Source organism: Phycisphaerae bacterium, from assembly GCA_035275405.1.
Lineage (GTDB): Bacteria > Planctomycetota > Phycisphaerae > UBA1845 > UTPLA1 > DATEMU01.
The window spans coordinates 1-57,671 of record DATEMU010000013.1 but is presented as its reverse complement, the minus strand read 5'-3'; the positions used below and the strand labels follow the sequence as shown (position 1 = coordinate 57,671).

Sequence of the window (57,671 nt, the reverse complement as noted above, 5' to 3'; positions counted from 1 at the left end):
CCAAGACCATTCCAAGGGCGGTTCGGTGCCGCGCGGGAGCGGTTCGACCTTGAGATAGACCTCGCCAAACTGCCCCGCGCCGCCGGTTTGCTTCTTGTGGCGATGGTGCCCCTCGGCCGTCATCGTAATCGTCTCGCGGTAAGGGATTTTTGGCGGCTTGGTGTTGACGGTGAGTTTGAACTGCCGCTGCATCTTGGAAAGGATCGCGCGGAGGTGCAAATCGCCGACGCCGCTGATCACCAGTTCGTGGGTCTGCGGGTCGTGCACCGCCTTGAAGCAGGGGTCGATGTCCGTGAAGCGACGGACGGCATCGCTGATCTTGGTCTCGTCGCCGCGAGCCGTCGGCTCGAGGGCGAGCGCATACATCGGGTTCGGGAATTTCGGCATTGGTACTTTGCCTTCCACCGTGTCGCCGAAGACCGTGTTCCCGATATGAAAATCCATCTTGGCGACGGCAATGATGTCGCCCGCAATGGCCTCATCCACGTCCTTATGGTCCGCCCCCTGAAACTTGAGAAAGTGGCCTGGTCGGGCGCCTTTCTTTTCGCCGGGCATGAGCAGCGTGCCGTCGGGCTTGAGGCGGCCGGCCAGGGCGCGAAGAAAGGCGTACTTGATGTGGCTCTTGTGATCGACGGCGATCTTGAAGACCTGACCGCAAAAGGGGCCGCCGGCGCTCAGCGGTTTTTCCTCGCCGCCGACGATGAGCTTGCGCTGTTTACCCTGCGTGGGGTTGGGGCATTCCTTGGCCAGAAAGGCGAGCAGTTCCTTGATGCCGACGTTGGCGCGGGCGTTGGTGAAGAGGATGGGGACGATCTTCCCGGCGGCGATCGCCTTGGGCAGATTGACTTCCACTTCCTCGGCGGAAAGCTCGCCGGCTTCGAAGTATTTGTTCAAGAGGGCGTCATCGACTTCGGCGACGCGCTCGACGATGTTGGTGTGCGCCTCGGCGACGCTGGAGACGTCGACGTCGCCCTTGTCGTTGGCGATGCAATCGACGACGGACTTGCGACCGCCCGACGGGAGGTTGATCGGCGTGACTTCCGGGCCGATGGTTTCCTTGAGGGCCTTCATCAGATCGTCAAGATGGACGTTCTCGCCGTCGATGCGGTTGACGACGACGACGCGGGCCAGACCGTTGGCGGCGGCCTGGTCCTTCAGGCGGCGGGTGTTGACCTGGACGCCGGCGGAAGCATTGACGACGATGACGGCGGTCTCGACGGCGGCCAGGGCGGCGATGGCCGGGCCGATGAAGTCGGGCGAGCCGGGCGTATCGATGACGTTGAGCACGCGCTTGTCGTGCGCGAGACTCAGGATGTGCGACTCGATCGAGATGCCGCGCTCTTTTTCTTCCTCGTCCACGTCCAGGTGGCTGGTCTTGTCGGCGACGCTGCCGAGCCGGCCGGTCGCGCCGGTCGTGTGGAGCAGGGCTTCACAAAGAGAGGTCTTTCCCGATCCGCTATGTCCCACCAGGGCGATGTTGCGGATGTCCTCGGTCGTGTAGTTGGGCATGGGGCCTCCGACTCTCCATAAACGCGGCCAACTGAACAGGTACCCGCCGCGGGCTTTCTGCCTCCCGGCGGGCCGATGCAAAGACTGAAAATGTTACCGGCGCGGGCCGTGAGCGGCAAGCAAACGGGAACGACGTCAACCTCCTGTGGCCGACGATTCCGGCACCAGAACTCGCGTGTAGAGCCAGTAAACGAAGCACAGAAAGACGCCCTCGACGAGGACGCCAAGCAGACCGTCTACGACGCCGTGCAGCCAGACGAGCAGGACGGCAAATGTCAGACTATTTACGACGATGGAAGCGATCGATTGGAGGCGCTGACCGGCGACGCCGGGCTCGTCAGATTCCTTGCGGCGCAGGCCCCACAGTACGCCGGCGGCCAGCGTGGCGGAGAAGGCGATGGTGTAGGGCAGCAGCGTGACGACGGATTCGCGATCTTCGGCGCGCCAGAAGACCACGACGATGGACGTGATCAGTGCGCCGAGGGCGATCCAGACTGAGAGCAGTGCGAACATGGATTCACACGATGACTGCCGCGAGTTCGCGGCGTCGAAAGACCCAGACGGCGACAAGCATCACCAACATCCCTTTCACGAGCACGAATTTCCAGGTCTTCTCCCAGAGTATGCGCCAGCCGACTGCCCGCCCCTCGATCAAATGGCGGACGGGGTCGACGTCGCCGATGGAGAGTACCCAACCAAAGGTTTCGACCGTCGTCTTCCGGATCTGATAGGCCAAGTCGCGATCGTAGTCGGGCGGGGCGTATTCCTCGGAGACGGCGAGCGAATCAGCGACGAACCCCATGGACGAGCTGATGATGTAGAGCGTGAGGACGATGAGCGCGCCGACGGGAAAGCTCAGGAATGTCGAGGCGCAAACCCCGAAGGCGGCCAGGCAGGCCAGAGGGATGAGCAGAGCCAGCGCTGCCTGAAAGAGACTCAGTTCAAACGAGCCGACGCGATAAAGCACTTCCACTTCTTCGCCTTCGATGTCGAAAATCGCATCGAGCCGGCGGGGATCAATATTCACGACGCTGACGCGGATGGTTCCGTCCGGCTCGATGCCCTGCTGGGGGATTTCCAATTCGTTCGTCGTGTTCACGGGAAATGTGTCGGCCTGTTCGAGGAAATTGGGCTTTCGCGGGTCGCCCAGTCCCCATAGGCACAACAGGGTGTCGGCTTCCAGCGTTCGACCCTCGAAGCGCGCCGCCAGCGGCGGCGACGACGTTCGGAACTTGAAGCGGATGCTCATGATGTGGTCAGAACCCTCCTGGGGAGGCGGGCCCTTCATTTCCCATTGGCGACCGTCGCCGGGAGCGATGGTGATGTACTGCGCGCCGAGGGCCGTGCGAATCTGGTCGCGAATGCGCTTGTCCGACCAGCCTTCGGGGAGCCGATCTTCCGACTTGAGCCGGTCATAGAGTTCATCGATGTCCTTGGTCAGGTCCGGGACAGGCGCGGGAATCCCGGTGCGGGCGACGAGGACCTGGCGGCGCAATTCGTCGAAGCGGCGGAGGTTGACACGGCTGGGTTCGGGCAGGCGGATGAGGATGTCCCCGATCTGCTGCCGGGTTTTTCCGAGGGCGTCGGCAAACGCCGCGATGAGGGGGCTGCCCATTCCCTTGGCGCCGGGCCCCCGGACCTGTTCGAGTCGATCGACCACGGCGGCGGCCTGGCTGGGCGTGAGCGCGCCGTACGTTTCGAGGTCGTGCAGGAGGGTACCCTTGTAGCGTTCCACGATAATGGTCGTGCCGACACGGGTCATGAGGACGGCCAGCGCGAGCAGCAAGACGTTGAGCGTCATGATGCCGACCCACTTGCCGGCGACGATCTGCCAGCGGGGGATCGGTTTGGAAACGACGCCGTAGATCTGCCGGCTGACAATCTCGACGGAAAGGCTGCGACACGAGAAGAGGATGGTCAGCAGGGCGAGTATGAAGCCGGTAAAGCCCATCGAATACGAGATGAACATCTGCAGGCGGCCTTTGATGGTCCCGTCGCCTTCGGCGGTGAGCCAGAAGAGGGGGATCGCCACGAGGATCATCAGGGCGAAGCCGGAGGCGACTTTGGCGCGGATCCCCTCGGCCAGCGTCGTGCGGGCGACGGCGGTGATGCGCTGGCGGGCGCCGCGCAACTCCCAGCCGCCGACTTCGCCGGCCTGGCGATTGAAGGCCTGGCGGATCACGTACACGAGCGTCAGCAGGCCCATGAGGCCGCCGAAGGTGAACATGATCATGAAGAAGGTGTTTTCCATGGGGCGGCGACCGTGAGAGGAGAGATCAGGAGGAGGAGTCCGACGGCGGCGGCTTCGAGGGCGAGGGTTGAAGCAGGCGTTCCAGCACGGCGCGGTCGGGTTCGCGGTGCGGGAGGGGTGATTCAATAGGCCCAGCGACTTCAGCGGGGGGCGCCGGCTTTTTTCCTTTTTCAAGTTGCTCGATGAGGTCGGTTCGCGGGGCCGGGGCCGGCGGGGACGAGACGTCCGTATCGACGGCGACGGGCGGCGCGGCATGGCGGCCGGCCTCCACCAACTCGTCGACGAGCGAGGCGGGCGTGCCGCCCTTGCCACCGAGAAACTCGGAGACGCCGACGGTCGATTCGGCGCCGCTCGTTTGCAGCTTTTCGCGCTGAGCCTGGCTGACGACGCGAAGGAAGAGCGATTCGAGGCGGTCGGTGGGGTGATCGACGGAAAGTGTGTCGCTTCCTGATTGGGCGATGATCTCGCGGATCTTGCGAATGGCGACGTCGTTGAGTTGGCGGGCGGTGATCTGTGTGACGTCGCGCCGTTCCAACAGATCGCCAACGGGACCGAGGGCCTGCCGACGACCGCCGTACATGATCGCGACGCGGTCGCACACGTCCTCGACATCGGCGAGCAGGTGGCTGCACAGCAAGACGGTCTTGCCGCGCTCGCCGAGGATTTCGATGACGTCCTTGATCTGGCGCGTACCGACGGGATCGAGGCCGGTCGTCGGCTCGTCGAGGATGAGGAAGTCCGGGTCGTTGATCAAGGCCTGGGCGAGGCCGATGCGGCGGGCCATCCCCTTTGAGTATGTACCGACGGGCCGGCGGCCGGCGCGCTTGAGGCCGACCATTTCGATGAGCTGTTCGGTGCGTTTGCGGCGCTCGTGGCGATCGAGCTTAAAAAGGCGACCGTAGTAGTCGAGCGTCTCATACGCGTTGAGATAGCGGTAGAGATAGGACTCTTCGGGCATGAAGCCGATGCGGGCTTTGACGGCGGTGTCCGTCGGCGGGCGGCCGAAGACGCGGGCCGCGCCCGAGGTCGGGTATAACAAGCCGAGCAGCATCTTTATCGTCGTGGATTTGCCGGAGCCGTTGGGCCCCAGCAGGCCCAGGACTTCGCCGGGGCGGACGTCGAGATCGAGATGGTCGACGGCGAGGACCTTGTCCCGCCCCCAGAAGTCCTGAAACACTTTGGTGAGGGCGACGCACTCGACGACCGGCGGCAGGGTGCGGTCGGTGCTCATGGCATCACCAGCTCCGGTTTTTTCTTGCGGGGTTGCCCGGCGCCGAGGTCGTGATCGTCCCTCTTATCCCGCGCGGCCGCGGGCATGTCGGAACTGCGGGGAATTCTCAGCCAGATCTTCCCGTCCCGATCCTTGGATACCCACATTTTTGCGATTTCCGGGTTGTCCAGAGCGCGGGCATAGGTTTCGTCGCGGAGGCGGCTGATGAAGATCTCCGGGTTGCGCTGATACTCGGGCAGCAGGGACTTGAATTGTTCCCAGTCGCCGGCGGCCTCCTTGACGACCTGGTCGCGCTGGATCATGGCCCCCTTGATGATTCCCTGGACACTGCCGCTGGCTTTTTCCAGGAGCGCCTCGACCTGCACGCGCTGCGCGTCGTATTGCTTTTGCAGGTCCTCCGTTGACCCCTTTGCCGACTCCGTGGAAATGAGCTTGGTCAGGAGGTCGTATTCCTTCGAGATCGCCTCGGCCAACGGCGCAAAGTCCGGACCGGCGGCCTGCAATTTCCTCTCGCGAGCCTCCGAGCGGGCCTTGGTGATAGTCGAGGCCATTTCCGTCTGGGCGGAGAAGACCTTGTCGAAATCCTCCTGCACCTGCCGCGGGGGCAGGATCGCCTCGACGGTGCTGCTCTTGGGCGCGAGCACGCCGGTGTTGGGGTCGACGCTGATGCCCAGCGGCGTTCCCGCCTGGGCCAATTCGTCGAGTTTTTGATTGATCCCCCGGGCGACGGCCAGCAGAAATTCGTCCTGCTTGCTTCCGCGAATGACGAGGGCTTCTTCGCGGGCGGCACACTCGATCACGGCATCCCGCGCGAGACTCGACAGGATGGTGTATTCGGGATATCGCTCGAACGCCGGGGACCTGGGACCGGCGAGAGGGGCGGGCATGGGATGGACGTAGGTCACATAGTTGACGGCGTCGGTGATGCGGTACTTGATGATCAGCGAGGCGTGCAGGATGTTGACGTCGCCCGTGATGAGATAATCGTCGCGGAGCGGGCTCAAGGCGTTGTACTTGGGCCCGGCGATGCCCGTCGCCTTTTCCTGATCAGAGAGCTGGAACATGAACTCGACCGGAAGCTCGCGCTCGCTGGTGGGGACGGTGATCCAGCGCTCAAAGGGATAGGGCCAGGACCAGTGCCAGCCGGGCCGGAGCACGGCGGCCTCGGTAGGCTGACCGGGCGCGGCGCCGACGATCCGGCCGTAACGGAGGACGAGGCCCTGCTCATGTGGTTTGACACTGAACCAGCCGCTGAGGAAATAGAGGACGACGAGGACGAGCATGAGGAGCTTGAGGATGCCGAAGCTCTTGCGCAGGGCCTCGGCCAGCGATTGATTCGCCGGGTCGAGCGCTTCCTCCTGCCCGGGAGCGACGGGCAGAGAGCGATCGGGTTGGGAAGGCGTCGAAGTCATGGGCGGCGTCATTCTCCATCTCTCGGGGGCCGGACGTCATTCGATTCGGCCTGGGCGGTTTTTTGAGCGCCGCCCTGGGCGACATCTTTCTGCGATTGGGGGGGCTGGGGCGTCGGCGCGGCGTTCCGGAGAAGCTTGAGAAACTCGAATTGATTCGCATCGAGGACGAGAGTGGATTGGCCGCTCTCCAGAATCTTCAGGAGCGTCTCCTTCGTTTTCAGGAGGTTGCTGAGTTTCTGATCTTTCATGAATTCCTTGTTGTAGCTGGCGGCGATGGCGTCGCCCTGGGCCTCGATCTGTTTGGCATACGCCTCGGCGCGAGCCAGGATCTTGTTGGCGACCTCCGCCGCCGTGGAGCGTATCTCCTGACCCTTGGCCTGCCCCTCCGAGGTCAGTTCCTTGATCGTCGCCTGCCGGTCTTCCTTCATGCGGGCGAAGACCTCCTTGGTGACGGACTCGGGGATGCCGAGCCGCTTGATGCCGACGGTGACGATTTCGATCCCGTAGTTTTTGAGGGCCTGTTCGCGGATGCCGCCGAGGAATTCCTTCTCGATCTCCGCGAATTTCATTTCCTTGGGATCGACATTGACGAGATGGCTCAGGGGATGGGTTCGCAGGACGATGGAGACGCGGTTTTCCAACAGGTCGCGAATCTTCGCGCCGGCGGCATCCTCCTTGCTGACGGCCTTGAGGAACTGCCTGCCGTCGGCGATGCGCCATGTCGCGTAGGCGGTCAGGACGATCGTCTTCTGGTCCTCGGTGCCGAGCTGGCGGAAGTCGGTCTCGAACGAGCGGAGGCGGGTGTCGTAGCGATGGATGCGATCGATGGGCCAGGGCATCTTGAAGTGCAGGCCGGCGTTTTTCGGTTCGACGGTTTCGACGATCTCGTCAAAGCGCGTCACGACGGCGGTCTCGGTGAAGCGCACCTGAAACGCGCACATCATGAAGACGATGATCACGACGACGAGGGCCGCGACCAATAAGGCTGGGATGTTTCTGGTCATAGGAACCAATCTCGCTGCGGGTTAAAGAGGTTTCTAGCGTCCTTGTTCCGCCATTCGCTCCAGGGTGGTCATTTCCTTTTCGCCTTGGAGAATATCAATCGGCTGCGGCGGACGCAGGTCCATCTCATAGGTGACGGCGGAGGAATCTTCGAGCACGATGATGTACTTGCGCACATGGTGCAGCCCCTCCTGCATCATCTTGAGGTATTGGCGATAGAGATAGACGCGCGGCGCCATTTGATAGGCGGCGAGCTGGGTCGCATAACTCTCCGCTTCGGATTGCTGGTCGAAGACGCGCGTCAGGGCGTTGCGCAGGGCGTCCACGGCCCGTTTGCGGGCCTCGCCCCCCACCTCGGTCAGCAGAAGGCGCTCCACCTCGGCGGTCCGTTCCGCGAGATTCGCGGCGCCCTCGGCGCGGGCCTTGTCCTCGGCCACGATGGCGTCGTACAGGGCCTGCCACTGCGTGCCCGCGCTTTCCACGCGCCGTTGGGCTGCATCGCCCAGGGCTTCCTTGATCGACGCGTCGCGCGTCTCGAAGGCGCTGACCACATCTTCGTACGCCTTGGCGACATCTTCGTCCGGCGGAGGGTGTACGCCGCCGATCCCGACGTGGACGATCTTCACGCCCAGCCCCCGGCCGTCGTAGCCCGCGCCGTCGCAGGCCTCCTGAATGCGCTCATGGAGCAGGCGCGACGCCTCAATGCCGCCGTGACCCAGCAGGTCGAGCACGTCCGCCTGCGCGGCGTAGCTGGTCAGTTCGCGGAAGGCGAGGGATTCGATGATGGCGGGGACATCCTCGGCCTGGGCGTGGTAGCGGATGACTTCCGCGTCGTCGTCCTTGACGCGCCATTGGACCGGCATGTTCATGCTGAGCAGGTTGATCGGCACCTTCGCCGTGGCCGAGGCGGTCTTATCGGCGACGAGGAGTTGGTATTCCTTCTTGTAGTGCTTCTTGGTCCAGAGGATCGGGGCGCCGATCTCAACTTCGTCTTTGACTTCGGACTCTTCATAACCGATGGCCATTCGCTGGACGCGCTCGACGGGGATGATCGTCGCGCGGTCGATGGGCCAGAACCAGGTGAAGTGGATGCCGGGCTTGGCGGTGTGTTCGGGCCGGCGGCCGAGATGTTCGATGACGGCCTGGTGACCCGGGGGAACGACGACGATGCAGGTGAGGGCGGCAATGACGGCGACCTGGACCAGCAGCAGCGGTATCACGGCGCGGCCGAGGAGCTTGTAGAACCACGTTTCGCTGACCCGAAAGCCGAACTGATAGTCGATGGCATTGGCCATGCTGCGGAGGATGCCCTCCGGCTCGCTGAACATGCCGAAGAGGCGGCTGTCATAGAAGGAGCGCTGCTCCTCATGGGGAACGCGCGGGCGGTAGAAATCCAGGACGAAGTTGATGATCGTTTCGGCGGCGAGGATGATGAGAATGGCGCCGATTCCCCAGCCGAGCCAGTGGTCCACTCCCTCAATGCCGCTGATCTTGCAAAGGAGGGCGACGCAGACGGCGAGGCACAGGGCGCTGGTGCCGAACATGAAGTTTCCGCCGGCGCGAAGCAGAGACCACTGCCGGATGCGGCTCATCCCCAGGGCGTAGCGCGAGAGCATGAAGCAGGCAAAGGCGATGCCGCCCATGAAGAAGAGCAGGACTGTCGCGGAATCGCCTATCGCGCCCGTTGGGCTCGTATCGGAGGCAAAGCGCCAGGACCACTTGAAGACGGCTTTAAGCGGCAGAACCAACGTGGCCGCGCCAAGGTGGTACAGCGCGATCAGCAGGGCGAGGGACGGGACGAGATAGCGCTCGATGGTCCGCAGGCGGCGGCCCATGGCGAGGGCCTCCATCTGATCGAGGTCTTCCTCTTTGAAGATCGTTTGCGCCCCGGCGAGATGTCCCTGGCGCTGGCGCTCCAGTTCCGCGACTTCCAGCCGTTCCTCGGCGACCAGCCGCTGCTGGTGAAGCTGGATCAACGAAAGCAGCCAGATGCCCACGGCGCCGAGGGCCTGAAAGGCCGTGGCCCAGACCGCGGTGCTTTCGCTCCATACGGCGAGGATGACCAGGAGGACCCCGGCCAGGAGGCTGGTCAGTCCGCCCAACAGGGCGACGCCTTCGCCACGTTTGTCTGTATTTCCCATCTACGCCCTTAACTGACTCTCGCCGTGACTCGCCGTCGGCGGCTCCCGGTGCAGGTATGCAAGGGAGGGGGTCGCCATGGGCGACCGGGATTGCGTATTCTACGGAAGCCTGACCGGGTGCCAAGCACTAGACTCTGCCCTCGATCGTATTATCGCTTAAGATCACGACGCATCGCATGAATCAACTCGCGGCCATCGCCAAGAATACGCTGCTGCAGACGTTTCGGCAGCCGCTTTACGGGATCATCGTGATCGTGACGCTGGGCGGGATCGCCCTCGCGCCGTCACTGACCGGCTGGACGCTGGACGACGACAATAAGTTGTTGCGCGACATAGGATTGTCTACGCTCCTGATCCAGGGGTTGTTCTTGGCGGCCTTCGCCGCGTCCAGCGTTATTGACTCGGAAATCGAGGATAAGACGGTCCTCACGGTCGCAGCCAAGCCGGTTTCGCGCGGGGTTTTCGTTCTGGGCAAGTATCTGGGCGTCCTGGGAGCCATCCTTGCGGCGCACTATCTGGCGGGCATCGCCTTCTACATGGCCATGCGGCACGGCGTCCTGCAAAGCGCGTCGGAAGAGCCCGACATGACGGTCATCGTGCTGGGGCCGCTCCTGATGGTGGTTCTGGCGCTGGCGGCGACCGTACTGAACTACCTCTATGAATGGCGGTTTCTGCCGACGCTGGTGACGTTGGCCCTGCCGTTCGCGACGATGGCGACGGGGGTGCTGCTGGTGATGGACCGGGATTGGAAGCTGGCGGCGTATGAGACGACGCAGGAACTCGAGAAGCTTCCTTCGGAGGCGGCGGAGGAGTCGGCGCTGAAGGGGATCATCTGGTTCCGGCCGAGCGAGGGGGAAGCGCGCCTGGCGGGGCACAAGGGCCAGCTCGTGCGCAATGACTGGAAGGGCCCGATTTCGAATGAGGAGCAGGATTATCTGCTGGGTCTGCACGATTCGATTAAGTGGCGGCAGGACGTCAATTTCCTGGTGGAAGAAACGCGGAAGAAACAGGGGACGGAAATCTTCAAGGCGGGATGCCTGACGCTGGTGGCCGTCGCGCTTTTGGCGGCGTTTGCCGTGGCGGCGTCGACGCGCCTCGGGACGCTGGGCACGTTCCTCGTTTGTTTCGTCGCGCTGTGCGCCGGTCTGTGCAGCGATCAACTGATCCGGCCGCTGGCGGAAGACGGCATCGCGTGGGCGCGGTGGGTCTACCCGGCGTTGCCGAATTTTCAATTCTTCTGGATGGTGGATGCGCTGAGCGAGCAGTTCATCATCCCGTGGCGGTACGTCCTGTCGGCGGCGGGCTATGGGGCGGTCTATACGCTGGCGATCATCGCGCTGGCCACGGCGATGTTCGAGACGCGGGAAGTGGGCTGATCTCTCTTATGCTTTTGCGGCGGGCACTGGCTTCCGCGCTGCCATCTGCGCCGGCGGGCGGCCTTTGGCGAGGGGGGCGGATTTGCTGATGGAGTCCGGGGTTTTGGCGCGGCCGTTGTCGGAGGCGGAAGCCACCGATTTAGAGTCTGCGGCCTTGGAATCCGCTGACTTCGCATCCCCTGGCTTGGCGTCTGCCGGTTTCGGCGGCGTCAGGAGCCCGCTGATCTCCAGAATCTTCTTCGTGATCTCCTTGCACAGGTCGGGGTTGTCGCGGAGGAAGGTCTTGGCGTTCTCCCGGCCCTGGCCGAGTTGGACGTTGCCGTAGCGGAGCCACGCGCCCTGCTTCTCCACGATCGTGTGTTTGGTGGCCAGATCGAGCAGGTCGCCTTCGCGGCTGATGCCGCTGTCGAACATGATATCGAAGTGCGTCTCGCGGAACGGCGGGGCGACCTTGTTCTTCACGACGCGGGCCTTGACCTGGTTGCCGATGACCTGCTCGCCTTCCTTGATCGAGGCGACGCGGCGGACGTCGATCCGGATGGAGCTGTAGAACTTGAGCGCGCGACCGCCGGGGGTCGTCTCGGGGTTGCCGAACATGACGCCGATTTTCTCGCGGATCTGGTTGATGAAGATGACGATCGAGCGGCTCTTGGCGATGCCGGCAGTCAGCTTGCGCATGCCCTGGCTCATCAAGCGGGCCTGTACGCCGACGGAGGCCTGGCCCATCTCGCCTTCCAACTCGCTCTTGGGCGTCAGGGCGGCGACGGAGTCCACGACGATGACATCGACGGCGTTGGAGCGGACGAGCATGTCCGTGATCTCCAGGCCCTGCTCGCCGCAATCGGGCTGGCTGACGAGGAGCGTCTCGGGGTTCACGCCGCAGCGCTTCATCCACGAGGGGTCGAGGGCATGTTCGGCATCGACGAAGGCGGCGACGCCGTCGCCCCGCTGCGCCGCGGCGATGATGTGCAAGGCCAGCGTCGTCTTACCGCTGGACTCGGGGCCGAAGATCTCCACGATCCGACCGCGGGGCACGCCGAAGCCGCCCAGGGCCAGGTCGAGGGAGAGGGCGCCGGTGCTGATGCCGTCGCTGGCGGCACGGGCGTTCGGGTCCATTTGCATGATGGCGCCCTTGCCATAGGCCTTTTCGATCTGTTGAAGTGCCCGGTCCAGGGCCTGTTGTCGCTTGCCATCGCCAGTGGTTGCGGTCATCGTATGTTTCTCCTTGGGGCCGTCGGCTGCGGGACCGGTCATCGGCGGACCCGATGCTCGACGGTCGATACCCTATCATGCCAGAATGTCGGCCGTCTGGCAAGAAAAATTTTAGGCAAAAGTTAGGTACGCTTCAAGGGCCCCTGGAGGGGCAAAAAACGGGTTTTTTGGGGGGCTGACGCGGGGAGGGGAGGCCAGAGCACTGGGTACCAGACGACAGGAGTCAAATAGGAACTCATGTCACGAATAAATCTCGGTGGGTTAGCAACCCCCTCCCCTGCATCTCCTGCTCAACTGTTCAGAACCGTATCATAGGCGGATCGCCTCCAATGCGATTGGTTGAATTGGATCATCGACAAGGTGGCGCGAAACATCGCAACGATGTGGCCGCCTCATTTGCCCAAAATCGCGATGCCGAGCTTTTTCGCGGCCGATCGGAGATCGTCGTCCAGCGTGGCCAGAGGAAGTCGTCGCCGCTGGGCGAGTTCCAGATAGGCCGCGTCATAGGACGTGAGCCCGTGGGTGCGGCAGAGCGGGAGCAGGTGGGTAAACGCCCGCTGGGGGGATTCTCCGTCGAATTCGATATCCAGGGCTTGCAGGCGCGTCAGGAAGTCGGCGGACTTCTCCGCCGTGTGGCGCTTGCGTTTCTCAGCCATGGCAAGAACGTTTGCCACCTCCAGGAACCAGTGGGGAGGAACCAGGGCGGATTCATTTTCGAGGCGGTCCAGGACGCTTGCGGACGCCGTGGTTGCTTCGTCCGGGAAGCACCACGACATCGTGATCGAGCAATCGAGCACGAAGGCGGTGTTCACGGACGGCCCTCGGCGATCAGATCCTTAATCCGCAAGCCGCCGAGACTGTTTCCCTGGGCGAGTTTACGAATCGCTTCGATGGCTTTTCGGCGCTCTTCCCGCGTCTTTTTTTGATGGACGGGAACCATCCGCGCCACGGGCAAACCGTGGCGTGTGATCGTGATTTCTTCCCCGCCCTCGACGCGTTCGAGCAGCTTGGAAAAATTCGTCTTGGCGTCGTAGGCCCCGACCGTGCTTTCGTGCTCAATCACGATGATCAATCCCCATGCGATTCGACTAGTCTAAGACTAGTTTAACCGGCAGAAAGTCTATTGTCAATTATTTTGTCAATAACTACAGCTATACCAGATAGTTATGAATCCAAGCGAGCTACGACTGATTTGGCATATTCGGGGTCACCGGCGAAATCTGGTGGCAGGCCGGGCCGGGCCGTGACAGTGCATGGGCGGTGCGGCGCGGCTTTTCGAATGGCCGCTTCCAACGAATCCAGACGAAGTTGCCGATCGTTGGTGGCCAGAAAGAGGATGCCGCCGGGATCGAGGCGCTCGATCGTCTCGGAGACCAGGCGCGGCAGTTCCGCGCGGAGTTCAAAAACGGCAGTGGGGCGGCGCCGGCGAGAAAAGGTCGGCGGGTCGAGGATCGCCAGGTCGAAGCGCAGGTTTTGGCGGCGGGCCCGCTTCAAAAACTCGTAGTAATCTGAACAGTAGAACCGGTGCGGGTCGGTCGACAGGGCATTCGCCGCGAAGTTGCGCTTGCCCCATTCAAGATAGCGCCTGGAGAGATCGACGCTGGCGACCGACGCCGCGCCGCCGCGGGCCGCCGCGACCGAAAAGCCGCAGGTGTAGGCGAAGGCGTTGAGCACCCGCCGGCCGCGCGCCAGCTCGGCGATTCGCCGGCGATTGTCGCGATGTTCGAGGAAGAGACCGACCGAAAAGCCGTCGTAGGGGCGGATGAGATAGGTGAGGTCCCTTTCGCGGATCGGGATTTCCTCGGCGACGGCCTCGCCGATCCAGGGTGTGGGGTCGCTATGCGCCGCCCGGATTTGGGCTTCCGTCCCTCCCCGGTCGCGGACGAAGTGCTTGAGATAGACGGAGGTTGCGGCGAGGCGATCGCGCCATTGGTTCATGACCGGCCGCAGTTCGTCCGGCGTCGGCCCCGGGAGGCCTTCGTGAAGCTGGACGATCAAGACCGGCCCCCATTTTTCGACGACGAGATTGTCGATGCCGTCGGCCCGGCCGTGAAAAAGGCGCACGGCTTCGATCTTTGGGTCGGCGAGGGGGTCTTTGCGGCGCGCGAGGGCGGCGTTGAGTCGGGCATCGAGTGAGCGCGCGGCGGTCACAGAGGAGACTATAACAGCGCCCAAACGTTACTCTAAGAGGGCGTCGGTCAGGCCGGGGATGTCGGCGGCGTCGATCCGGCCGTCGGCGGTGAAGTCGGCGACGAAGGATTCGCGGAACGTGAGGGGGATCGGGTTCAGCAATCGCTCGATGTAGAGCGGGATGTCGAGACCGTCGGCGTGACCGTCGGCGTTGAGGTCGCCGGCATCGCTGGGCATCGGGGCGGAAGCCGATTCATTTCCCACGACAACGCGATAGCACTGCAGCCAGCGCTGGTAGTCGACGAGGGTTACGCAGCCGTCTTGATCCAAATCGGCAGCGGGGTTGAAGTTCGGCTCGCCGGCGCAAAATCCGTAGGCGAGAAGAAAGGCAGAGAAATCGGTTCCGGTCACGCTTCCATCGTCGTTCAAATCGCAGAGCGGACAGAGGCCGAACTCCCAGGTGTCGCTAAGGTAAAAGTCTCTGTCTTCATTGAAATCGTAGTAAAGACCGGCGTGCAGGACGATGGCTCCGCGAACGCTGTCGTACGCCATGGCGGTTTCCCAGCGCCCCGACGCATCCACCGCCGGACTGCGCTCGGTCCAATCGGTGCCGTCCCACTCCCAGGTATCGTTGTTTGTATGGACGTTCGTAATGCCGCCGAAGAGCACCGTGACTTTTTTCCAGGAGTCGTAGGTCATGGCGTGACCGTAGCGTTGCGACGGACGGGTTGTTGGATTGCGCTGTGTCCAGATTGTGCCATCCCATTCCCAAGTATCTTGATAACCAAACCATCCGCCAAACAGCACGCTCACGCCGCGAGCGCTATCATACGCCATTGCAGGCAAGGGACGGGACACAGGGTGCGTCGAGGGGGAGCGCTGTGTCCATGTGCCACCGTCCCACTCCCACGTGTCTCCGTTGAATAATACGCTAACGCCTCGAGCGCTGTCATAGACCATTGGCCCTGACTGGGTTGGGCTGGGTACTGGAAATCGCTGCGTCCAATTAACCCCGTCCCACTCCCAGGTCTCTGGCCCGGCGCTGCCGCCGAAAAGCACGGTGACACCTCGCAAACTGTCATACGCCATGGCTTGAACTCGACGGGGCGATGGACTGTTCGACGGACCGCGCGGCATCCAGCCTGCCCCGTTCCACTCCCAGGTATCCCCGAGCAATTGGGTCCCGTTATCTCCCCCAAACATCACAGTCACACCACGGGCGCTGTCGAAGGCCATCGCGTGAAATCGACGTAATCCGATCATGGGATGCTGAGTCCAGCTTGTACCATTAAGGGTCCAGGTGTCGCCAAGGGCGCTGCCGCCGATACTTCCCCCGAAGAGAACGATTTCGGTGCGAGCGGCGTCATAGACCATCGTATGCAATGAACGCGCTGTTGCGCTGTTGGTCGGGTTGAGCTGCGTCCAACCCGTCCCATCCCACTCCCACGTGTCGTTTAGCGTAGTACTTGACGTTTGCCCGCCATACATCACGGTCACATTTCGAGTGGTGTCATAGGCCAATCTATGGTTCCTGCGGCTTGCAGGGATGGCACCGCCTATCGAAGGCTGTGTCCAGCTATTTCCATCCCACTCCCATGTGTCACCGAAGTAGGTGCTGCCGTTAAACCCTCCGAACAACACGGTCACCATGCGTGCGCTATCGAACGCGATGTCGTGAGAGGCCCTTCCCGGGGGCGTCAACTCAAATCCTCGCTGTGTCCACGTCATCCCATCCCACTCCCACGTATCGTTCAGATAGTGGTTGCTGCCATCGTAAAAATAGCCTCCGAACAGAACTGCCACATTTCGAATCGTGTCATAGGCCATCGCGGCACCGTAACGCTCAATCGGAGTGGTCGCCGGATTGCGCTGCGTCCAATCTGTCCCATCCCACTCCCAAATGTCGTTAAGGAGAATGCCTCCGCTGACTCCTCCGAACATCACCGTAACGCCGCGAGCGCTGTCATAGGCTATCGAATGGCTATAACGCGCCGGCGGGCTCGTGGCGGGCCTGCGCTGCAACCACGCCGTCCCATCCCATTCCCAAGTTTCGCCGCCGTTGGTAAATCCCCCGAACAGCACGGACACGCTCCGAGCGCTGTCGTACGCCATCGCATGACCAGATCTCGGCGAAATGGAATACACGCTCGCCCAATTGTCGCAGGCGGGATCAACCGCCCGCGCGGCGGGATGCAGATTAGGGAACGGCGCCAGCGAAAGTAACGCGAGGACGACTCCCGTTCGGGTCGAACGGCGCCTTATGCACAATCTGCGCTCACTCGCGATCATCGCAGGCCCTGGCGGTCGGTACGCGCCCGCGCCGAAACGTTGCCCGGTTAGCGAGTACGCATGCTTCGAGGAGGTTGATTATATCAGATCGGGGGCGCGGAATGGGCTAAATCGGAAGGAGAATGGAGGATAGCCGCTTAAGAAGGCTGATCGATCGGCTTTCCGCCCGGGCCGCGGCGGAAGGTGGCCGGCTTGGGGTCGCTGCCGGGCCAGGGTTCCTTGCGGGCGTCGTGGGTCTGGTTCCACAAGGTCCGCTCGACCTGCTTTTGCAGGGCCTCGCGGGTCTTGTTGTAATAGACCACGCCGTCGATATCGACAAACCAGCGGGCGTTGGAGGGCTCGGAGTAATTGGGATGTTGGGCATCAAGTTTTTGGATGTTCATAGTTGGCGTCCGTAGTTCCTATTATAGCGAGCGTTCATCGATCCGCCATCCATTTTCTGGAACCGGACCGTTTTAGAGATTCTCAAAGACTTGAGAGCAGATGGACCGCGAAATAACCGCGGGAATCGGTCCAGGTGCGGCGAACCTCTAAAAAGGCGGAGGCGGCCAATTCGGCAAAGGAATTTGGCGAGTATTTGTAGGATACCTCCGTGCAGATCGGTTCGCCCACGTCGAATTTGACCGGCTTCCCGGCCACCCTGGCCGCCAGCCGACGACGACTCACCAGGTACATCTCGATTCGCTCCAGGTCGGCGTTGTACACGGCGCGATAGCCGAAATCGGCGAGGTTGAAGTCGGCGTTCAGGTCGCGATTGAGGCGGACCAGATAGTTCAGGGCGAATGCAGCGGAGAGTCCCTTCGAATCGTTATACGCGCGTTCGAGGATCGCTGGATCCTTCGGCAGATCCACGCCCACGAGCAGCAGGCCCTCCGCGCCGCATCGCAGGCGAAGGTGACGCAGGAGCTGCGCAGCTTCCCCGGGCGAAAGGTTTCCGATCGTCGAACCCGGGAAGAAGGCCACGCGGCGATCCACAGGTCGGGCGATGGGCGGGTCGGGAAAATCGCCCATGAAATCCGCGCAGACGGGACGGACATCGAGGGAGGGAAAATCGAGGGTCAGCGCCTCCGCGCCGGCGAACAACTGCTCTCGGGAGAGATCGATCGGTACATAGGCCGCGGGCGATTCGAGTGCGTTAAGCAGCAGGCGGGTCTTGAGACCGGCCCCGCTGCCGGGCTCCAGAATCAGGGCGCGGGGACCGATTGCAGCGGCGATCTCCGGCAGCGCAGCGCCAAGGATTTCCAACTCGGCCGACGTCAGGTAATACTCTTTCAGTTCACAAATCTGTTCGAAGAGTCGGGAGCCGCGGGCGTCGTAGAGGTACCGGCTGGGGAGCCGCTTGGGCCGCGCGGCCAGACCGCGCAAGACGTCGCGTGCCATGATGCGCGTGGCCGGCGCTCGGTCAACGCGGGAGAGTCGAGGATCAGTCGTAGCGGATTGCAGGAGTTGGGGCATGGGTCATCGGGCCAGTCGGATTCCGGTGAATTGCCAGCGCGCGGCCGGCGGAAAAAAATTGCGATACGTTCGGCGGATATGGCTCGCCGGCGTGACGCAGGAGCCGCCACGAAGGACGAACTGGTTGCACATGAACTTGCCGTTGTATTCGCCGAGCACGCCTTCGGCCGGCCGATAGCCGGGATAGGGGGCGTAGGAACTGGCCGTCCATTCCCAGGCATCGCCGAACATCTGTTGAAGCATGGGCAGCGCCCAGGGACGCGTCTCGGTGTCTCCGGCCGGACCGGGGTGAAAGCGGCCGTTCTCGACGAAATTGCCGGCGACGTCGACGCTTTCCGACGCCACCTCCCACTCGGCTTCGGTGGGCAGGCGCGCCTCGGCCCAGCGTGCGTAGGCGTCGGCTTCGTAGAAACTCACGTGGCAGACCGGCTCGTCGGGAGCGACTTCGCGGAGACCGGAAAGGGTGAAGTGGCGCCAACCGTCATCATGGCGGCGCCAGTAGAGCGGGGCGTTCCAGCCTTCCTGCTGGGCGAGGGTCCACCCGTCGGAGAGCCAGAGTTCCGGCCGGCGATAACCGTCGTCGTCAAGGAATTCCGCGAACTCCGCGTTGGTCACGAGCCGAGTGGCGAGTTGAAACGACGGAACCCAGGTGGAGTGGCGAGGTCGTTCGTGGTCAAAGCAGAATTCGTCGCCGGCGTGTCCGATGTCGTACAGGCCTTCGCCAAAGCGCATCCAGCCCATCGGCGCGGTGGGACGAGCCTCGGAGGTGCTGGTGTCCTTATGGTAGATGGGGCACAGGGGGTTGCAGGAGAAAGCGTGCTTGAGATCCGTCAGGATGAGTTCCTGATGTTGCTGTTCGTGGTGAAGCCCCAGTTCGAGGATGGTCGAGAGCGAGGGATCGTGGTCTTCGGCGCTCGCCTCCTGCAGGAAGACATTCATCTGCCAATCGACATAGTCGCGATAGGCGAATACCTCGGAGACGCTGGGGCGCGACAGCAGACCGCGCTGTGCCCGGGAAAACTGCGGCCCCGCGCCGTGGTAGTACGAGTTGAAGAGATAGTTGTAGTGCGGGTGGTACGGACGGTAGGCGGGCATCGCCTTCGGGAGAAAAAAAGTCTCAAAGAACCACGCCGTATGGGCAAGATGCCAGCGCGTCGGGCTCGCCTCCGGCATCGACTGAAGGACGAAGTCCTCGGGGATCAACGGGGCGCAGAGTTCCGCCGTGAAGCGGCGGACGTCCTGAAAGCGCTTGTAAAGCGAGGAGGGCGGAGCGAACAAGTCATGGCTGAGACTCAGGCAGGCGGTCAAAGGCACACCCCCTTTGGCGGGTCCCGGCGCGCCGGGATCGGCGACGTTGTCATCCATCAAGAGCGTATCCAGCGAATCTGAATGCAGCGTGAAAGTGACGTGACGCGGCGCTCATTCCCCTTGCGTTTGGGGGAAAATGCGGGGTCTATCCGAAATCATCTTTAAGCGGTGTGGAGCGCGGCTAACGCTGATCGATCGATGGCACCTTGTCGTCGAGCGTGCCGTTGTAGACCGCGCGCGGGCGGAATATGCGATTTTCCGGGAGATACTCCAATACGCGCGCGACCCAACCGGCGGTTCGCGAGACGGCGAAGATGACCGGAAAGATCGGGGCTTCGAAGCCGAGGCAGTGGTAGACGAGACCGGAGTAGAAATCGACGTTGGGATAGATGGGCTTGCCCTTGGCCTGCATGGCGGCGAGGACTTCGTCTTCAACGGCGGCGGCGGTGCGATAAAGATTCTCTTCGCCGAGTTTCTTGCACAAGGCCTCGGCATGTTTCTTGAGGACCGTCGCCCGCGGGTCATACGCCTTGTACACGCGATGGCCGAAGCCGACGATCTTCTCGCCCCGTGCGAAGCGGTCCTGCACCCACGCCTTGGCTTTGTCGGGGCCGCCGATGGCCTCGAGGTCGTCGAGCGCGGCTTCGTTGGCCCCGCCGTGCAGGGGGCCGCGCAGCGAGCCGATGGCGGCGGCGATCGTCGAGTACATATCCGAGAGCGAGCTGTGCACGACCATGGCCGTGAACGTCGACGCGTTCATGCCGTGGTCGGCCTGGAGGATCATGCAGACGTCCATCGTCCGCTCGGTCACTTCGTCGGGCTTTTGGCCGCTCATCATGTAGAGGTAGTTGGCGGTGAAGGAGAGATTGGGATCGGGGTCGATGAGCGGCAGACCGCGCCGCTTGCGGGCGACGGCGGCGCCGAGGGCGCTCATCAGGGAGAGGATGCGGACGGCGACCTCCGTCTCCTTGGGCAACGCATCGGCCGTGTTGGAGAGGTGGTGCGTCACTTCGGCGGCATCCTTGTCGTAGCAGCCGAGCGTCGCTACGGCGGATTGCAGAATGTTCATGGGGTGGGCGTCGGCTGGCAGCGAATCGAGCAGTTTTTTGACCGATGCAGGAAGTGGGCCGACCTTGCGGAGCCGGGCCTCGAAGGTCTGAAGCTCGGCACGGCTGGGGAGCTTGCCGAAGATCAGCAGGTAGGCGACCTCTTCGAAGGTGCAATGGTCACTCAGATCTTCGATCGAGTAGCCGCGATAGATCAGCTTGCCTTCCTCGCCGTTGACGTAGCCGATCTTGGTGATGTTGGTGATCGCGCCCTCCAGACCGCGGCCCAGCTCGATCGTGCAGGGAAACTCGATTCGCCCCAGAAACTTTGCCATCGTCAATTCCTCAAGTCATCCAAGGTGCGTAACTTCGGTTGGCGCAGCATTGCAGTATAGAGGAGATCGGTTGAACTGAGAACGGGCTTGCGGATTACGGAGCGAGCGGCGGGGATGTTTGGTTTGTAAGGGTTCCGCCGTTAGCATATCGGCGACGATTGACAACTTGGGCGTCGATACGCTCCTGGGAGATGGCACCATGAAAGTTCACGAATACCAGGCCCGGCAGCTTTTGCAGAAGGCGGGGGCGCCGGTCCCGAAGTTTGAGGTCATCGATTCGCCCGAGCAGGCCCGGACGGCAATTAAAGCCCTCGGCGGTGGCAGGCTCGTCCTCAAGGCGCAGGTCCACGCCGGTGGACGCGGCAAGGCGGGCTACGTCATCCTGTCCGATGATCCTGCTGAGATCGAGAAAAACGCCAAGCGGATGCTCGCCGAGCCGATGATCTCCAAGCAGACCGGCCCGCAGGGGGTGAAGGTGCGGAAGCTCCTGCTCGCCCCGGCCGTCGAGATCGACAAGGAGTTCTACGTCGGCATGGTCATCGATCGGGCGAAGGGCTGCCCGGTCATGATGGTCTCGCGCGAGGGCGGCGTGGAGATCGAAGAAGTCGCCGCGCGAAACCCCGACGCGATCGTGAAGGAATGGCTGCACCCGCACATGGGCTTGCTGCCGTATCAACTGCGGCGTCTGACGGCGGCGCTGGGCTTGGAAGGCGAACTGGCCAAGCAGGCGTCGGCGACAATGGCGTCGCTGGCGAAGATCTTCGTCGAGAGGGATTGCAGCCTCGCCGAGGTCAACCCCCTCGTCCTCACGAAGGAGGCGGGCGGTCAGCCGGGGCGGATTTTGGCGATCGACGCGAAGTTCACCTTCGACGACAACGCCCTGTTCCGCCACGCGGACGTCGCCGAGATGTTCGACCCCACGGAGGAGAACCCCAACGAGATTCGCGCGTCGAAACACAACCTGACGTACATCGCCCTCGACGGCAACATCGGCTGCCTGGTCAACGGGGCCGGCCTGGCGATGAGCACGATGGACATCATCAAGCTGCACGGCGGCGAGCCGGCGAATTTTCTCGACGTCGGCGGCAGCGTCACCAAGGACGGGGCGGTCGAGGCCTTTCGCATCATCCTCAGCGACCCCAAGGTCAAGGGGATCCTCGTCAACATCTTCGGCGGCATCGCCAAGTGCGACGTGATCGCCGACGCCCTGATCCACGCGGCCCAGGAAGTCGGCTTCAAGGTACCGGTCGTCGTGCGATTGGAGGGCACCAATGTCGACATCGCCCGCAAGATGCTCGCCGAGGCGAAGATCCCGCAGCTGCTCCCCGCGGCGGATTTGACGGATGCGGCGAAAAAAGTCTGCGCGGCGGTTTAGTCGCAATGGGCCATGATCTTCTTTCTACAGTTCGAAGCGACACCGACCCGTCAACATCCGGAAACGAATGATGTTGCTGGCACTATTGCCGATTGTTGGATCGATGCGGATTCGCTCGATATGGCGAAAGAAAAAGCACAGGAACTGATTCGTGCCGACGGTTGGATCGTTGGCGATCCGGAGTATGCCTTAGCCGACGATCGTGATTCCTACGAAGCGGATTCTCCCCATCTGCAATACTACGAACAGGCGCTTATCGACAAAGACGTCATTGTGTACCACACCTACCCAGTAACTGAAGAACCCGAAGATGCGAGTGATGGCGCATGAAGTCACGCAGTCCAGGTCTGATCCCGCTCTCAACTCACATCGGGGCGGGCACCTGCGGGCGGCGCAGACGCTCGAGATTGCAATTGCGTAATCAACGCTTAATCGTATCGAGCATTTTGATAAAACCCTCCCGATGCGAGTCCATCGTCGCATTCGGACCGACGCCCTTGAAAAACCACGGGCCGTCGGGGGTCTCGATGATGGCTGCGAGCATCCGATAGTTCTCCTTGGGCGCCCCAGTACTCATGCCCATCATGGCGTCGGCGAAATTGCCCGCGACGTCGAGTGTCGTCACCTTCAGGCCGTTGACTTCGCGGGTCTCGCGCTTCACGCCGTCATTCCCGACCGGCTGACCGTCCTTGGTCGTGAACATGCCGACCCAGCGCTGGATGTTCATCTCGACCGCCCCGCCCTGACCCTTGCCGAATTGGAAAACGATCATCTGACCGTCCTCCTTGTCGTCGGCGGCGCGGGGGAGGAGGAATTGCGCCTTGCGCATGGCACTCGAGGGCGTCTGACTCTTCCATTCCGCCGGGGCGTCGTATTTGAGTGGCACGACGCCTTCGTCGCCTGGCGGCATCATCGGCTGACCGGCGCCGAGCGGCGGGTGCCCTGGCGGAAGGCCACCGTCGGCCGGTTGCGTCGTGGTCGCGCCGCCGAGCGGTGGGTGGCCGGGCGGAAGCGCGCCGCTGGGACTCTTCTGGGCCGAATTCATCGCCGTTGAGCCGCCGGTAGAGCCGTCCTTGTTCAGAAACTCGGCCAGGCCCTTCATGTCGTTGCCCGGCGCGGGCGCGGCGGTCGGCGCGGTAGGCGGCGGAGTTTTGGCGGGCTGTGCCGGCTTGCGCTCACAGGCCATGCCGACAACGAAAAAGCAAAGGCCGCAGCCGACGGCGAAGATCTTGATCCAACTGTTCATTGCGTTTGTCCCTGTTCCCTTGACCTGTTTCCGTAGGGCGGGTTTGACCCGCCGATCGTAAAATCCACGCTGTCGCGGCGGGCTGAGCCCGCCCTACCTGATCACCGTTTGCAGCGTCTGTATCGTCAGCGCCGTCACGTATTTCGAATCGCCCTCCAGCCAGCGATCGCGCTCGTTGATCCAACTTCCGTCGGGGCGCTGAAGCGAAATGACCTTCTTGGCCAGATCGATTCGCCAGTTGTGCGGTGTGCCACGTGCGTCGATTACCACGGGATCGCCCCATGCGTACAAGGCGCGGGCGAACACATGGTAATAATAATACAGGCCCTCGGCGGCCTGCTTGCCGGGCATCCCCGGGTTCTTGTCCAACTCGTAGTTCTGCCGGATCCACTCGTAGGCGGCCTTGATCCGCTCGTCGTCGCGCGAGACGTCGCAATAAAGCAGGCTCTTGAAGCCCGCGTAGGTCATTGAGCCGTAGGAACGGAGCGGGCCGGTCGCCTCGGGGGCCTGGGGGCTGGCCTTGGATTCTCCCGGATCGTTGGGACTGTAGATGAAACCGCCATCGCTGGCGCCCTTGGCGAACGCCCGGTCATTCGTTTTCCCGTTCATCTGGCTGCGCGAGACGAAGACGAGCGCGCGTTGATAGACCGGATCATCGGGCGACAAACCGCTCTGGTGCAGGGCCTCGAGCATCATCTGCGTGTTGGACAAGTCGGGGCGCTTGGTCTCGTTGTAGCCCGCCCCGCCGAACCAGGAGTGGTCGCGGTCGATGGACTCGGCGTCATCATATTGCAGCTTGCCGAGAAACGCCTGGCTCCTGGCGATTCGCGCCCGTTGATCCGGATCGTCGAGTGAGGCGAGGAACATGAGTACAACGGAGGTCTGATAGTTGGCAAGGTTTTTCTGCCGCTCGTAGATGCCCCCGTCGGTCTGCTCGAATTTCTGGATGTACGCGAGGGCGCGGCGGACGACGGGGCTGGTCGGGCCGTGGGCCCGATCCTGAACGAACGCCTGCGCGGCGATCGCGGCGACGGCGGGGCCGAAGTCGCTGCCCCAACCGCCGTCGGAATCCTGCGCGCTGCGCAGAAAAGCCAAACCGCGGTCGATGGAGCGCTGAACGGCGGCGGCGGTCTCGGGGGGCAGCGCTGCCTCGGCATCCGCGCGCGGTTCGGCCACGGCGGCAGTGCCAAAGATAAGACACTCCAACAAAGCAAGGAGGGCAAATCCGGCGATACGAGCGTGCATGATGGCCTCTGGGTTGTGAATAGTTTTTCTTTTTCGGCGTTACCAGCACTCGCTACGCGAGTTAGCGCCGCCACGTCGCCGACCTCGCAGTCGCCCGCGTTGACGCCGACAACAAGGGGATTCTACCATGCCCGACGCGCGGCGGCAGTCTCACCGCCGTTTTTGTTTCAACGAACGAAAGAGAGGGCGAGCGATGCCATTTCTGGGCGGTGCGGTCAGTTTTTCTCGTTATCACGTGGCCGGCGGTTCCCCCAAGCGGCTGGAGGACAAGCTGCTCGACAAACTGCGGGAGCATGTCATCGGCAGCCAGCGGACGGCGCGATCGACGGGCGAGGATGTCGGGTGGGTCGGCGGGCGGCACGTGCTCGACCGCGAGTTCGACATCGAGAAAAACGTGATTCTCGACTGCCTGCACTTCGGCCTGCGGATCGACGGCAGCCGCGTCCCGCCGGAGTTGCTCCACGCCTACGTCCAGCAGGAACTCGACGCCCTGCGCGAGAAGCATATCGGCAACGGCAAGGGCTTCGGCAAGCTCAAGCAGCAGGCCATGGATGCCGCCAAGCGCCGGGCCGCACAGGAAGTTTCGCAGGGGCGGTATCACCGGATGCGGCAAATCCCGATCCTCTGGGACACGCGTAGCGACACGCTCTACGTCGGTTCGACGCAGCCGGCTGTTTTCGAGCACCTCGCCCCGCTCTTCAAGGAGACCTTTGACCGGCGGATCGAGCGCGTTTCGGCGGGTCGGCTGGGATATCGCTGGGCGGAGGAGGCGGGCGTCGGACGGCGGCTGGAAACGATGACGCCGGCCAAACTTGTGGCCCACCCCAGCGGCAACGGTCACATCGCGGTCTATTGGACCGCCCAGGACGACGCCAATCGCGACTTCCTCGGCAATGAGTTCATGTTGTGGCTGTGGTATTCGCTCGCGGAGCGCTCGGACACGATCACGCTGTCCGATCAGACGGACGCTTCAGTCGTCATCGTCAAGCAGCTCATGCTGGAATGCCCATGGGCGGAGTTCGGCAAGGACATGATCACCTCCGACGGACCCGCGCAGCTCGCCGAGAGCCGTCGGGCGATCGCGGCCGGGAAGCTGCCGCGCAAATGCGGACTCATCGTCTCGCGGCAGGGCGACCAGTACGAATTCGTGCTTCAGGCCGAGACGCTCGCGGTGTCCTCCGCCAAGTTGCCTCCCGTCGAGGGCAACGGAAACCCGCGCGCGGCGATCGAGGAGCGCGTCGAACAGGTGCGGCACCTGGCGGACACGGTCGATCTGCTCTTTAAAGCGTTCTTGAAGGAGCGGGCGGCGACGGAGTGGACCGACCTGCGCGAGCGGATGGCGGCGTGGCTGAAGGCGGGATGAGAAGGAATTCAAGTTTTGTTATGATCTGAATAACAAATGGCCACCGTCTATATCGAAACATCTGTCCCCAGCGCCTATGTAAGCGCACGGACCGATCCCAAGAGCCTGAATCGGAAAACTGAGACGATCAAGTGGTGGACGGTTCAACTTCCGCAGTTTGACGCGTTTATTTCGGAAAATGTGACCATCGAACTTCGTCGAGGGCGTTGGGAGGGACAGAACGAAGCCATCGACTTGGTCACTCCGTTGGCTGTCTTACCGACGACGGACGAGGTGCTTGCTGTTGCGGCTCGATACATTCGAGAAAAACTGGTCCCGGCCGAGCTGTTAGGAGATGCCGCGCACCTGGCATTTGCTTCCATTTACGAAATGGACTACTTGGCAACATGGAATATTCGACACCTGGCGAATCTGAATAAACAGCGCCACCTGCTTACAATAAACCGTAGGCTAGGACTCATGAGTCCTCAGATTCTGACGCCGGAAATGCTATGGCTGGAAGACAACCCATGACGCCCGAACAACCCCAAAGTGACGATCCATTGATCGATGAAGTGCGCCGTCGACGCCGCGAAGTTGCGGAAGAGTACGGGTACGATCTAAAGCAACTGTTTGATGAACTCAAGCGCAGAGACGCCGAACATCCTGAGCGTTTGGTTGATCCCCGAAAGCATCCCGAAAAAGTTTAGCTAGGCTATCGCCGATTCGAGCGAGTCGATGCGATATTCCATCGGAGTGTCCTCGATCGCGACGGAGACGGTGTCCCCTTTCTTTTTGCCAAGAAGCTGCCGGGCCAGCGGGCTTTGGTAGGAATAGGTCATTTCCGAAAAATTAGATTCATCGGCCCCGAGGATGGCGATCTTGTGCGGCTGGCCACCGTTGACGGGCTGCAAGATGATGCGTTGGCCGATGCTGACGTGGTCCGCCGGGATGTCGTGCGGCTCGAGCATCTTGGCCATCGACAGCTCGCGGTTGAGTTTGGCCACGCGCGCTCTCAGTAAGTCGCGCTCCTCCAGCGCGAACTTGTATTCGGAGTTCTCGCTGAGATCGCCGTGTGCCGCAGCCTCGCCGATGGCGATGGCGTTGGCCCGCATCTTGACGTTCACCAGTTCGGCGAGTTCATTTTCCTTGGTCCTTATCCCCGCGGCGGTGAAGTAGAGCACCGACTCGTCATCCCACATCGCGACCTTCGGCTTGACGTACAGGTGGCCGAATCGTCCGCGCAGGATATTGGACATGTCTTCCTGCACGCTGGGGCCCAGCCCTTCGGCGCGTTCGATCTGGCGGCGAACTGCCTGAGCCATTGAATCGTCCAACGTACCCAGGCACTCACAGAAGCGGGCGTACTCCCGTGAGGACAGACCGGCGCGGATCTTGGCCCGCATCTCATTCACCGTCTGGCCGGCGGTCTTGCCTTCCGACATCCGCGCGGGGCCGACAAGGGCAAGGATGAGACCGAGCATTTCGGTGGCCGGCGGCAGGGGCAATGGCGTCTCGATCGACGGGCCCTTCCAGAGCCACATGAGCAGGTCGGTGTAACGGCCGGGATCGGCGAGGGCTTCCTGGACCGGCAATTGCAGCAGGTCTCCTCGACCGGCTTTTTCGATCTTCTTGGCGAGGTAGTCGCATTGAGCGGCCGGGGCGGCCAAGAGCAGTTGCGCGAAGATCTCCGGCCATTTGTCGGGAAAGTCCTGCTCGACGCAATCGACCGCCAGCGACCAGAGCCGCGCGTCGGGGACGGCGGCGACCATCCTGGCCGGATTGGCGGACGTCTTGAGCATCTCCAGCGCCTTGCCGTGCGCATCCGTCGAGACCGGCAGGCCATCCGCAGCGACGCGTTCGATGACCAGCGCGGTCGCAAAGGCCTGGGCGGGTTCCTTGTGGCGGATGAAGCGTTCGATATGGCCGACGAGGGCGGCCTGGATGCGATCGATCGTGCCCGCGTGCGGCTTGGAGCGCTTGGTTTCGCGGAGATAGCCTTCGAGGAGTTCGAGCCATTCGCGCGGCGTGGTCGCCTTGGAAAAAGCGGCCCACAACTCATCCTCGGGCGTCCGGCCGACAGGGTCATAGATGACGAAAGTCGGCGAGCGGCCCTCGATGCGGAGGTTGGGCGACTTTTTTACGGCGTTCTTGAGCCGGTTCCACCAATCCGACCATGTCTGCACGGGGATGTAGCGCGGCGCGAGGATCAGTTTAAGTTCGTCGCGGTTGATCTTGTTCTTGTGCGATTTCAGGATGCCGATGACCAGCGCGGCGGGATCGTCCTCGACGAGGCGGCCGATTTTCTCCGGGTGGAGTTGCTCCAGGATGCGGAAATCGTTTTCGTCGGCATTGTCGTATTCGTCGATCAGCTTGGCGAGATCGAGAGACTGCTCGCGGCGACCGGTGCGAATCGTGGCGGAGTCGGCGTCAATTTCAAGCTTCGTGATCTGGGCCGCGGCGTCGTCGGTACGATGGATGAGATACCGGCCCTCGGCGAGTTGCAGCCCGCAGTCCAGAAAGCGCAGCGCGCGGCGGACGGACTTTCCGGACTTGAGCCCCGATCGCTCGATCCACTTCTCCAGGTCGGCCGAGCCCTCGTGCGTCTGGCGATAGAGCGTGAGAATCTCCTCGCGAAGTTCATTACCGTCGGAGAGATGCACCAGGATCTGGCGGCCGAGTTGCAGGACCTCCTGCGGGCTGTGCGATTCCTTGACCGTCGAGAGCCACGCCCAGCCGAGCGTGTCCGCCAGTTTGCCTTGACCGGCCTTGACGACCAGGTCGACGATGGTCAGCAGGGAGGCGGGATCGACGCCGGGTTTTTCCAGGACGGCGAGCCATTCGCGCTCCAGATCCGACCAACGCTGGGTTTTTGCGAGGTTCTCGAGCGCCTGGTAAGCCATGTGATCCTTCCCGTGGGGGCGAAAGCCCTGCATTATGCCGCGCTTTGCGTCGCGTGTCGAGCACGGCGGGAAAGAAAAGGTTATTTCGGACGTTTGGCCGACGCACGCTGCGTGGCCGTAAGCAGGCCGTCCAGGCGGGTTTTCAGTTCGTCAAAGAGCCGCTGCGATGGCTGCTGAAGTTCGGCCAGCCGCTGGGTGCGGGCCGCCGAATCGGGCATCTTCTCGGCGGCCGCGATCTTGTCCCTCAGCGTCAGCTCCATCTGTGCGGCGCGGGTGCGGATATCCTTGAGAACCGCCTGCGCGGCGGCTTGTTGCGCGGCCGTGAGTTCGTGATCGGCGCTGAAGTCGCGAACATAGACCTCCCACGGATGCGGAGCCGAGGGCGGAACGAGTTCCAGTGTCGGGGCGTCGGTCGCAGGAGAGACCGGTGCGTCTGGCGCCGTCGGAGTCGATGCCGACTCGACGGGCCGCGGCTCGGCGCCGCGCCGGCGCCAGCGCTCCTCTCGCTCCTGGCGTCGGGCGGAGCGTTCTTCAAATTTTTCGCGACCCTTTTGGGCCTGCTCGGCGGGCAGAAGGGCCTCCACGCGTCGCATCGCCTCCTCCCACTCGGCGGGGTATTTCCGCTCCAACTCCTGGAGCCGCCGGCGCACCTGCAAAAAGCGGGGGTCCTCCATCATCCGACGGCGGCGCTCCCGGCGCGTCTCGCGATCGCCGCGCTCCGCATTTTCGCTGCCCGGCATCGGCCGCCAGAACTGGAACATCTGCTCGCGCAGCCGGTCGTATTCCTCGGCTTCGGGGCCCATCGCCTCGCGCCGCTCCCGCTGCATATTCTCAATCTCGATCCGCACGATCGATTTCTGGTCGTCGTCGAGTTCGTACATCCGGTCGGCGCGATCGACCCAGCGATCGACCTGGAACTGCCTCCGCTGCGCCGGTGTCGCGTCGCGCAGACGATCCATTCGCTCGCGGCGCGGGCGGCGTTCGTCAGTGGGCGGACGTTGTGGGAGAGGAGTTTCAGGCGCAACTTCCTGGGTATCAAGCGGAGTCGGCTGCGTCGTGGCAAGCGCAACGACCATGTGGATCACAAGTGGGGAAAGCGACCAGGACATGACTTGCCTCGCCGTGGCGCCACAAAGTATCACAACGAATTCAGTATAGGGATCTCTGAGATTCCACTCAACCGAATAGCGCGTTACGCTTTGTTTTTGGCAGGAAGGTACACTCTGTCGGAGCCAAACCCATGGCCATCGTCCTCAAACCCCACGAACTCCGCGTCCTCGGCGTCCTCATCGAAAAATCGATGACCACGCCCGAGTATTACCCGCTGACGCTCAACGCCATCACGCTGGCCTGCAACCAGAAGAACAACCGCGATCCCGTCACCAGCCTGACCGAGGGCGAGGTCGGCGCGGCCCTGCACGGTCTGACGCAGTGGCAGCTTGCGAGCCAGGCCGATCCCGATCGCGGCTCGCGGGTCAACCGCTTCCGCCACGAGGTCGAGAAGCGTTTCGGCTGGGACTCGCCGCAGCGCGCGATCATGGCGGAGTTGATGCTTCGCGGTCCGCAGACACTCGGCGAGTTAAAGTCCCGCGCGTCGCGGATGACGCCGCTGACGGCGATGGATCATCTTCAGGGCGTGATCGATGAGCTGCGCCGCTGCGATCCGCCGATGGTCACCGAACTGCCGCGCCAGCCAGGCCAATCCACGACGCGCTTCGCGCAGCTTTTGGGCGGCGAGGTGACGGCTTTCGCGCCGACGATGGCTGAGCCGCCTTCCGCATCGCCCGGCCCCACCGCGCCGCGCGCGGCCTCGCCGTCGCTGGAAGCCCGCGTCGCGCGGCTGGAAGAACGAATCGCGGAGATGGATGCCCGCCTGCGGTCATTGGAACCCGGCAGCGGGTGATTACTTATCAGCCCTTCCAATACGATTGGCCAAGTCGCGAGCGCGACCAACCGATATACGACTCGCGCCGAGCTACAACGGCACAAGGCGCGATAATCTAGGGGGATGCCACATGGCCCATGACGCAGGTTCGCTCACGCAGGCGGTCGAGGACCTCAAGGTCCTCACGAATTCGGCGCTTTCCGGGGGGACGGCGGAGAAGTACGAGACGCTCGAACAACACGTCAACCGGCTGGACTCCGCCCTGCGCGAGATCGAGCAGGCGCAGCTCAAGGGCGACGTGGAGCAGGCGATCCGGGCGCTCTCCTCGGGGCATTCCTTGTCCCCGGAGCAGCAGGATGCCGTCCGGGCGATCATCGTCGGCGACGCCGAGTCCTACCTGAAGATGGAGAACAACTGCAAAGAGTGGCAGGCTGAGTTGAAACGCCTGCAAGGCGAGATGGAGCGGCTGGCCCGCTCGCCCAACGCGAACGCCGTGCAGGAGCTTCGCGGCGTGGTCAAGGATGCCGTGCGCCTGCTGCCCAGCATCCGCTCCTACGCCGAGGAAAAAGACCGCCTAAACCGCTTTAACGCCGCGTTTGCCAACCTCGACGACGGCAACCGTGAGTTGCTGGTTACGCTCCTCCGGGAAAAACTCAGCAGCACGACGAGGTAGGCATACTGCGCCATATAACACCTCTGGCTTGTGGAAGCCGTATTTCTATAATTGCCAAGTTGGCATTATGGATCTGCGGTCATGACGAATAACCCCATCCCCATCCGCGTCGGTCACTCCCCCGATCCTGACGACGCCTTCATGTTCTACGGCCTGGCCGCCGGGAAGATCGACACCGGGCCGTATCGCTTCACGCACGAGATGGCGGATATCGAGTCGCTCAACCGCCGGGCCGAGCGCGGCGAACTCGAGGTCTCCGCGATCTCGATCCACAGCTACCCGTTCGTCCGAGAGCGCTACGCACTGCTCGCCTGCGGGTGCAGCATGGGCGACGGCTACGGTCCGATGGTCATCGCCAAGCGGCCGATGAAGCTCGGCGATCTCGCTGATAAGACCATCGCCATCCCCGGCGAGCGGACGACCGCGTTCCTCGCGCTGAATCTCTGCCTCGGCAAAGGAATGTTCCGCCACAAGCTCGTCATGTTCGACGAGATCCCCGCCGCCGTCGCGCGCGGCGATGTGGACGCCGGTCTCATCATTCACGAGGCCCAGCTCACCTACGCCCGCGAAGGCCTGCATAAGGTCGTCGATCTCGCCGAGTGGTGGGGCGAGAAGACCGATTTGCCGCTGCCGCTGGGCGGCAACGTCATCCGCCGCGATCTCGGCGACGCGCGAATGCGTGAGGTCGCCCGCCTCCTCAAGGCCTCCATCGAATACGGCCTCGCCCATCGAAAGGAAGCGATCGAATACGCCTTGCAATTCGGCCGCGGTCTGGATACCGCCCTGACCGACCAATTCGTCGAGATGTATGTCAACAAATGGACGCTCGATTTTGGCGAGCGCGGTCGCCGCGCCGTTCGCGAACTGCTCGCCCAGGCTAAGGCCGCCGGGCTTGTGCCTGACCCGGGCGAGATTGAGTTCATCGGGTGATCAATGGGCAAAGAGCCAGTGTGGCACCGGCTAATAGCCGGTGCAAACAAGCCTGTTTGGCACAAGCTACTTGCCAGTGACGGACCGGCTATTAGCGGGTCCCACACCCGCCGCGGCTTCTCCCTCATCGAACTCCTCGTCGTCGTCTCCGTCATCGCCCTGCTTCTCGCCATCCTTCTACCCGCCCTCTCCGGCGCGCGGCAGAAGGGCCAATCGACCGTGTGCATGAACAACCTCCGCCAGCTCGGCCAGGGCTGGAATCACTACGCCGACGACAACGACGACATCTGCCCTCCCGGTCGCTATGGCAATGCCGGCGGGGGCGCATCGAACCCTGCGAATTGGTACGACGTCGGCAACGGCATGAAGATCCGCCCGCGCTGGATCGCGACCGTCGGCAAGTATGTCGGTATCTACGCCTTCGATGCCCCACGGACTGACTTCGAGCGCCAGGACTATGACAGCAAGGTCTATCAATGTCCGACCGTTGGGGACTGGAAGGACGAGCGCAACCACGGTTACGGTTACAATCACCAATTCCTCGGCAACGCCCGCAAGACCGACGGGAAGTTCCACAACTTCCCCATCAACCGCTCGCGGATCGCCAGCTTCGGCAGCACCGTGATGGCGACGGATTGCATGGGCACGGCGGCGGGCGTCCCGGCGGCGAGCCGCCAGAGCTATATGAACAACGGGACCGGCTTCAACAACATGGGCAATCACGGCTGGACGCTCGACCCGCCGCGGCTGACGGCGCTGTCCGAGCGCGGGTCCGGCGATCCGGGCAGCCCGCGGACGGGCGTCGATCCGCGGCATCTCGGAAAGTCAAACGCCGTCTTCTGCGACGGTCACGGCGAAACCGTCCTTCCGCACGCGATCGGCTATCGCATTCGCTCCGACGGCGCGTTCGCTGACGAGGACCCCGGCGTGCTGCGACCGAACAATCACTGGTTCAGCCTCTCCGGCCGCGACGATGATCCGCCTCTTCCGCCGTCCTAACGGATACTCGTCGACCAACCTGAATCTTGAAGATGCGGTCCGGCCCAAGAAGCGGACTATTTGAGATTCTCGGGATTGAGCGGCAGGAGTTCGTCCGACACGAATCGGCCATCCTTGCGTACGAGCACGCCGTCAAAGTACATGGCCCCGCCGCCGACATCCGGCGTTTGCCGCAGCACCAGGTCCCAGTGGATGCTGCTCTTGTTGCCGTTGTTGGCCTCGTCGTAGGCGTTGCCGGGCGTCAGGTGGATCGAGCCGGCGATCTTCTCGTCGAAGAGAATGTCCTTCATCGGCTTGGTGCAATAGGGATTGAAGCCGATGGCGAACTCGCCGACGTAACGCGCCCCCTCGTCCGCATCCAGCACCTCATTGATTTTGGCCGTGTTGGTGCTCGTCGCCTCGATCACCTTCCCATTCTTGAAAACCAGCCGCACGTCGTTGTGCGTCTCCCCGCGATAGAGCGTTGGTGAATTGAAGTGTATGACCCCGTTAATCGACTCCCGCACCGGCGCCGTGAACACCTCGCCGTCGGGGATGTTCCGCTGACCGTCGCACGGGACTGCCGGAATTCCCTTGATGCTGAAGGTCAGGTCCGTGTCGCGCGGCCCGACGAGCCGCACGACGTCGGTCTTCATCATCCGCTCGGCCAGCGGCTTCATGGCCGCGGACATCTTGCGATAGTCCATGGTGCAGACATTGAAATAGAAATCCTCGAACGCCTCGGTGGACGTCTCCGCCATCTGGGCCATCGACGGGCTGGGCCAGCGGATCACCACCCAGCGCGTCTTCTTCACGCGCATCTGGATGTGGACGCGCTGCCAGACCGACTTTTCATACAGCCCCTGGGCGTCGGACGGGACGTCGGACAGTTCACTGACGTTGGGATTGCCGCGCGCGCCGATGTAGCAGGCCATCCGCTTCATCAAGGCCTCTTCGTGGTCGGCGATGATGTCCCAGCCCTCGCGGCTGCCGGACAGCATCATCGCCCGCCGAATCTGGTTCGATTCGAGCTTGACAACTGGCACGGCCCCCGCCGCCCGCGCGGTGCGGACCAATTCGCAGGTGAACTCATGCGGGACATCTATCGCTTCGATGAGAATGGTCTCCCCGGCCTTCACGGCGCAGGAATAGTTGACGAGCACATCGGCCAGCTTGGTCATTCGGGGATCGAACATGGCATCCTCTCTCAAGATTCTCGCGCACCGGCTAGCCACGGCATCCTAACAGATTGCCTGATGTTCCGTTTCCGAGCGCGCATTTCCTTGACTATCTGACCTCTTAGACGCGCAATCTTTGCGCCAAGGGCGTGTTTTTTCATTTTTTCACACACCCACTGTGCGAAAACCCTTGATTACGAATCGCAATTGTGTAAGTATATACCCTAGCGCTCGATTGAGTTTCGCCGGATCAAATCGGAGCGGGGTGTCGATGCGATCCTTCTGCAGGCTCGGCCGCAATCTGTCCCGAGAATCCCGATCGATGCCTCGCGCATCGATAGGGGCGGTTCGCATTTCCTACTCAATGTTCCATTACGTATCCGGGGCATTCTGTCCCTTACCCGTGGTCCAATTACCGTGGAGAATGTCTATGAGAACCCTGCATGTAACGCTTTCACTGGCGATGGTATTGTGCGTCATGATCGGCGCAGGAAGCGCGCACGCCGCGCCGATCACTGACCCCAGCTATTTCAATTCCATCCCGCACACGCACCTCACCTTCGAGCAAAACGGCGCCGGCGTCCCGTTCGCGCCGATTCTCTCCAGCCAGACACTGCCCAGCGCCGAATACGCCGCGCAAGGCGTCTCGTTTCTGCCCAGCACCCGGCTCACGCGGGACAGCGACTCCTGCTTTCGCTTCGTGCAGGATTTCGCCGGCGGCTCCACGCCCTACGGCCTGGTCGCCTCGCAAACCCAGACCATGGTCTTCAACCCGCCCGTCAGCGCCTTTGGATGCGTCTTCGTCGCCATTGCCTTTCAGAACGCGACCTTCACGGCCAAAGACATCAACGGCGCGGTCATCGAGACCGCCATGTTCACCGGCCCTTTCATTGATGGAACAGGCTGCGGCTTTCTCGAATATGGGTTCATCGGCATCACGTCCACGACGCCGATCGCGAGCGTGGATGTCGCCGCCTTCTCCGGCGTGATGGACAACCTCCGATTCGCGCTGCTCGACGCCGACACGGACGGCGTGCCCGATGCGACCGACAATTGCGTGACCACGCCCAACGCCGATCAGGCCAATGCTGACGGGGATGCGCTGGGCGATGCGTGTGACGGCTGCCCCAACGATATGGACAAGACCGCGCCCGGCGCTTGCGGCTGCGGTGTTCCGGATACCGATTCCGACGGCGACAACACCCCCGATTGCAACGACGGCTGCCCGGCCGACCCCGACAAGACGGCCCCCGGCGTTTGCGGCTGCGGCACGCCCGACACCGACGGCGACTTTGACGGCGTACCGGATTGCAACGATGCCTGCCCCGCCGATCCCAACAAGACCGGCCCCGGCGTTTGCGGATGTGGCGTTCCCGACTCCGACGGCGACACCGACGGCGTCGCCGACTGCATCGACAACTGCCCCGCCGCTGCCAACGCGGGCCAGGAGAATACCGATGGCGATGCCAACGGCGACGCTTGCGATGCCTGCCCGCTCGATCCGGACGACGACGCCGACGGCGACGGCCACTGTGCGGACGTCGATAATTGCCCGGCCGATGCGAACTCCGATCAGGCCAACGGCGACGGCGACGGTCTCGGCGATGCGTGCGATGCCTGTCCGAACGACGCGGCCAACGACGCCGACGGAGATGGCGTCTGCGGCGATGTCGACAACTGCCCGACGAATGCCAACACCGATCAGGCGGACTTCGATGGCGACGATCTCGGCGATGCCTGCGATCCCGACGATGACAACGACGGTCTCGCCGACGACGACGAGACGACCGAAGGGACGAATCGGACTGATCCCGACTCGGACGACGACGGCCTGATGGACGGCACCGAGGTCGATATGGCCATGGGCGGCGGTTGCCCGGACCCGCTCGATTCGGATTCTGACAACGACGGCCTCTCCGACGGGTTTGAGTCGATTACGCTCGGCACGTCGCCCTGCAACTCCGATACGGATGGCGACGGCGTCGGCGATTCGGTCGATCCGCTGCCGAATCAGCCCGGTGTGACCAGCGGCTTTCTGGAGGAGGCCACGCGGGATCTCTCCACCGAGGTCTTGGATCTCAACCTGAGCCAGTTCAATGGCCCGAACGGCAACGCGAACTCGGGCCGGCGCAACGCGCTCGCCAATCGGGCAAGCGAGGCCGCGAACCTCATTGCCATTGGCGACTATGCCGGGGCAACCGCGGCCCTCAACAGCCTGCTGGAGCGCATCGACGATGAGATGCCCCCGCCGGACTGGATGAGTTCGTCGCCGGAAAAGACGGCCCTGGCTGACGAGGTGCGGCTGATGATCGACCTGCTGGCGTACTTCTGATCGCCGGCGCGGCAATCGCGCCTTAGCGAAGCGCAGACACAACATCTCCGGTCGGTCTGGTGAACAGGCCCCCGGAGATGTTGTTTTTTCTGCGCAAGCGCAATTGACTTTCCAGGAATCGAGTCCCTATATCAGTTAGAAGCGGGCGAGTTACCAGGGTCTGGTCCGAACCATCGTCCTGACGCCTTTATTCATTCCCCCATTGCCGGACCAAATCGCTCCATCGCCTCTGCTTCGGACTGGATTGTACGCAATAGAGGAATGCGCTCGGACGATCCGCGCGCGGAGGGGACCAAGCTGCAAAGGAGATTGGTCCATGAGCCGAGAAGAACCTCTTACTATTCGGCAGTTTTGTGAATGGGTGATCCTCCGTAACCCCAGTTACCTCATCAGTGCATGTCTTATGGCGGTCGGCAGCCGGCTGCTGCTCGTCGGGCCCGCTCAGCCCACGGGCGACGTCAAACTCATTCTCGTCACGCTCGCCGTATTGCAACTCTACGAATGGACGGTCTCGGGCATTCTTTTCGTGTTGCATCGGGCGGGGCGCTCTCCGGAAGACCGGCCATCGCTGTTGCTGGTGGCGGCGGCGTTCTGGACGGGGCCGATGGTGGCGACGATCGAAATGACGGCACTGCGCCCCTCGCTGGGAGTTTACGTGGCGGCAGGAGCATGTTTGATCGCCATCGGCGAATTGCGGCTCTGTCTTCGCGCCTTGCACATTCGGATGAGCTCGGCCGCACAAATCGTCGCCGGTTCTTGTGTAATTCTCCTGGCGGCGGCTGCTCCGCTCCTCAAGATCCCGGAATCGAATTCGGGATGGAATGAAATCGCCCTCTTTGCGGCTTGGTGGATCTTTGCAGCCATCGTCCTGGGCTGCCTCGGAGTACTCCGGTCCTCGAACGAAGCGGTTTTCCTGGCCATTACGATCGCAGCAACCACGGCGAACCTCGTCGGGATGAACTACGGCTTCTTCTGCCACGCTTCGCTGTTCTACGGGTCACCCCTGCTCGTCGCGCTTTCCGTCGTGATCTTTCGATGGCTTTCGCCGACATCCAGCGCCTACGAAGTCCTGTTCGCATTGGCCACGGTGATACCGGGAATCGCCATCTTCATCGCGCAACAGCCTTTTGATCCGGATGTGCCCGTTGCGCGACTGCCGCCGTGGCTTCGCGATCCCTTGATTGCGATGTCCACCATCGCCGCGGCGTCCTGGTGGTTCGGCTATCACCTGCACCGCTATCGGGTGCTGCTTCATGCGGGATGCGCCGCGCTGGCCCTGGCCGCCTTTCGCGCGATTCATGGACCGATCGATGTGCCGGTGGTCATTGCGTCAATGAGAGTTCCCGTTCTGATGTACGCTAGTGCGGTCTATTTCGTCGCCATCGCCTGGATGCTCCGGTCCCGACTGGAGGCGCTCGCCGCAACGGCAATACAGTTTGTCGCGACCTACATGCTTGTGCAGCAATCGTACGCCGACGCTCTTATCATCACTTTCGCCGCCGGCTGGAGCGCCTGGATCGCGGCCCACTTGCTGTTTCGCCGACCGTCCTGGTGGATCCGCTTTGCCCCCGTCGCATTCCTTGCGACCGTCCCATGGACACTGGATACGGCGCCGGAACTTGATCGATGGATCGCTGCTCAACTGGGAATCCTTGTGATTGTCCTTCTCGTCCTAGGGCAATTGTGGCGCTGGACGCGCTATCGCACCCTCGCCGGATTCGTTGCCGGCGGGCACGGTCTTGCCGCCATCGTGGACTGGAGCTTCAGCGGCGCTCGCCCCAACGCCGCAGGTCTGATCCTCGCGGGTTTCAGCATGCTCGCTCTCGGTGCGATGGTCAGTTGGCACAAACTGCGACTGCTCGCCGCAATATCGAAACCGGAAGAGGTCGGAGCCGCGCTGAAGGCTCAGGAGTTTCCAGGCTAGAGTCGCGGATCGACGGGTTCGCCTTCCAGCGCCAAGACCCCAAAGACGCATTCATGAACTCGGCGCGGCGCGGCGGATCATGGCGGCGATTGATTCGGCTTCGGGGGCGGCGCGGCGGGGTCCTTGTCCATGTCGCGCTTGGTTCGGGCGATGAGGCGGGCGAGGCGGAGGATGTCCTTGTTGCCAGCGGCTTTGTCGAGTTCGCGACTCGCGTCGAGTTGCTGCTTTTGCAAGTCGAGGCGTTTTTTGGCCATTTCGATGGAGCAGGCCACGCGGTAGGTCTCCATGAGCCGCCGGAGCACCGCCGGATCGACCTGGTCGTCGAGGGAATTGTCCAGGACGCGCGAGGCGAGGATGCGGGGCAACATGCCGGCGCAGTCCTCTTTTTCATCGAGCGTGCGGCTCATTTCGAAGAGGGCGGCGAAGCGTTTGATTTTTCGGGCCCAATAGTAGAAGGCGGTGTAGCTGACACCGTGACCGTCGAGCTTGAAGAAGTCGAAGACGTCGTGGAAGGTCGGGGGCTGGCGATTGATGAGGGCCTGGACGATCTGGCGGCGGAGCTGCGGTTCGATTTTGGTGAGGATGGAGGAGCGGCTTTCCATCCGGTCGATGGCGTCGCAGAGTTCGGTGATGGTGTCGGGCATTGTCGGCCTCCTTTTTTCGGGGTCAGAAAAAAAACTTAAGTGGTTGAACTAGCCTGATAAAGTTGAATGGGATGGAGCGAATGCGGAACGCGGAATTCGGAATGCGGAATGGGCAGATTGGGAACCACAGAGACACAGAGGCGCAGAGACTTTTTTTGGGAGGCGATATTGGCTGGGATTTGCTGGGACGGGAGGCAGGGCGCAATGTCGAATTACGAACTACGAATGACGAAAGCATGAATGGCGCAATCATGGCACGGAATCTCCGAGGCAAGGCCATTCGCCGTTCGCTATGAGACGACGGCTTCGCCGCTCTTTTCTTGTTCCCTGCCCTCCACTCTTGCTCAGCGCTCCCTCAATTGACGAGTTTTTTGGAGGAATTCCTTAATTGGCGAGTGGGGGAGGGGTTAGGATAGGTGCATCGGTTAGGGCGTGGGCAGCATCCCATCACCAAAAACTTCGCAGGAGCAGGTTTCCGACGACGATGTACGCGTTACTGAATGGTTCCGGCCGGAAGAATGCCGGTGGGCTACTGGGATCGCCGATGAAGGGCCTTAGCATCCAGGCCATCTGAATTCCCACAAATGCGTAAAGTACGAACCAGAGTAATGCCATCAGTGTATGAAGGCCGCGACGCCTCACCAGGACGCGGTAGTAGCGCACGGTGATAACGTGCCCGGCGCAGGTTGCCAAGACAAACATTGCGGCATTCAGTAGCAATGCCGTTTGATAGCCCAAGCCTGAGACATAACAGAAAGCTGTAATTGGTGCGAGTGAAGCGAGCGCGATTGCCAGACCCGCTTGTCCGGAGAATATTGCTTGAAGGGCCTCGGGGAAGTCATCGCGAAGTCCCGCCACGGCGTTCACGACGTAGAAGACAGGAAGGCAGAGTGCGGTCGTGGCCAGCAAGAGCAACGGTAACTTGACCGCCGAGAAAAATACTAGCCATAGCCGCCCAGCGCCGAGATCGAGACTGAAACCGCCCATGGACGCGCCATAAATCGGGGAGATGGCAACGATCATCGCGGGCAGCCACCACCAGGGCCGATTCAGGGCCGCTGGGGCGAATGGTCCAGCGCCCCGAAGCAGATCATCCGTTCGTTGAAGTGCCAGAAGCATCGTCGCACCATCGTCCACTATTGTGAAAAGAGCGCGCGAAGATGAAGGAACGCAGATTCGAAAAAGTTGCCCTCGCGAGCACGAAACCACGCGAAGGGCAGATTGGGGCTACCGATAAAAGGTCGGAGTAGCCAGCCCATTTGGGCGCCGACCAGTGCGTAGATGATGATCCATACGCGAAAAATCGAGCGGGCCTGGCCCAGTGTGTGTTCAGGCGGGGAGAATTGTTGCTCTGGCGATAAGATGGTCGTCGATTCGGCCTTTGTGCTATCGGTATCGTCCGCCGCCGGTGCTTGAATCTGCTGGCTCGCGTGAAGGATGGAAAGACGCCGAAGTGTCCGCAGCAGAAAGCCGAGTCCGACAATGCCGCCGATGCTGAGTAGGAGGATGTTTAAAAGAATCATGAACGAATAACTCGTTGTGCTGAGCGTAAAGAATCCCAGAATTGGGCCCAGCGATGCAGCGACGGCGAGATTAACCACAATCGCCCCGACGAGGAGTCGAAGCGTCGAGAGAAACGAGAGTCGGCTGCCAAGAAGTGCGTTGAAGACATACAGAGAGGGGAATGTCACGATGAGCGTGAGCAGGAACATCGCGGGAAGCTTGAGGGTAGAGGCGAGTAGTTGCTTGTAGCCGCCTGGCGTGGCGTTGAATACGGCGAAGAAGCCCATGAAGACGCCGTAGATTGCTCCCATGAGGATCGCGATCGGGAAGAACATGCGAAGCGGGAGTTCAATCCGACCCTCGGCAAGTTCGCGTACGGCGGTCTTTTGTCCTCGGAGGAGGAGGTCGAGTTCGCGAAGCCATGAACGCATGAAGTATCTCCTGTGTGCCGCCTAGGGCATATAGGGCAGACGTCGATTCAGCGAAAGGGTGTGTCACACGACTATGACAACACGATCGGTCTGAAGAAAAGACGATGCAAGAGGCGAATACGTTCGGTCGGAATGACTTGGCTCGGCGCTCGTGAAGTTTCTAACTATGGCGGCGCTCGATGGTTAGAGTTTTTCTATTACTTCCTGGACTTCTTCGATCATGGCGTGGCAGCAACATTACGAAGGCAGATTCGCGACACACCCCGTTTCAACGGGATTTCCGCCGCAGGCGGGCTGCTAGCCCAGACCTTTAGGGCTGGGTGATCGGTGCCGCAACCATGACACCCCCCACCCCCCTCTGCCCGCCCGCGCGGCGGGCGGGCAGAGGGGGGTGGAGGGGTTCGTGAATGGGTCGTCTCGTTGACCAGGGCTAAAGCCCTGGCCTAATGGCCCTGCGGGGAAGGCCGTTGAAACGGCCTGAGAAGCACCAGTTCCGGTCTTTTCGCCCCTATTTCCTCACCTCAAACTCGGCGTCGATCACGTCGTCGACCTTCTAACCGGAGGGCGATGGGGTGGGGGCCGCCGGGTGAACTACCTGGGGTACCTGCGGGCGGGACGCCCGCTTTCCCCCCGCACTCGGCGGCGGCCTTGCTGCGCCGAACAGCTTCACTGCCTCCCAGAGGATCATCAGCGCCAGGGCGACCAGGACCACCGCCACCCACGGGACCGGGTCGGACGTCAGGCCGCTCGGGCCGAAGTGGCGGGCGATGATGCGGACCAGGGCCCATATGCTCATCACGTACATGAAGACCGTCGGGAGGCCGGTCACGTACCAGACCCATTTGGCGCGGCGGGTGCGCCAGAGCCAGACCGTCACGCCGAGGAGCGTCAGGGCGGCGAGGAGTTGGTTGCTCGCGCCGAAGAGGTCCCAGAAGACCCGCCAGACGGGGACGATCTTGCCGGAGGCGTCGGTCGATTGCCGGAGCAGGAAGAACAGCGGCACGCCGGCCGTCAGGGCGGTCGTGACGACACGGCCGGCTCGGCTGTGCCAGTTGAGCAATTCCTCCAGGACATAGCGGCCCAGGCGCGTGCAGACATCCAGCGTGTCATAGACGAACGTCGTGAAGGCCATCAGGGCGAACGAGACGCCGAAGGCCGCGGGGATGCCGAGCACTTCGAGAAAACTGCCGACGCCGGTCGCATAGAGGAAATTGGGCCGCGGGCTGCCACCTCCCAGCAGCGGCGAATCGGGCGCCAGTCGCATCACGCACGCCAGCGAGATGACTGCGACCATGCCTTCCATGAGCATCGCCCCGTAGCCGATCGCCTTCGCGTCGGTCTCGCGGCGGAGTTGCTTGGAAGTCGTGCCGGATGCGACGATGGAGTGAAAACCGGAGCAGGCCCCGCAGGCGATTACGATGAAGAGCATGGGGAAGAGCGTGTCGCCGCGCGGCGTCTCCCAGCCCGTAAAGGCGGGGTACTGCACGCGACCGCCGCCGAGGGCCAGACCGAGCGAACCGCCGATGAGCGCGGCGTAGAGGAAGTAGCCGCCGAGATGGCCGCGCGGCTGGAGCAGGAGCCACATGGGGAGGATGGAGGCGATGAAGCAGTAGACAAGCAGCGCGACGCCCCAGGCTTTCTGGGCCGTCGCAGCGTCGGTGGAGAGGATCGACGCGACATCGAAGGGGATGTACTGACCCACCCAGATTGCCACGCCGACGAGCGGGAGAAAGATGATCGTCGCGAGGTTGAGCGAGAGCTTTGTGTAGCGCAGCAGCAAGCCCATGATGACCGGCAGGGCGAGGTAGAGGAGCGAGGACGTGGCGATGCCCCCGCCGCTGACTACTTGTCCGCTTTCGAGCGCGATCGCGCCGATGAAGCTCGACGCGGTAATGTCGGTGAAGGCGACGACGATGTAGACGAGCGCGAACCAGACGAAGGCGAGGAACAGGACGTGCGAGCGGCGGGTCATGTGCTCGCGGACCACTTCGGCGATGGACCGGGCGCGATGTCGGATGGAGGCGACGAGCGACGTGATGTCGTGGACGCCGCCGATGAAAATGGAGCCGATCAGGATCCAGATCAGCGCGGGGAGCCATCCGAACATGACACCGGCGAGGATGGGTCCGACGATCGGCCCGGCCGCGGCGATGGCCGAGAAGTGCTGGCTCAGCAGGAACTTCGTTTCAATGGGGGCGTAGTCGACGTCGTCGCGCAAGGCGACGGCGGGCGTGGCGACGTTGGGGTCCAGCCGCAGCAGCCGGGCCAGAATCCGCCCGTACACGCGATAGGCGACGAGCAGGCAGACGGCCGAAAGAACCACCACGGCGAGTAGGGAGTTCATGCGGGAATTATACCGAAGTTCGACTTTGCCTGGTCGGCCCTTGACGGGCATGCTAAGATGCTGTTTGGTTGATTCGGGAGCGGCGCGGTCATGGTTTCGGGTTCGCTTTCACCTTTAGTTACGGCCTCCGTCTGGACGGTTGTCTCGCACAACTGGGCCCTGTTCTCCATTTTCCTCACTCTGGTCCTGCTGGTCATCATCCCGGTCCTGATCCTGGTGAAATACCTGCGCATCTGCCTGAATATCATCCGCGACACGGAGCCGCCGCTGTCCGCGCCGCAGTTCGGCTTCGACCGCATCCCGGGCGACGAGAAGGATTTTTATGCGGCGGACGGCGTGCGCCTACGGGGCGTCTTCATGCACCCGCCGCCCAACGTCGAGCGTCGCGGGATCATCATCTTCGCCCCGGAGTTCAAGAGCGACCGCTACAGTTGTGCACGCTATTGCCGGCCTCTGATCGCCGCCGGATACGATGTGTTCTCCTTTGACTTCCGCGGACACGGCCAATCCTCGCCCGAAGAGGGCTACACCCCCCGCCAATGGACCAGCGACCGCGAAGTGGCGGACATGACCGGGGCGATCTCGTACATCGAGCAATGGCTCGAAGACCACGGCCGGCCGATCGAGATCGGCCTGTTCGGGATTTCGCGGGGGGCGTGCGCGGCCATTCTGGCCAGCGCCCAGAACGCGTCGGTCAAGGCGATCATCACGGACGGCGCGTTTTCCAGCGACTGCACACTGGAGCACCTGATGCGGCGCTGGGCGAAGATCTTCGCCAAGGTCAAGATCGTGTATGAGAACCACCCGCCGGAGTTCTGGCGTTTCCTGCGCTGGTGCCTGTTCCTCACCTGTCGAATCAAGCTGGGATGCACCTACCCCTCCGTTCGCAAGTCGCTGATGCGGATGGTGCCGCGCCCGATGCTGCTCATTCACGGCGAGCGCGACAGCTATATTCCCGTCGAGCAGTCGCGACTCTTGTATGCGCTGACCGCGCAGCCCAAGTTCCTCTGGGTCGTCCGCGGCGCGAAGCATAATCAGTCAGTGGACGTGCTACCGGCGGAGTACGCCCGACGGACGGTGCAGTTTTTCGGCCGCTATCTGTCGCGTCATGAAGACGTGGCCAACATCTACAACGAACGCCTCTTCGTCGAGACCGCGCTGAGCGAGATGTTCCGCCACGATGATGCGTCCTCCGACCGCGCCAAGAGTGCGAGAATCGTCGGTCTGCCGCAGGACCGGCTTCCGCCGCGGCTGGTTCCCGCCGAGCCTGCTTCGGGACCCGCGACATCCGATCGTTTGTAAGCCGCACGACTCCCCCGGATGTCCACTCATCGCAACGGCGGGTAGAATCTCCGCTGTGCCCTCACGATCCATCCTGGATTCGGTCCTCGCCAAGATCGGCGCGCTGCATGCGGCGTCGATCACGCGCCGGTTTTCGCGCGCGGTCGCGAACGCCACGCGCGTGCAATCCGACCTGCTGGCGGAGCTGCTGGCGGCGGGGGAGGGCAGCGACTTCGGCCGGGACCACGGGCTGGCATCCATCCGCGACTATCGCGAATTTGCGAGGCAGGTCCCGATCCGTTCGTACGCCGACTTGGAGCCGTACATCGAAAAGGTCCGAAATGGCCACGTCGGCGCGCTCTTCTCGCCGCAAACGCGAATCCTCATGTTTGCCCTGACCAGCGGGACCACGGCGCGGCCCAAGTACATCCCGATCACGCCGCGCGTGCTGGCCGACTGCCGCGCCGGCTGGAATATCTGGGGGCTCAAGGCGCTGCTCGACCATCCCGGGACGATGCTTCGCCATATTCTGCAGGTGACGAGCCCGATGAACGATCACTCGTCGCCCTCGGGCCTGCCGTGCGGCGCCATCACGGGACTCCTGGCCGCGACGCAAAAGCGCCTCGTTCGGCGCTATTACACCTCGCCCCCGTGCGTTGCGAACATTACCGATTCCGTCGCGAAGTACTACACCATTATGCGGCTGGCGATCCCGCGCGACGTGGCCTGGGCTGTCACGGCGAACCCGGCCACGCTCCTGTTGCTGGCTAAGACCGGCGATGAGCACCGCGAACAGTTGATCCGCGATATTCATGACGGGACACTCAGCGCATCGATGGCGGTCGACGGGGGCATCCGCGCGGCGCTCCATTCCCGACTCGAACCTGATCCGGACTGCGCCCGGCGGCTGGAGACCATTGTCGCGAAGCACGGCGCGCTGTATCCCAAGCATTACTGGCGATTGGGGTATGTTGCCCACTGGACCGGCGGGACGATGGGCCTGTACCGCGATCAGTTTCCGCGTTACTTCGGCGACGTCCCGGCCCGCGATATCGGGTTGATCGCCAGCGAGGGGCGGATGTCGATCCCGGTGGATGACCACACCCCAGCGGGGATCCTCGCCGTGACGAGCCAGTTCTTCGAGTTTATCCCGGCGTCGGAATATGGGGGATCGAATCCGACGGTCGTTCGTAGTCACGAATTGACGATCGACGAGGAGTATTTCATCGTCCTCACCAACGCGAGCGGGTTGTATCGGTACGATTTGGGAGATCGCATTCGCGTGGTCCGGCGGGTCGGCGAGGCCCCGCTGATCGAGTTCCTCAGCCGCGATGCCCATAGCTCTTCGATGGCCGGAGAGAAACTTACGGAAGATCAGGTCGTGGCGGCCATGGAGGCGGCGAGCCCGGCCACCGGGAAAATCGTAGATTTCGTATTGGCGCCGCGCTGGGCAGACCCGCCCTACTATCGCCTGTATGTGGAGTCCGCGAGCGTTCGAGCGGAGGCCGCGCTGGCCCGCCGTGTGGACGAGGCCCTGTCGAAGATCAACCTTGAGTACGGCTCCAAGCGAGCGACGCTGCGTCTCGGAGAGGTGGAGACGGTCGGCCTGCCTGCCGGCGCCCTGGCGCAGCGCGACATGGAACTTCGCCGCGCCCGATCGGGCACCAGCGAGCAGTTCAAACATCAATACCTTCTGTCGCGGCCGGAGCTGGACGGTGATCTTGCGCAGTTGGCGGTCGATCGGGCGGCGGTGGGGGCCGTCCACCAGTCGCCCGGGCGACTAAACTCCGGATCTGCGACATGATGCACTCACAAGATATGCCGCCGCAAGACTTCGCGCCGGCTGCGCGACCTGTCGCGCGACCGATGGCAGCGGTGCCGGCGCAGGAACCGCCTCCGATGGCGCGGGGAGGAGATTGGGCCCCGGCGATGACGCGAGTTCAGGCCGGCCTCGACATCCTGGCGATCATTGTCCTCAACTTTCTACTCCAGGTCGGCCTTTTTACGACCGGGATCCCCGACATGCTCTCGCGGCAATTTCCGACATTGGGCCCATTATGGGTCAGCGTATGCATCGGAGTGATGGCGCTGATCGCCGTGGCCCTGGTCGTGCGTGTGCGCCGTCAATCGGCGGCTGCCGTCGGGCTGGTGCGTGCGTCACCCTGGCGCGTGCTGGGCTATGCATCCCTTGCGATCCCGGTATGTTGGGCGGCCCTATTGATTACCGTACCGCTTTTCATCTGGATCGCCGGCCGAAGCATGGAAGGCCTCATTGAAGAACGAGCGGAGTTTTTTGCAGAGGTGCCGCACCTGGCGATCTGGCAGGCGGCCTTCTTTTCCGCCTTTGTGGGACTCCACGAAGAGGTGCTCTTCCGCGGCTTCATTTTGGGCAGGCTCAAGGCCCTTTTTCGCTCCAACGTCGCCGCGGTGCTGATCAGCAGCCTGGTGTTTGGCCTCCTTCACTTCTACCAGGGGCCTATCGGCGTCGTCCAGACGACCAGCGTTGGCATAGTTTTTGCTATGGTGGTTATCCGCTCCGGAAGCCTGTGGCCGGCGATCCTTGCCCATGCGGCGTTTGATACGATCGGTTTGGCCCTAATTCCGTGGCTGGAAAGGACTTTGCCAGAGTTGTTGGAGCAGGCGACCAGCGCACCAACGAGCATGCCATAGTCGGAATGTCTCGTTTTCGGGCGCGGGCGTGCCGCGGGAACCTCGGCTAGAATGTGATTCTTTATGGAAATGCGAAATTTCGACGTCGGGCGTCGGGCTAACCCCTTCACGTCCATCATCAATCTTTTCGACAGCATCTGGCTGGGTATTTTCTGGATTGCCGCCATCGTCGTGTACGCCGCGGTCGGTTCGGCCGTGCCCATTTTTCGGCAGGAATTCGAACTGACCGAGTTTCAGTACTTCAACCACTGGCTCTTCGTGACGATCATCGGCCTGTTCTGTGTCACGCTCGTCGTCACTACGCTTCGGCGGATCAAATTCAATCTTCGCAATCTCGGTGTATTGACCGTGCACACCGGACTGCTTCTGCTTTGCGCCGGCAGCGTCGTTTATTTCGGCCGCAAGGTGGAGGGCGATGTTTGGCTCGACGCCCCGGCGATCCGCGTGATCTCCGTCGATCGCTTCCGCAGCGATCCGGAGCGGGCCGTCGTCGGTCAATTCGTCGCGCGGGAAGGCAAGACCTGGGAAACGACGATGCCGGCCCTCGGCGGCCGCCATCGCGTGCAGGTGACGTCCGTCAGCCATCAGGGGCTGACCACGGCGCAGCGCGTTACGCTCAAGGCGACCGTCGGCGACGGCCCCGAACAGACGATCGAGCTGGATCAATCCAAGGAAGGCGGCGCATTCGCCAAGCTGGGCGACAAGCTCGCGCTGGCCCTGGCCCCCGCCAATATCGCCGACTCCTTCTACGACGAGACCACGCCGATCCTCGCCATCGAGAGCCGGGGGCACACCGAGACGTTCGAAATACCAGGGCTGCCCTATTACAAGGAGCGGTTCATCCCCACGGACGAGCCCGTCGTCGACATCGGCGGAAAGGTGGTCGAATCCGATCGCCAGTTGGCGCTTCGACCGTTCGAGTATTGGCGGATGCCGATCGCGCTCAGCGATCCGCAGCGGGCGATGAGCACGGACTGGCCGGTGGAGATCACGATCGACGGCTACCTGCCCTATGCCAAGCTCGAACCGCGGCCGGTCCCCGGCGGAGAACGCGTCATGCCGCTTGCCCGCATGGGTTTGGGGCTGGCTTCGGCCAATCCGGCGATTTCCGACTGGGTGGTCCCGCAGATGCCCGATCGCTCCATGATCGAGTTGCCGGCCGGCCCGATGGCGGAGTTTCGCTGGATTGATGCGGACAAGGACATCGACGCCGAATGGACCAAGTCCGTCGCCGGTCGCCACGTGCTGGAGGTCTTTGTCAAAGACAAGAATGTCAGGCAGACCTTCTACGTCAGCGAGGGCCAATCGATCAAGGTCGAAGGCACTGAGTATTCGCTCTCCATCGAGCAATTGCAGCCGAGCTGGCCGCTGATGAGTGTCGGGTTTCAGAATGCGCGCACGCCCATCGCCCTCGTGTGGGTAGAGGGGCCGAATCAGAAATTCCAGCGATCCGTGCTGGACCGCTACCCGGCGCTCAATCAGGATCGCGACCGACAGGGGCAGCGGATCGATCCCGCCAAGGCCCTCGTTGATGAGAATATTGAACTGCGCTACTTCGATGCCTCGCGCGATCGCTACGTGGTGGTCGCCGGCGAGTTCCTCGCGCCGACATTGATTCACACCGCGCCCGGCGGCAAGCGGACGGTCAAGCCCCTCGCCGCCAAGGCGACGGAGCAATCGGAGAGCGGGTCGACATTCGTCTGGAGCGATTACATCACGAACCCGCGTTTCGAGACTCAGGCAGTAGTCATTCCCGAGCGCAACCGCCGGCCGTTCGGCACGGTCCGCCGCGGAGAATCGGCCATCCGCGTCCACCTTCGTTCCACCAAGGGCGACTGGGAACGGCGCATATGGGTGCCTTTCAGTCTGTATAACACCATGCACGATGGGACGGCGCCGACGGCCGTGGCGAATGTGCCCGAGTTGGGCGAACTGCGTTTCATCTACGGTCGAGCGATTCGCCCGCTGCCCGCGCGGCTCGCGCTGGAATGGTTGCAGACCGACTTCTATCCGGGGCGTCAACAGCCCAGCGGCTGGGCGAGCCATATTCGCAAACAGGACTTCGACTCGAACGCCGTCGTGCGCGACAAGGCGTGGTTGAACAACACGGCGCGCGCGGGAGAGTGGACGCTCTTCCAGTCGCAGGCGTCGGGCGACCATGAATCGTGGACCGTTCTGGGGGTTGGGAATCGTCAGGGCGTACTGACCATGCTGGCCGGTTGCACGCTGATTACTCTGGGCATGCTGTATGCGTTCTGCGTTAAGCCGATTTTGATCCGGCGCCGCAAGCAGGAGTTCGCGAAAATGAAAAACGAGGATGACGAGGGCGGCGCGGGCGACGTGCGGACTTCGCCGGCGTTGCGCCGACCGGTCGCTGTCCAGACGGCCCTAATCTGGCTTCTTGCGGTCTGCACTTGGATTACAACGGGCTGCTCGCCAGACGAAGTTGAAGAACTTCCGATTACAGCTCAACCACTGGCTGCAGTCGCGCCGGAGATCGATGTTCAAACATTGGGTTCGCTGGCCATCCAGCATAGCTGGCGCTACTCCACCATCGACTCGTGGGCCCGCGACGCCGTCAAGAGCGTCCACGGGGCCAAGCCGCTCTACGGGCTCGATCCCGTCGTTGCCGCGGTCGAACTGATGTTCAACGTCAACGCCTACCACGACCAGCCCATCATCTATATCAAAGACCGGGCGCTGCTCAAGGAATTGACCGCGCATCCTGTCCAGGTGACGGATGAGGAGCAATCGCGAATCGTGAAAACAGGCATGGTGAGCTTCGATTTTCTTGCCTCGCCCCAGGTCTCCGCGCGGATTGAGCAGATGTCGATGGACATGCTCAAGAAAACCGCGATGGACCGGTTGTCCAACGCCCTGGGTCATTATCAGAGCCTGTCCCGCACCTGCACGATCGTCCCCAATCCGGGCGGCGAGCACGATACTCCCTGGATTTCCGTCGGCGAACTCGATCAACATGCGATGAGTCTACCGGCCGGCGGAGGCTCGGATCTCTTTGCCCTCTACGCCAATTGGAAGAAGGCCTGGCTGGCCCGCGATGTCGCCGGGATCAACGCTTCGATCAAAAGCCTCGATCAATTGCTCCCGACGCTGGCCCCCGCCGGGCTCTATCCGACGCCGGCGCAACGCAGTGCCGAGGTGACCTACCGCCGCATCGGACTCATCCGTTACGGCTGGGTCTGCTACATCGTCGCGTTCTTTGTCTCGATCTTCGCTGTCGCGACGCGCTACGGATGGGTCCGGGTCGTCGGGCTCATCTTCCTCCTCGGAGCGGTTGGCCTGCACGGCGTCGATATCGCCATGCGTTGGAACGTCATTGGCCGCATCCCCGTCGCCAACATGTACGAGGCGGTCGTCTCCTCCACCTGGGTCGGCGCGGTCTTTGGCCTGGTCCTCGAACTGTTCCTGAAAAAGCGGGTGTATCTCCTGAGTTCCGCGCTGCTGGGCTTCTTTGCCCTGGCGCTGCCGGAACTGCTGCCCAACGTCGTCGATAACAAGCTCGGCGGCATGATGCCCATCCTCGATGACATCATGCTTCGCATCCACACCGTCCTGATCATCTCCAGCTACGCCGTCATTACGCTGGCCTTCGGCGTCGCCAATTGCTACCTCTTTGTCTCCGCGTTCCGCGATCGATCCGCATTGGCGCAGGGGACCATCGGCGCACAGGCCGGCGCCATCGCCACGCTGGTCATGGCCAAGATGGGCTACATGGACGCGCTCAGCGTGCCCTACTTCATTACCGCCTTTATAGGTCTGATCGGCGGCGGCATCTTCCTGGCCCGCGGACTGTGCGGGATGCTGCTGCGCCCGCGCGAGCGAGCCCCGGTGGTCGCTGCGGAAGGCTTCCCGGTTAAAGCCAACCTGCTCGAAGAATTCGACCTTTCCCATCGCGTGCTGCTCTACACCGCCACGATCGCGCTATTCGTGGGTCTGGTTCTCGGGGCGGTCTGGGCGGATTATTCCTGGGGCCGGCCCTGGGGCTGGGACCCGAAGGAGGTCTTTGCCCTTAATACGTGGCTGATCTACGCCATCCTGATCCATGCCCGGTTCGTCACGCGCAAGCGGGCCTTGTGGACGAGCGTCCTGTCGGTCTTCGGCTTTGCGGCGATGCAGTTCAACTGGTGGGTGGTGAATTTTTACATCGTGGGCCTGCACAGCTACGCATAATGACGGTATAATCTCCCTTTTCGACGGGCGGGCCTCACCGCGCAAGACCGCCGACGCCGGGATCCAAGGAGGTCTTCCAATGCACCGACGTTCCGCAACGGCTATTTCTTTCATCCTACTGGGTGCGTTTTTTCTGACGCTGGCGCTCGCGGGGCCGGCTGCGGCGCAGGATGGCGAGCCGTCCAAGTCTCGCAAATCTTCAAAGTCCGGATCGTCGAAATCGACGAAGGACGCATCGCCGGGCCGCGACAAAGTGGAAATGTCGGACATCCCCGCCGACACCGCGGCCGAGAAGAAGGCGCTCAAGGAGCTGGGAAACGAAGCGTTCAAGCTCAAGCGAACGATGCACTACTCTGTCGTGTACAACACGAGTGACGAGGACGTGAGGACCTTCGGACTGGCCATCGAGCAGACCTATCGATCCTGCATCAAGTACACCCAGAAACTGGGATTCGACGCCCACGCCCCCAAGAAGAAGCTCATCATCTATTACTTCGAGGAGCACGGCGACTACAACGGCCACTCCAAGAAAGTCGGCGTGGGAGAGATGCCGCAGTCGACGCCCGGTGTTTATGTGCCCGAACTGAACATCAGCATGTTCTACAATTTCCGGAACCAGGACAGTTTCAAGAAAGCCCGCCAGGACGCCGAGGCGAAGATCGACCAGTTAAAGGGGCGGCTCAAGCAGGGCAATCTTACGCCGCAGGAGCGGCGGCAGATCAACCAGGAGATCAAGAACGCGCGAAGCCACGCCAACTGGAGCACGACGATCGGCGGGGACGTGAGCGAATCCATCGTTCAGCACGAGGTCGCCCATCAGGTGTTGTGGAACATCGGCTTTCACAACCCGAAGGTCTTCATCGCCAACCCGCGCTGGTTTGCCGAGGGCACGGCGATGATGTTCGAGCCGATCAGCACGGGCACCAGCGCCAATTTCGGCGCACTCAATTCCGACCGGCTCAAGGAGTATCAGGCCCTGGAGCAGGCCAAGGGCCTTGTCCCCGTGAAGGAATTCATTTCGCACGCCGGCTGGTTCGGCCCGGCGACGATCGGTCAGGCGTACGCCCAGAGTTGGGCCCTGGTTCACTACCTCAACCGGGCCAAGCGCAACCAGGTCAAGGCGTACGTCGAGATCATTAACAAACGCCCCAAGACCTACAAGTCGACGCCCGAACAAGAGATCAAGGACTTCGAGACCGCCTTCGGCAAATTGGACCGCAAGTGGGAGGATGCGTGGAAGAGCTGGATGAAGAGGGTCCGCTGACGGGTGATTGCATCTTCCGGGGGGCTTATGACGTGGAACTGCGGCGGTTCTTGTTCCAGATGCCGATGACGATCAGACCGAAGGCGAGGAGGCGCATGATGTACAGAGAGGTCTGCGGTTCGTCGCGATCGGCGAAGGCGAGGGCGAGCCAGTTGAGTCCCAGGGCCAGGAAGGCGGCGGAAAAGTAAATGAAGAGGGTGTCGCGCGATCGCCGCCAATATCTCAGGAAAAACAGGCTGATGATCGCGCTGGCCATGACCAGCGCCCCGTAGGTGAATTCCTGCATAAGAAGGGCCTCCCGCTTACTCCGCATCCCAGATCATGCCATATAGCAACAAGAGCAGGCTGCCGAGCGCCATGTAGCCGCGCAGGTCCGAGAGGTTGACGTCGGGCAGGACCACCTTGTCGATAAACAGAAGCAAATTATTGCCCGTCAGGCCGATGAAGCACAGGCTGCTCCAAAGGAGCAGCCGGGCGCGGGTCCGGCGGTAGCCGCGCCAGAGCAACACCGCGCACGCGAGACTCATGAGACCGCAAAGCGCGTATACCACCTCAGCCATCTTGGTTCTCCTTCCTGAGCCGAAACGCGTCGGCGAAGGATTGGATGGAGTCGGTCGGCACCGAGAAGAGAATCTGGATGATCGAATGCCGGCGCTCCGGATAGATTGCCGCTAATTGGGAGACGAGGTTCGATAGGGCCTCGGTCCGCGGCGCGTAGCGGAATCGGGCGGGTTGGCTGTCCGAATTCGCGACCAGGCCCTGCGCGAGCAGCAGCCTGAGTTCGCGTTCCGCCCATTCCGAAGCGGCGCGCAGCTCATGGGCCAATTCTTGAGCGGTCCATTCGCGTTGCGGGTCAACGTGCAGCAGAAGCAGCAGGCGGATCCCACTGATCGAGCGCATGTGCTCGGAGATAAAGCTTCGGACCTCCAGAGGGATCGGATCGGGTGTCAACGCGCCGTGCTCCTCCGTTGTCCCGCTTCGCCTGACCGCGGACTCCCCCCACCCAGCTCGATGTTACGGACATCGAGCCGAGTGGAGAAGTCCGAAAGGTGACATTAAATATTTTTTATGTGCGATGGTGGCTACACGAAGAGGTTAACGTCGGCCCGTGCGGCCGCATCGAGATAGGCGCCGACGCCGCCGACTTCGATCCCGTCGATCAGCTCGTCGCGGCGAATGCCCATGACGTCCATGGACATCGCGCAGGCGACGAAGCGGACGCCGCCGGCCATCGCCGATCTCAGGAGATCCGCCGGCGCGGCGACGCGCTTGTCACGCATCGTCTTTTTCATCATGGCCGTCCCCATCCCGCCCATGTTCAGCCTGGAGAGCGAGAGCTTCTCAATGCCGGCGGGCATCATTCGGCCGAACAGGCGGTCGAGCAGCGGCTTGCCGTGAGTCGATGTGCGGGGCTTGCGAAGCACGTTGAGCCCCCAGAAGGTGAAGAATAGCGTCACCTTCTGGCCCATCGAGGCGGCGCCGTTGGCGATGATCAGGGCGGCCATCACCCGGTCCAGGTCGCTGGAGAAGACCACGATGGTCTTGTCGTTGCAAGGCCCCATCGAAGAGGGTCCACCGGCGGGCTGCGGTTGGGCGGCGACGGCGTGTTTGCGGATCGTGGCGACGTAATGGCCGTTTTCGGGGCGGACTTCGATCAATTCGTTGCCGGTCTGGCGGCACCAGGCGGGCGCATCCGTCGCAAAACCGGGATCGGAGGCCCGGACGCGAAGTACGTCGCCGTCATGGAGCGATTTGAGCGTGTCGCAGAGCGCGACGATCGGGCCGGGGCATTGCTGGCCGCGGACGTCCAGTTCCCTTGTCGCCGGAGTCGTAGTTTTCGGTGCCGGCGTGCCACATGCCGTTGGCGCCGGTTGAGCCATGGCCGGCGGCATCGGATGAAAGGCCTTGTAGGTCTTGTAGCCGCCCGAGAGATTGGCGACATCGAAGCCGAGTTGCGAAAGGACGCGGGCGGCGGTGTAACCGCGCTGACCGACGGCGCAGTAGGAGATGATGGCTCTATTTGCGGGCAGTTCCGAGCGCCGCCGGCGAATTTCGTCAATGGGAATGTGCAGCGAACCGGGAATCGCGCCGGCGTCGTGCTCCGCCTTCGTGCGGACGTCGAGCAAGACGCCGTCCGGGATTCGATCGGCGTGGACAATATTCACGTCACCGCGCAGGACGTTGGCCGCGATGAAGCCCGCCATGTTGAGCGGGTCCTTGGCCGCGCCGAACTGCGGCGCATAGGCCAGTTCCAGCTCCTCCAGATCGTAAACGGTCATCCGCGCCTGGATGGCCGTCGCGAGCACGTCGATCCGTTTGTCCACGCCCTCGCCGCCGGTAATCTGCGCACCGAGAATCCGCCCGTCCGGCCTCGCGAAGAGAAGCTTGATGGACATTTGCTCTGCGCCGGGAAAGTAACCGACGTGATGTGCGGGATGGAGGTAGATTTTTTCGTAGTCGAGCCCGGCTTTGCGCAGGACTTTTTCGCTTGCACCGGTCATCCCGACGACCAGGTCAAAGACGCGGACGATGCTCGTGCCCTGCGAGCCGCGATAGACGCTGCTTCGGCCGAAGATGTGGTCGGCGGCGATGCGTCCCTGGCGATTGGCGGGACCGGCGAGCGGGATGATCGTGTCGGCGTTTGTGATGTAGTCCCTGGTGATGACGGCGTCGCCGACGGCGTAGATGTCGGAGTCGCTGGTCCGCAGGTGCTCGTCCACGACGATGCCGCCGCGATCTCCGATCTTCAGGCCGGCCTCCTTCGCAAGGCCCGATTCCGGCCGAACGCCAATGGACAGAACCACGAGATCGGCCGTGAGCGAAGTCCCGCTCTTGAGCTTTGCGGTCACCGCGCTGGCGGCATCCTCAAAGGACTCGACCGCGTTGGAGAGGTGAAGGTCCACGCCGTGCAGCGCGAGTTGCTCGACCGCGGCGGCCGCCATCTCCTTGTCCAGCGGCGGCATGACCTGGTCGAGCATCTCGACGAGGTGGACGGTCAGGCCTTTTCGCCGGAGGTTCTCGGCCATCTCCAGTCCGATGAACCCGCCGCCGATGACGAGGGCGGACTTGGCGACATCGGCCGCCGCCTTGATCCGATCCATGTCGGGGATGTTGCGCAACGTAAAGATCTTCGGATGGTCGATGCCGGGCAGCGGCGGGCGGATCGGCGCGGCGCCCGTCGCGAGGATGAGCTTGTCGTAGGGTTCGTCGTACTCGCGACCGTCGTCGAGGCTGCGGACCCGAACTTTTTTAAGGGCGCCATCGATCGCCACGACCTCCGTCCGTACGCGGACGTCGAGGTTGTGCCGGGCCTTGAGGCTCTCGGGCGTCTGGAGCAGGAGCTTGGCGCGATCGGCGATTTCGCCGCCGACGTGATAGGGCAGACCGCAGTTGGCGAAGGAGACGTAGGGACCGCGTTCGAAAACGACGATTTCCGTTGTTTCAGAGAGCCGCCGGGCCCGGGCCGCCGCAGTCGCGCCGCCGGCCACACCGCCGATGATGACGAGTTTCTTGATGGAGGACATGATGCAGATTCCTTTACTTGTCCGGTCAATCTCACATTTCCTGTTTTCGGATGCAATCAATGATGTGCAGTGCACTGGGGTTGGCGACCTTGTAATAGACAATCTTGCCGTTGCGCTCGGCGGCCAGCAGACCGTGCGCCCGCATGAGGTTGAGGTGCTGGCTGCACGCCGCCTGGGGCAGATCGATCCGCCGGGCGAGTTCGCCGACGGAGAGTCGACGGTGGGCGAGGAGTTCGACGATCTTGAGCCGGTGGGGATGGGCCAGGACGCGAAAGGCGGCGGCGCAGCGGGCCAGGACGGCGTGGGGGATTTCCGGGGCGGGTCGCTTATTCATCATATAATCATTATATCATGAGTTTATGATATGTCAAGCGTCCGCCGCAACATCGGACGGCGGCGGGGCTTATCGCACCCGCGCCGGGCGGCGAACCATGCGGCCGGCACGAACTCTCAGTTGGAGATAGGGATGGCACAGTCTGTCCGTGAAACGGGCAGGCCGTGTTGGATTTCGGCGCGTTGGGACACCACGGCCTCGCTGCTGCGAGACCGTGCCACCCGAGCGGGCGAACGAGGCGGACGATTAGAACAGCGGATAAATGAACGGCGCGGCGCCGGTCGAGCCGAGGGCGATGATGACGCCGATGCCGACCATGGCCAGAAGGATCGGCAGGAGCCACCACTTCTTGTTGTGCTTGAGAAAATCCCAGAACTCCGCGGCCAGGCCCATCCGCTCCGCTTCCGCGGCCTTTTGAAAGTCGTTCGACTGATCCGGCGACTCTGTTGGATTGTCTGTCATGATGGAATTCCGAATGCGCCTTCGGTCTCAGTCACCGGACGCATGTTCTCTGGGGCAACGGTCGAAGTCGCGCTCTGCGTGCGCCGCGTTGCATCCCCCAGAGGTTCGGGGCTGTATTCCGGAACGATCGCACAGAGCCGCTCCCGCAGCGCCTCGGCTGGAAGCATGTCGGCCGCCGCCACCAGCTCGTCGATCACACGGCAAATCCGGGTCCAGTCTTCCTTGCGATTGCGCCAGATGTATATCTGATCGTGACGGGTGGGGCTCATGTCCTCCCCGCGCACGCTCAGCTCTTCAAACAGCTTCTCGCCCGGC

The 57,671-nt window shown here is 62.6% G+C and carries 49 protein-coding genes (1 of these 49 running past the window's edge); 17 read left to right on the top strand and 32 right to left on the bottom strand.

Annotation, left to right across the window (positions count from 1 at the left end):
• The 7 genes from fusA to VJZ71_15730 all read right to left on the bottom strand — a co-directional run.
• A protein-coding gene (gene fusA, locus VJZ71_15760; protein ID HKQ49528.1) for an elongation factor G crosses the window boundary here: on the bottom strand, window positions 1-1,509 show its 5' portion. Its footprint begins 522 nt before the window's first position; only the first 1,509 of its 2,031 coding nucleotides appear in the window; its start codon is at window positions 1,507-1,509; the stop codon falls past the left edge of the window.
• Window positions 1,510-1,644: 135 nt separating this feature from the next.
• The gene (locus VJZ71_15755; GenBank protein HKQ49527.1) at window positions 1,645-2,022 is read right to left on the bottom strand and encodes a hypothetical protein; all 378 of its coding nucleotides are present in this window, start codon (window positions 2,020-2,022) and stop codon (window positions 1,645-1,647) included.
• A gap of 4 nt (window positions 2,023-2,026) precedes the next feature.
• Window positions 2,027-3,760, bottom strand: a complete 1,734-nt coding sequence (locus tag VJZ71_15750; GenBank protein ID HKQ49526.1) for an ABC transporter permease — start codon at window positions 3,758-3,760, stop codon at window positions 2,027-2,029.
• Window positions 3,761-3,785: 25 nt separating this feature from the next.
• Complete coding sequence (locus VJZ71_15745) at window positions 3,786-4,991, bottom strand: ABC transporter ATP-binding protein (GenBank protein HKQ49525.1); 1,206 nt, start codon at window positions 4,989-4,991, stop codon at window positions 3,786-3,788.
• Window positions 4,988-6,403, bottom strand: a complete 1,416-nt coding sequence (locus tag VJZ71_15740; GenBank protein ID HKQ49524.1) for an SPFH domain-containing protein — start codon at window positions 6,401-6,403, stop codon at window positions 4,988-4,990. Before VJZ71_15740 ends, VJZ71_15745 begins: the two co-directional genes overlap by 4 nt.
• An 8-nt stretch (window positions 6,404-6,411) precedes the next feature.
• Entirely contained in the window at window positions 6,412-7,407 is a 996-nt protein-coding gene (locus VJZ71_15735; GenBank protein ID HKQ49523.1) for a protease modulator HflC, read from the bottom strand.
• 33 nt (window positions 7,408-7,440) lie between these two features.
• Window positions 7,441-9,546 (bottom strand): SPFH domain-containing protein, encoded by a 2,106-nt coding sequence (locus tag VJZ71_15730; protein ID HKQ49522.1) that lies wholly within the window; start codon window positions 9,544-9,546, stop codon window positions 7,441-7,443.
• 176 nt (window positions 9,547-9,722) lie between these two features.
• On the opposite strand from VJZ71_15730, the gene VJZ71_15725 reads away from it, so the two are divergent.
• Window positions 9,723-10,922 carry an ABC transporter permease gene (locus VJZ71_15725; protein HKQ49521.1) on the top strand — a complete coding sequence of 400 codons (1,200 nt, stop codon included), beginning with the start codon at window positions 9,723-9,725 and terminating at the stop codon, window positions 10,920-10,922.
• A 6-nt stretch (window positions 10,923-10,928) separates the two neighbouring features.
• Here the strand turns inward: VJZ71_15725 and recA are convergent, their stop codons facing one another.
• The 9 genes from recA to VJZ71_15680 form a co-directional block, all read right to left on the bottom strand.
• Window positions 10,929-12,134: a recombinase RecA gene (gene recA, locus VJZ71_15720; protein HKQ49520.1), complete on the bottom strand. Its 1,206-nt coding sequence runs from the start codon at window positions 12,132-12,134 to the stop codon at window positions 10,929-10,931.
• A 392-nt stretch (window positions 12,135-12,526) separates the two neighbouring features.
• Window positions 12,527-12,946 (bottom strand): type II toxin-antitoxin system VapC family toxin, encoded by a 420-nt coding sequence (locus tag VJZ71_15715; protein HKQ49519.1) that lies wholly within the window; start codon window positions 12,944-12,946, stop codon window positions 12,527-12,529.
• On the bottom strand, window positions 12,943-13,197 hold the full coding sequence (locus tag VJZ71_15710) for a type II toxin-antitoxin system prevent-host-death family antitoxin (protein HKQ49518.1): 255 nt from the start codon (window positions 13,195-13,197) through the stop codon (window positions 12,943-12,945). Before VJZ71_15710 ends, VJZ71_15715 begins: the two co-directional genes overlap by 4 nt.
• A gap of 101 nt (window positions 13,198-13,298) precedes the next feature.
• Window positions 13,299-14,285: a class I SAM-dependent rRNA methyltransferase gene (locus VJZ71_15705; protein HKQ49517.1), complete on the bottom strand. Its 987-nt coding sequence runs from the start codon at window positions 14,283-14,285 to the stop codon at window positions 13,299-13,301.
• Window positions 14,286-14,312: 27 nt separating this feature from the next.
• Window positions 14,313-16,376, bottom strand: a complete 2,064-nt coding sequence (locus tag VJZ71_15700; GenBank protein HKQ49516.1) for a dockerin type I domain-containing protein — start codon at window positions 16,374-16,376, stop codon at window positions 14,313-14,315.
• Window positions 16,377-16,690: 314 nt separating this feature from the next.
• Window positions 16,691-16,936: a hypothetical protein gene (locus VJZ71_15695; GenBank protein HKQ49515.1), complete on the bottom strand. Its 246-nt coding sequence runs from the start codon at window positions 16,934-16,936 to the stop codon at window positions 16,691-16,693.
• 82 nt (window positions 16,937-17,018) lie between these two features.
• The gene (gene egtD / locus VJZ71_15690) at window positions 17,019-18,008 is read right to left on the bottom strand and encodes an L-histidine N(alpha)-methyltransferase (protein HKQ49514.1); all 990 of its coding nucleotides are present in this window, start codon (window positions 18,006-18,008) and stop codon (window positions 17,019-17,021) included.
• Between the two features lie 3 nt (window positions 18,009-18,011).
• Complete coding sequence (egtB, locus tag VJZ71_15685) at window positions 18,012-19,373, bottom strand: ergothioneine biosynthesis protein EgtB (protein ID HKQ49513.1); 1,362 nt, start codon at window positions 19,371-19,373, stop codon at window positions 18,012-18,014.
• A 124-nt stretch (window positions 19,374-19,497) separates the two neighbouring features.
• Entirely contained in the window at window positions 19,498-20,697 is a 1,200-nt protein-coding gene (locus tag VJZ71_15680) for a citrate synthase/methylcitrate synthase (protein ID HKQ49512.1), read from the bottom strand.
• Between the two features lie 199 nt (window positions 20,698-20,896).
• Between VJZ71_15680 and sucC the strand changes: the two genes are divergently transcribed.
• Together sucC and VJZ71_15670 are read left to right on the top strand one after the other, a co-directional pair.
• Window positions 20,897-22,072, top strand: a complete 1,176-nt coding sequence (sucC, locus tag VJZ71_15675) for an ADP-forming succinate--CoA ligase subunit beta (GenBank protein ID HKQ49511.1) — start codon at window positions 20,897-20,899, stop codon at window positions 22,070-22,072.
• Between the two features lie 12 nt (window positions 22,073-22,084).
• The gene (locus VJZ71_15670; GenBank protein HKQ49510.1) at window positions 22,085-22,402 is read left to right on the top strand and encodes a hypothetical protein; all 318 of its coding nucleotides are present in this window, start codon (window positions 22,085-22,087) and stop codon (window positions 22,400-22,402) included.
• A gap of 91 nt (window positions 22,403-22,493) precedes the next feature.
• Here the strand turns inward: VJZ71_15670 and VJZ71_15665 are convergent, their stop codons facing one another.
• Both VJZ71_15665 and VJZ71_15660 read right to left on the bottom strand, forming a co-directional pair.
• Window positions 22,494-23,318 carry a hypothetical protein gene (locus VJZ71_15665; GenBank protein ID HKQ49509.1) on the bottom strand — a complete coding sequence of 275 codons (825 nt, stop codon included), beginning with the start codon at window positions 23,316-23,318 and terminating at the stop codon, window positions 22,494-22,496.
• 93 nt (window positions 23,319-23,411) lie between these two features.
• Complete coding sequence (locus VJZ71_15660) at window positions 23,412-24,563, bottom strand: hypothetical protein (GenBank protein ID HKQ49508.1); 1,152 nt, start codon at window positions 24,561-24,563, stop codon at window positions 23,412-23,414.
• A gap of 193 nt (window positions 24,564-24,756) precedes the next feature.
• Here VJZ71_15660 and VJZ71_15655 point away from each other — a divergent pair, with 193 nt between their 5' ends.
• The 3 genes from VJZ71_15655 to VJZ71_15645 are packed head-to-tail and all read left to right on the top strand — an operon-like array spanning window position 24,757 to window position 26,615.
• Complete coding sequence (locus VJZ71_15655) at window positions 24,757-25,926, top strand: hypothetical protein (GenBank protein HKQ49507.1); 1,170 nt, start codon at window positions 24,757-24,759, stop codon at window positions 25,924-25,926.
• Between the two features lie 36 nt (window positions 25,927-25,962).
• Window positions 25,963-26,439 (top strand): hypothetical protein, encoded by a 477-nt coding sequence (locus tag VJZ71_15650; protein HKQ49506.1) that lies wholly within the window; start codon window positions 25,963-25,965, stop codon window positions 26,437-26,439.
• Window positions 26,436-26,615, top strand: a complete 180-nt coding sequence (locus VJZ71_15645) for a hypothetical protein (protein ID HKQ49505.1) — start codon at window positions 26,436-26,438, stop codon at window positions 26,613-26,615. The genes VJZ71_15650 and VJZ71_15645 overlap by 4 nt, the downstream gene beginning before the upstream one ends.
• On the opposite strand, the gene VJZ71_15640 is transcribed toward VJZ71_15645, so the two are convergent.
• Both VJZ71_15640 and VJZ71_15635 read right to left on the bottom strand, forming a co-directional pair.
• Window positions 26,616-28,808, bottom strand: coding sequence for a GreA/GreB family elongation factor (locus VJZ71_15640; protein HKQ49504.1), 2,193 nt, complete (start codon window positions 28,806-28,808; stop codon window positions 26,616-26,618).
• An 80-nt stretch (window positions 28,809-28,888) separates the two neighbouring features.
• Window positions 28,889-29,917 (bottom strand): hypothetical protein, encoded by a 1,029-nt coding sequence (locus tag VJZ71_15635; protein HKQ49503.1) that lies wholly within the window; start codon window positions 29,915-29,917, stop codon window positions 28,889-28,891.
• A 131-nt stretch (window positions 29,918-30,048) separates the two neighbouring features.
• Between VJZ71_15635 and VJZ71_15630 the strand changes: the two genes are divergently transcribed.
• The 4 genes from VJZ71_15630 (at window position 30,049) to VJZ71_15615 (ending at window position 33,295) form a co-directional block, all read left to right on the top strand.
• On the top strand, window positions 30,049-30,711 hold the full coding sequence (locus tag VJZ71_15630; GenBank protein ID HKQ49502.1) for a YceH family protein: 663 nt from the start codon (window positions 30,049-30,051) through the stop codon (window positions 30,709-30,711).
• A 112-nt stretch (window positions 30,712-30,823) separates the two neighbouring features.
• Complete coding sequence (locus VJZ71_15625) at window positions 30,824-31,366, top strand: hypothetical protein (GenBank protein HKQ49501.1); 543 nt, start codon at window positions 30,824-30,826, stop codon at window positions 31,364-31,366.
• A gap of 81 nt (window positions 31,367-31,447) precedes the next feature.
• Window positions 31,448-32,296: an MqnA/MqnD/SBP family protein gene (locus VJZ71_15620; protein ID HKQ49500.1), complete on the top strand. Its 849-nt coding sequence runs from the start codon at window positions 31,448-31,450 to the stop codon at window positions 32,294-32,296.
• A 3-nt stretch (window positions 32,297-32,299) separates the two neighbouring features.
• A complete protein-coding gene (locus VJZ71_15615) occupies window positions 32,300-33,295 on the top strand; it encodes a prepilin-type N-terminal cleavage/methylation domain-containing protein (protein ID HKQ49499.1) in 996 nt (331 codons plus the stop codon).
• 56 nt (window positions 33,296-33,351) lie between these two features.
• Here VJZ71_15615 and VJZ71_15610 read toward each other — a convergent pair whose 3' ends face one another.
• Window positions 33,352-34,470: an aminopeptidase gene (locus VJZ71_15610; GenBank protein ID HKQ49498.1), complete on the bottom strand. Its 1,119-nt coding sequence runs from the start codon at window positions 34,468-34,470 to the stop codon at window positions 33,352-33,354.
• 412 nt (window positions 34,471-34,882) lie between these two features.
• Here VJZ71_15610 and VJZ71_15605 point away from each other — a divergent pair, with 412 nt between their 5' ends.
• Both VJZ71_15605 and VJZ71_15600 read left to right on the top strand, forming a co-directional pair.
• Window positions 34,883-36,784 (top strand): thrombospondin type 3 repeat-containing protein, encoded by a 1,902-nt coding sequence (locus tag VJZ71_15605; GenBank protein HKQ49497.1) that lies wholly within the window; start codon window positions 34,883-34,885, stop codon window positions 36,782-36,784.
• A 316-nt stretch (window positions 36,785-37,100) separates the two neighbouring features.
• The gene (locus VJZ71_15600; protein HKQ49496.1) at window positions 37,101-38,708 is read left to right on the top strand and encodes a hypothetical protein; all 1,608 of its coding nucleotides are present in this window, start codon (window positions 37,101-37,103) and stop codon (window positions 38,706-38,708) included.
• A gap of 77 nt (window positions 38,709-38,785) precedes the next feature.
• Here the strand turns inward: VJZ71_15600 and VJZ71_15595 are convergent, their stop codons facing one another.
• From VJZ71_15595 to VJZ71_15580, 4 genes are all read right to left on the bottom strand, one after another.
• Window positions 38,786-39,352, bottom strand: coding sequence for a hypothetical protein (locus tag VJZ71_15595; GenBank protein ID HKQ49495.1), 567 nt, complete (start codon window positions 39,350-39,352; stop codon window positions 38,786-38,788).
• A 447-nt stretch (window positions 39,353-39,799) separates the two neighbouring features.
• Window positions 39,800-40,375 (bottom strand): hypothetical protein, encoded by a 576-nt coding sequence (locus tag VJZ71_15590; GenBank protein HKQ49494.1) that lies wholly within the window; start codon window positions 40,373-40,375, stop codon window positions 39,800-39,802.
• Window positions 40,376-40,488: 113 nt separating this feature from the next.
• The gene (locus tag VJZ71_15585; protein HKQ49493.1) at window positions 40,489-41,286 is read right to left on the bottom strand and encodes a hypothetical protein; all 798 of its coding nucleotides are present in this window, start codon (window positions 41,284-41,286) and stop codon (window positions 40,489-40,491) included.
• 553 nt (window positions 41,287-41,839) lie between these two features.
• Entirely contained in the window at window positions 41,840-43,630 is a 1,791-nt protein-coding gene (locus VJZ71_15580; GenBank protein ID HKQ49492.1) for a carbon starvation CstA family protein, read from the bottom strand.
• Window positions 43,631-43,720: 90 nt separating this feature from the next.
• Here VJZ71_15580 and VJZ71_15575 point away from each other — a divergent pair, with 90 nt between their 5' ends.
• From VJZ71_15575 to VJZ71_15555, 5 genes are all read left to right on the top strand, one after another.
• Complete coding sequence (locus VJZ71_15575; GenBank protein ID HKQ49491.1) at window positions 43,721-44,932, top strand: alpha/beta hydrolase; 1,212 nt, start codon at window positions 43,721-43,723, stop codon at window positions 44,930-44,932.
• 55 nt (window positions 44,933-44,987) lie between these two features.
• Window positions 44,988-46,715 carry a GH3 auxin-responsive promoter family protein gene (locus tag VJZ71_15570; GenBank protein HKQ49490.1) on the top strand — a complete coding sequence of 576 codons (1,728 nt, stop codon included), beginning with the start codon at window positions 44,988-44,990 and terminating at the stop codon, window positions 46,713-46,715.
• Complete coding sequence (locus VJZ71_15565; protein ID HKQ49489.1) at window positions 46,712-47,581, top strand: type II CAAX endopeptidase family protein; 870 nt, start codon at window positions 46,712-46,714, stop codon at window positions 47,579-47,581. Before VJZ71_15570 ends, VJZ71_15565 begins: the two co-directional genes overlap by 4 nt.
• Before the next feature lie 63 nt (window positions 47,582-47,644).
• Window positions 47,645-51,772 (top strand): cytochrome c biogenesis protein CcsA, encoded by a 4,128-nt coding sequence (ccsA, locus tag VJZ71_15560; protein ID HKQ49488.1) that lies wholly within the window; start codon window positions 47,645-47,647, stop codon window positions 51,770-51,772.
• Between the two features lie 79 nt (window positions 51,773-51,851).
• A complete protein-coding gene (locus tag VJZ71_15555) occupies window positions 51,852-53,036 on the top strand; it encodes a DUF1570 domain-containing protein (protein ID HKQ49487.1) in 1,185 nt (394 codons plus the stop codon).
• 25 nt (window positions 53,037-53,061) lie between these two features.
• On the opposite strand, the gene VJZ71_15550 is transcribed toward VJZ71_15555, so the two are convergent.
• The 7 genes from VJZ71_15550 to VJZ71_15520 all read right to left on the bottom strand — a co-directional run.
• Window positions 53,062-53,322 carry a DUF5985 family protein gene (locus VJZ71_15550; GenBank protein HKQ49486.1) on the bottom strand — a complete coding sequence of 87 codons (261 nt, stop codon included), beginning with the start codon at window positions 53,320-53,322 and terminating at the stop codon, window positions 53,062-53,064.
• A gap of 16 nt (window positions 53,323-53,338) precedes the next feature.
• The gene (locus tag VJZ71_15545; GenBank protein ID HKQ49485.1) at window positions 53,339-53,596 is read right to left on the bottom strand and encodes a DUF5985 family protein; all 258 of its coding nucleotides are present in this window, start codon (window positions 53,594-53,596) and stop codon (window positions 53,339-53,341) included.
• A complete protein-coding gene (locus tag VJZ71_15540; protein ID HKQ49484.1) occupies window positions 53,589-53,987 on the bottom strand; it encodes a hypothetical protein in 399 nt (132 codons plus the stop codon). The genes VJZ71_15545 and VJZ71_15540 overlap by 8 nt, the downstream gene beginning before the upstream one ends.
• 131 nt (window positions 53,988-54,118) lie before the next feature.
• Window positions 54,119-56,560 (bottom strand): FAD-dependent oxidoreductase, encoded by a 2,442-nt coding sequence (locus tag VJZ71_15535; GenBank protein ID HKQ49483.1) that lies wholly within the window; start codon window positions 56,558-56,560, stop codon window positions 54,119-54,121.
• Window positions 56,561-56,591: 31 nt separating this feature from the next.
• Window positions 56,592-56,897: a metalloregulator ArsR/SmtB family transcription factor gene (locus VJZ71_15530; protein HKQ49482.1), complete on the bottom strand. Its 306-nt coding sequence runs from the start codon at window positions 56,895-56,897 to the stop codon at window positions 56,592-56,594.
• Between the two features lie 243 nt (window positions 56,898-57,140).
• Entirely contained in the window at window positions 57,141-57,356 is a 216-nt protein-coding gene (locus tag VJZ71_15525; protein ID HKQ49481.1) for a DUF5989 family protein, read from the bottom strand.
• Window positions 57,353-57,671, bottom strand: a 319-nt coding sequence (locus VJZ71_15520; protein ID HKQ49480.1) for a hypothetical protein, incomplete at its 5' end; no start/stop codon positions are given. The genes VJZ71_15525 and VJZ71_15520, both read right to left, overlap by 4 nt.

Bases quoted from the DNA above. Each gene is read 5' to 3' on its own strand.
- VJZ71_15755 (HKQ49527.1), bottom strand. From the start codon at position 2,022: ATGTTCGCACTGCTCTCAGTCTGGATCGCCCTCGGCGCACTGATCACG.
- VJZ71_15750 (HKQ49526.1), bottom strand. From the start codon at position 3,760: ATGGAAAACACCTTCTTCATGATCATGTTCACCTTCGGCGGCCTCATG.
- VJZ71_15745 (HKQ49525.1), bottom strand. From the start codon at position 4,991: ATGAGCACCGACCGCACCCTGCCGCCGGTCGTCGAGTGCGTCGCCCTC.
- VJZ71_15740 (HKQ49524.1), bottom strand. From the start codon at position 6,403: ATGACTTCGACGCCTTCCCAACCCGATCGCTCTCTGCCCGTCGCTCCC.
- VJZ71_15735 (HKQ49523.1), bottom strand. From the start codon at position 7,407: ATGACCAGAAACATCCCAGCCTTATTGGTCGCGGCCCTCGTCGTCGTG.
- VJZ71_15730 (HKQ49522.1), bottom strand. From the start codon at position 9,546: ATGGGAAATACAGACAAACGTGGCGAAGGCGTCGCCCTGTTGGGCGGA.
- VJZ71_15725 (HKQ49521.1), top strand. From the start codon at position 9,723: ATGAATCAACTCGCGGCCATCGCCAAGAATACGCTGCTGCAGACGTTT.
- recA (HKQ49520.1), bottom strand. From the start codon at position 12,134: ATGACCGCAACCACTGGCGATGGCAAGCGACAACAGGCCCTGGACCGG.
- VJZ71_15700 (HKQ49516.1), bottom strand. From the start codon at position 16,376: ATGGCGTACGACAGCGCTCGGAGCGTGTCCGTGCTGTTCGGGGGATTT.
- VJZ71_15695 (HKQ49515.1), bottom strand. From the start codon at position 16,936: ATGAACATCCAAAAACTTGATGCCCAACATCCCAATTACTCCGAGCCC.
- egtD (HKQ49514.1), bottom strand. From the start codon at position 18,008: ATGCCCCAACTCCTGCAATCCGCTACGACTGATCCTCGACTCTCCCGC.
- egtB (HKQ49513.1), bottom strand. From the start codon at position 19,373: ATGGATGACAACGTCGCCGATCCCGGCGCGCCGGGACCCGCCAAAGGG.
- VJZ71_15680 (HKQ49512.1), bottom strand. From the start codon at position 20,697: ATGGCAAAGTTTCTGGGGCGAATCGAGTTTCCCTGCACGATCGAGCTG.
- sucC (HKQ49511.1), top strand. From the start codon at position 20,897: ATGAAAGTTCACGAATACCAGGCCCGGCAGCTTTTGCAGAAGGCGGGG.
- VJZ71_15670 (HKQ49510.1), top strand. From the start codon at position 22,085: ATGATCTTCTTTCTACAGTTCGAAGCGACACCGACCCGTCAACATCCG.
- VJZ71_15665 (HKQ49509.1), bottom strand. From the start codon at position 23,318: ATGAACAGTTGGATCAAGATCTTCGCCGTCGGCTGCGGCCTTTGCTTT.
- VJZ71_15660 (HKQ49508.1), bottom strand. From the start codon at position 24,563: ATGCACGCTCGTATCGCCGGATTTGCCCTCCTTGCTTTGTTGGAGTGT.
- VJZ71_15655 (HKQ49507.1), top strand. From the start codon at position 24,757: ATGCCATTTCTGGGCGGTGCGGTCAGTTTTTCTCGTTATCACGTGGCC.
- VJZ71_15650 (HKQ49506.1), top strand. From the start codon at position 25,963: ATGGCCACCGTCTATATCGAAACATCTGTCCCCAGCGCCTATGTAAGC.
- VJZ71_15645 (HKQ49505.1), top strand. From the start codon at position 26,436: ATGACGCCCGAACAACCCCAAAGTGACGATCCATTGATCGATGAAGTG.
- VJZ71_15640 (HKQ49504.1), bottom strand. From the start codon at position 28,808: ATGGCTTACCAGGCGCTCGAGAACCTCGCAAAAACCCAGCGTTGGTCG.
- VJZ71_15635 (HKQ49503.1), bottom strand. From the start codon at position 29,917: ATGTCCTGGTCGCTTTCCCCACTTGTGATCCACATGGTCGTTGCGCTT.
- VJZ71_15630 (HKQ49502.1), top strand. From the start codon at position 30,049: ATGGCCATCGTCCTCAAACCCCACGAACTCCGCGTCCTCGGCGTCCTC.
- VJZ71_15625 (HKQ49501.1), top strand. From the start codon at position 30,824: ATGGCCCATGACGCAGGTTCGCTCACGCAGGCGGTCGAGGACCTCAAG.
- VJZ71_15620 (HKQ49500.1), top strand. From the start codon at position 31,448: ATGACGAATAACCCCATCCCCATCCGCGTCGGTCACTCCCCCGATCCT.
- VJZ71_15615 (HKQ49499.1), top strand. From the start codon at position 32,300: ATGGGCAAAGAGCCAGTGTGGCACCGGCTAATAGCCGGTGCAAACAAG.
- VJZ71_15610 (HKQ49498.1), bottom strand. From the start codon at position 34,470: ATGTTCGATCCCCGAATGACCAAGCTGGCCGATGTGCTCGTCAACTAT.
- VJZ71_15605 (HKQ49497.1), top strand. From the start codon at position 34,883: ATGAGAACCCTGCATGTAACGCTTTCACTGGCGATGGTATTGTGCGTC.
- VJZ71_15600 (HKQ49496.1), top strand. From the start codon at position 37,101: ATGAGCCGAGAAGAACCTCTTACTATTCGGCAGTTTTGTGAATGGGTG.
- VJZ71_15595 (HKQ49495.1), bottom strand. From the start codon at position 39,352: ATGCCCGACACCATCACCGAACTCTGCGACGCCATCGACCGGATGGAA.
- VJZ71_15590 (HKQ49494.1), bottom strand. From the start codon at position 40,375: ATGATCGTTGCCATCTCCCCGATTTATGGCGCGTCCATGGGCGGTTTC.
- VJZ71_15585 (HKQ49493.1), bottom strand. From the start codon at position 41,286: ATGCGTTCATGGCTTCGCGAACTCGACCTCCTCCTCCGAGGACAAAAG.
- VJZ71_15580 (HKQ49492.1), bottom strand. From the start codon at position 43,630: ATGAACTCCCTACTCGCCGTGGTGGTTCTTTCGGCCGTCTGCCTGCTC.
- VJZ71_15575 (HKQ49491.1), top strand. From the start codon at position 43,721: ATGGTTTCGGGTTCGCTTTCACCTTTAGTTACGGCCTCCGTCTGGACG.
- VJZ71_15565 (HKQ49489.1), top strand. From the start codon at position 46,712: ATGATGCACTCACAAGATATGCCGCCGCAAGACTTCGCGCCGGCTGCG.
- ccsA (HKQ49488.1), top strand. From the start codon at position 47,645: ATGGAAATGCGAAATTTCGACGTCGGGCGTCGGGCTAACCCCTTCACG.
- VJZ71_15555 (HKQ49487.1), top strand. From the start codon at position 51,852: ATGCACCGACGTTCCGCAACGGCTATTTCTTTCATCCTACTGGGTGCG.
- VJZ71_15550 (HKQ49486.1), bottom strand. From the start codon at position 53,322: ATGCAGGAATTCACCTACGGGGCGCTGGTCATGGCCAGCGCGATCATC.
- VJZ71_15545 (HKQ49485.1), bottom strand. From the start codon at position 53,596: ATGGCTGAGGTGGTATACGCGCTTTGCGGTCTCATGAGTCTCGCGTGC.
- VJZ71_15535 (HKQ49483.1), bottom strand. From the start codon at position 56,560: ATGTCCTCCATCAAGAAACTCGTCATCATCGGCGGTGTGGCCGGCGGC.
- VJZ71_15530 (HKQ49482.1), bottom strand. From the start codon at position 56,897: ATGATGAATAAGCGACCCGCCCCGGAAATCCCCCACGCCGTCCTGGCC.
- VJZ71_15525 (HKQ49481.1), bottom strand. From the start codon at position 57,356: ATGACAGACAATCCAACAGAGTCGCCGGATCAGTCGAACGACTTTCAA.